The sequence below is a fragment of the Brevibacterium aurantiacum genome (genome assembly GCF_007558825.1).
Classification (GTDB): domain Bacteria; phylum Actinomycetota; class Actinomycetes; order Actinomycetales; family Brevibacteriaceae; genus Brevibacterium; species Brevibacterium aurantiacum_A.
On record NZ_VLTK01000018.1, the window covers coordinates 1 to 41,738 of the forward strand.

35 protein-coding genes and 1 pseudogene are annotated in these 41,738 nt (G+C 63.6%); 27 read left to right on the top strand and 9 right to left on the bottom strand.

The window, feature by feature from the left end; translation table 11 throughout:
• Nucleotides 1-109: 109 nt before the first annotated feature.
• Entirely contained in the window at nt 110-1,324 is a 1,215-nt protein-coding gene (fdhA, locus tag FO013_RS20275) for a formaldehyde dehydrogenase, glutathione-independent (RefSeq protein ID WP_143924375.1), read from the bottom strand.
• Between the two features lie 135 nt (nt 1,325-1,459).
• Complete coding sequence (locus FO013_RS20280) at nt 1,460-2,386, bottom strand: LysR family transcriptional regulator (protein WP_143924376.1); 927 nt, start codon at nt 2,384-2,386, stop codon at nt 1,460-1,462.
• Nucleotides 2,387-2,572: 186 nt separating this feature from the next.
• Here FO013_RS20280 and FO013_RS20285 point away from each other — a divergent pair, with 186 nt between their 5' ends.
• The 15 genes from FO013_RS20285 to FO013_RS20355 all read left to right on the top strand — a co-directional run bounded on the left by FO013_RS20285 (nt 2,573) and on the right by FO013_RS20355 (nt 21,219).
• On the top strand, nt 2,573-3,871 hold the full coding sequence (locus FO013_RS20285; protein WP_186293238.1) for an aromatic ring-hydroxylating oxygenase subunit alpha: 1,299 nt from the start codon (nt 2,573-2,575) through the stop codon (nt 3,869-3,871).
• Nucleotides 3,868-5,409, top strand: coding sequence for an iron-sulfur cluster-binding domain-containing protein (locus FO013_RS20290; protein ID WP_143924378.1), 1,542 nt, complete (start codon nt 3,868-3,870; stop codon nt 5,407-5,409). The genes FO013_RS20285 and FO013_RS20290 overlap by 4 nt, the downstream gene beginning before the upstream one ends.
• Nucleotides 5,410-5,456: 47 nt before the next feature.
• Nucleotides 5,457-6,809, top strand: a complete 1,353-nt coding sequence (locus FO013_RS20295) for an MFS transporter (RefSeq protein ID WP_143924379.1) — start codon at nt 5,457-5,459, stop codon at nt 6,807-6,809.
• A 62-nt stretch (nt 6,810-6,871) separates the two neighbouring features.
• On the top strand, nt 6,872-9,424 hold the full coding sequence (locus FO013_RS20300) for a GcvT family protein (RefSeq protein WP_143924380.1): 2,553 nt from the start codon (nt 6,872-6,874) through the stop codon (nt 9,422-9,424).
• A gap of 292 nt (nt 9,425-9,716) precedes the next feature.
• Nucleotides 9,717-10,691, top strand: coding sequence for a hypothetical protein (locus FO013_RS20305; RefSeq protein WP_143924381.1), 975 nt, complete (start codon nt 9,717-9,719; stop codon nt 10,689-10,691).
• On the top strand, nt 10,691-11,896 hold the full coding sequence (locus tag FO013_RS20310; RefSeq protein ID WP_143924382.1) for an MFS transporter: 1,206 nt from the start codon (nt 10,691-10,693) through the stop codon (nt 11,894-11,896). The genes FO013_RS20305 and FO013_RS20310 overlap by 1 nt, the downstream gene beginning before the upstream one ends.
• 147 nt (nt 11,897-12,043) lie before the next feature.
• The gene (locus FO013_RS20315; RefSeq protein ID WP_143924383.1) at nt 12,044-12,385 is read left to right on the top strand and encodes a DUF1330 domain-containing protein; all 342 of its coding nucleotides are present in this window, start codon (nt 12,044-12,046) and stop codon (nt 12,383-12,385) included.
• Nucleotides 12,386-12,590: 205 nt separating this feature from the next.
• The gene (locus tag FO013_RS20320; protein WP_143924384.1) at nt 12,591-13,754 is read left to right on the top strand and encodes a thiolase domain-containing protein; all 1,164 of its coding nucleotides are present in this window, start codon (nt 12,591-12,593) and stop codon (nt 13,752-13,754) included.
• Complete coding sequence (locus FO013_RS20325; RefSeq protein WP_143924385.1) at nt 13,754-15,463, top strand: AMP-binding protein; 1,710 nt, start codon at nt 13,754-13,756, stop codon at nt 15,461-15,463. Before FO013_RS20320 ends, FO013_RS20325 begins: the two co-directional genes overlap by 1 nt.
• Nucleotides 15,460-16,341: an SDR family NAD(P)-dependent oxidoreductase gene (locus tag FO013_RS20330; protein ID WP_143924386.1), complete on the top strand. Its 882-nt coding sequence runs from the start codon at nt 15,460-15,462 to the stop codon at nt 16,339-16,341. Before FO013_RS20325 ends, FO013_RS20330 begins: the two co-directional genes overlap by 4 nt.
• A 95-nt stretch (nt 16,342-16,436) precedes the next feature.
• Nucleotides 16,437-17,489 carry a DctP family TRAP transporter solute-binding subunit gene (locus tag FO013_RS20335; RefSeq protein WP_260848300.1) on the top strand — a complete coding sequence of 351 codons (1,053 nt, stop codon included), beginning with the start codon at nt 16,437-16,439 and terminating at the stop codon, nt 17,487-17,489.
• A gap of 1 nt (nt 17,490) precedes the next feature.
• Complete coding sequence (locus FO013_RS20340) at nt 17,491-18,054, top strand: TRAP transporter small permease (protein WP_143924387.1); 564 nt, start codon at nt 17,491-17,493, stop codon at nt 18,052-18,054.
• The gene (locus FO013_RS20345) at nt 18,051-19,616 is read left to right on the top strand and encodes a TRAP transporter large permease (protein ID WP_143924388.1); all 1,566 of its coding nucleotides are present in this window, start codon (nt 18,051-18,053) and stop codon (nt 19,614-19,616) included. The genes FO013_RS20340 and FO013_RS20345 overlap by 4 nt, the downstream gene beginning before the upstream one ends.
• 53 nt (nt 19,617-19,669) lie before the next feature.
• A complete protein-coding gene (locus FO013_RS20350) occupies nt 19,670-20,437 on the top strand; it encodes an SDR family NAD(P)-dependent oxidoreductase (protein ID WP_143924389.1) in 768 nt (255 codons plus the stop codon).
• Entirely contained in the window at nt 20,434-21,219 is a 786-nt protein-coding gene (locus FO013_RS20355) for an MOSC domain-containing protein (RefSeq protein WP_143924390.1), read from the top strand. The genes FO013_RS20350 and FO013_RS20355 overlap by 4 nt, the downstream gene beginning before the upstream one ends.
• Nucleotides 21,220-21,261: 42 nt before the next feature.
• On the opposite strand, the gene FO013_RS20360 is transcribed toward FO013_RS20355, so the two are convergent.
• The 3 genes from FO013_RS20360 to FO013_RS20370 all read right to left on the bottom strand — a co-directional run bounded on the left by FO013_RS20360 (nt 21,262) and on the right by FO013_RS20370 (nt 24,065).
• Nucleotides 21,262-22,194, bottom strand: coding sequence for a PCC domain-containing protein (locus FO013_RS20360; protein ID WP_143924391.1), 933 nt, complete (start codon nt 22,192-22,194; stop codon nt 21,262-21,264).
• Nucleotides 22,191-23,084, bottom strand: a complete 894-nt coding sequence (locus FO013_RS20365; RefSeq protein WP_143924392.1) for an IclR family transcriptional regulator — start codon at nt 23,082-23,084, stop codon at nt 22,191-22,193. Before FO013_RS20365 ends, FO013_RS20360 begins: the two co-directional genes overlap by 4 nt.
• A gap of 72 nt (nt 23,085-23,156) precedes the next feature.
• Nucleotides 23,157-24,065, bottom strand: a complete 909-nt coding sequence (locus FO013_RS20370; RefSeq protein ID WP_143924393.1) for a LysR family transcriptional regulator — start codon at nt 24,063-24,065, stop codon at nt 23,157-23,159.
• 114 nt (nt 24,066-24,179) lie between these two features.
• On the opposite strand from FO013_RS20370, the gene FO013_RS20375 reads away from it, so the two are divergent.
• From FO013_RS20375 to FO013_RS23385, 3 genes and pseudogenes are all read left to right on the top strand, one after another.
• Nucleotides 24,180-25,787, top strand: a complete 1,608-nt coding sequence (locus tag FO013_RS20375) for a M20 family metallopeptidase (protein WP_143924394.1) — start codon at nt 24,180-24,182, stop codon at nt 25,785-25,787.
• A pseudogene (locus tag FO013_RS23380) lies at nt 25,784-26,653 on the top strand (MFS transporter); the annotation flags it as partial. The gene FO013_RS20375 and the pseudogene FO013_RS23380, both read left to right, overlap by 4 nt.
• A 67-nt stretch (nt 26,654-26,720) precedes the next feature.
• Nucleotides 26,721-27,083 carry an MFS transporter gene (locus FO013_RS23385; protein ID WP_395950074.1) on the top strand — a complete coding sequence of 121 codons (363 nt, stop codon included), beginning with the start codon at nt 26,721-26,723 and terminating at the stop codon, nt 27,081-27,083.
• A gap of 179 nt (nt 27,084-27,262) precedes the next feature.
• On the opposite strand, the gene FO013_RS20385 is transcribed toward FO013_RS23385, so the two are convergent.
• Complete coding sequence (locus FO013_RS20385) at nt 27,263-27,958, bottom strand: YoaK family protein (protein WP_143924395.1); 696 nt, start codon at nt 27,956-27,958, stop codon at nt 27,263-27,265.
• Between the two features lie 221 nt (nt 27,959-28,179).
• Here FO013_RS20385 and FO013_RS20390 point away from each other — a divergent pair, with 221 nt between their 5' ends.
• From FO013_RS20390 to FO013_RS20415, 6 genes are read left to right on the top strand one after another with little or no spacing between them, the layout of a single operon-like run.
• A complete protein-coding gene (locus FO013_RS20390) occupies nt 28,180-29,793 on the top strand; it encodes an ABC transporter substrate-binding protein (protein WP_260848301.1) in 1,614 nt (537 codons plus the stop codon).
• The gene (locus FO013_RS20395; protein ID WP_143924397.1) at nt 29,790-30,746 is read left to right on the top strand and encodes an ABC transporter permease; all 957 of its coding nucleotides are present in this window, start codon (nt 29,790-29,792) and stop codon (nt 30,744-30,746) included. Before FO013_RS20390 ends, FO013_RS20395 begins: the two co-directional genes overlap by 4 nt.
• Complete coding sequence (locus FO013_RS20400; protein ID WP_143924398.1) at nt 30,743-31,657, top strand: ABC transporter permease; 915 nt, start codon at nt 30,743-30,745, stop codon at nt 31,655-31,657. Before FO013_RS20395 ends, FO013_RS20400 begins: the two co-directional genes overlap by 4 nt.
• Before the next feature lies 1 nt (nt 31,658).
• A complete protein-coding gene (locus FO013_RS20405; protein ID WP_143924399.1) occupies nt 31,659-33,464 on the top strand; it encodes a gamma-glutamyltransferase family protein in 1,806 nt (601 codons plus the stop codon).
• A complete protein-coding gene (locus FO013_RS20410) occupies nt 33,461-35,143 on the top strand; it encodes a dipeptide ABC transporter ATP-binding protein (RefSeq protein WP_395950072.1) in 1,683 nt (560 codons plus the stop codon). The genes FO013_RS20405 and FO013_RS20410 overlap by 4 nt, the downstream gene beginning before the upstream one ends.
• A complete protein-coding gene (locus FO013_RS20415; protein ID WP_143924400.1) occupies nt 35,136-35,867 on the top strand; it encodes a GntR family transcriptional regulator in 732 nt (243 codons plus the stop codon). The genes FO013_RS20410 and FO013_RS20415 overlap by 8 nt, the downstream gene beginning before the upstream one ends.
• 6 nt (nt 35,868-35,873) lie before the next feature.
• Here the strand turns inward: FO013_RS20415 and FO013_RS20420 are convergent, their stop codons facing one another.
• The 3 genes from FO013_RS20420 to FO013_RS20430 all read right to left on the bottom strand — a co-directional run bounded on the left by FO013_RS20420 (nt 35,874) and on the right by FO013_RS20430 (nt 37,940).
• The gene (locus tag FO013_RS20420; protein WP_143924401.1) at nt 35,874-36,998 is read right to left on the bottom strand and encodes a PLP-dependent cysteine synthase family protein; all 1,125 of its coding nucleotides are present in this window, start codon (nt 36,996-36,998) and stop codon (nt 35,874-35,876) included.
• 71 nt (nt 36,999-37,069) lie between these two features.
• Nucleotides 37,070-37,567 (bottom strand): SRPBCC family protein, encoded by a 498-nt coding sequence (locus tag FO013_RS20425; protein ID WP_186293239.1) that lies wholly within the window; start codon nt 37,565-37,567, stop codon nt 37,070-37,072.
• Nucleotide 37,568: 1 nt separating this feature from the next.
• A complete protein-coding gene (locus FO013_RS20430; RefSeq protein ID WP_143924402.1) occupies nt 37,569-37,940 on the bottom strand; it encodes an ArsR/SmtB family transcription factor in 372 nt (123 codons plus the stop codon).
• Nucleotides 37,941-38,264: 324 nt separating this feature from the next.
• Between FO013_RS20430 and FO013_RS20435 the strand changes: the two genes are divergently transcribed.
• From FO013_RS20435 to FO013_RS20445, 3 genes are all read left to right on the top strand, one after another.
• Entirely contained in the window at nt 38,265-39,713 is a 1,449-nt protein-coding gene (locus FO013_RS20435) for an APC family permease (RefSeq protein ID WP_143924403.1), read from the top strand.
• On the top strand, nt 39,710-40,624 hold the full coding sequence (locus tag FO013_RS20440; RefSeq protein WP_143924404.1) for a universal stress protein: 915 nt from the start codon (nt 39,710-39,712) through the stop codon (nt 40,622-40,624). The genes FO013_RS20435 and FO013_RS20440 overlap by 4 nt, the downstream gene beginning before the upstream one ends.
• Nucleotides 40,625-40,854: 230 nt before the next feature.
• Nucleotides 40,855-41,706, top strand: a complete 852-nt coding sequence (locus FO013_RS20445) for a fumarylacetoacetate hydrolase family protein (protein ID WP_143924405.1) — start codon at nt 40,855-40,857, stop codon at nt 41,704-41,706.
• Nucleotides 41,707-41,738 lie beyond the last annotated feature (32 nt).

The window sequence follows — 41,738 nt, forward strand, 5'->3', positions numbered from 1 at the left end:
TCGACGCAGCACCCGTTTTTCGACGTGGCGGCACGCGGTGGTTGCTGGGTGGAAGGTTGTGGCTCCCTCGTGGCCTGAAGTCGTACGCCCCGAGGCCGCCTCAGATTACTCAGGCCCTGACCATCCCGTGGGGGTCGAGGACGAACTTCTTTGCCACGCCTGAGTCGAACTCTGCGTAGCCCTGCGGGGCATCCTCGAGGGCGATCGGGGTGGCGTTGACGTTCTTCGCGATCGTCACCTTGTCATTGAGGATCGCGTGCATCAGCCCGCGGTTGTACTTCATGACCGGGCACTGGCCGGTGACGAAGACATGGGACTTCGCGAAGCCGAGTCCGAAGCGCATCGACAGCGATCCCTCTTGGGCCGCCTTATCGGCAGCCCCTGGGTCGCCGGTGACGTAGAGCCCGGGAATGCCCAGGCTGCCGCCGGCGCGGGTGATGTCCATGAGCGAGTTGAGCACGGTGGCCGGAGCCTCGGTGGCTGCTTCCTTGCCGTGTCCACGGGCTTCGAAGCCCACGGCATCGATGCCGCAGTCGACCTCGGGAGTGCCGAGGATCTGCTCGATCTGATCCTTCGGGTCGCCTTTGGAGACATCGACGGTCTCGCATCCGAAGGCGCGTGCCTGTGCCAGACGGTCCTCGTTGAGGTCGCCGACGATGACGACCGATGCACCGAGGAGCTGCGCCGAGGTGGCCGCTGCGATTCCGACCGGACCTGCACCGGCGACGTAGACCGTCGAGCCGATGGTGACGCCGGCCCCGACCGCACCGTGGAAGCCGGTGGGGAAGATGTCGGAGAGCATGGCCAGATCGAGGATCTTCTCCATTGCCTGGTCCTTGTCAGGGAACTTCAGGACGTTCCAATCGGCGTAGGGGACGAGCACGTATTCGGCCTGTCCTCCGACCCATCCGCCCATATCGACATAGCCGTAGGCAGAGCCTGGACGATCAGGGTTGACGTTGAGGCAGATGCCGGTCTGGCGCTCGATGCAGTTCCGGCAGCGACCGCAGGAGATGTTGAACGGTACGGAGACGAGATCGCCGACCTTGACGAATTCGACGTCACGACCGACTTCGACCACCTCGCCGGTGATCTCGTGGCCGAGAACGAGCCCTTCAGGTGCAGTGGTGCGGCCCCGGACCATGTGCTGGTCGGAGCCGCAGATGTTCGTGGCCACGGTCTTGAGGATGACGCCGTGATCGACCTTGCGGCCGACGTTGGCTGGATGGACGCCGGGGCCGTCCTTGAGGACGAACTCGGGATACTCAGTGTCGACGACTTCGACCTTGCCGGGACCTGCGTAGCTGATTGCCTTATTGCTCATCGTTGAGTCTCCATTCGAAAGAATGTGGAAGTGGCGAACCTCAGGATGGCCGCAAGGCCTCCTGAAATATCAGTCTTTCATCAGACGTGCCTGCAGTCTCGCCTTTCGATGGCCGGTGTGTCAACAGGCGCAGCCTCATTCGCCGAGGCGGGTCGTAAGAATGTGCTGGGAGGTGGCCCGCAGGTGTCGCAGAGACTCCTTGATCAACGGCGAATTGCGGCTGCCGGTGCGGACTGCTGCGACGATCTTCCGGCTGAGTCTGCCCGGCCCGGTCAGACGGACTCTGGTGACATTGTCCTCCCCGGCGAGGCTGACCAGCCTGGGCAGCAGACTGACGCCCACCCCGACCCCGACGAGGGCTGCCTGCGTTTCCCATTCGACAGATTCGTGGGAGATTCGCGGGGTCACACCGGCCGCGGTGAACGCGGCGATGAACAGTGCGTGATAGGGCGATCCGGGCGCAGCGGTGATCCAATCTTCGGCGGCCAGATCGGCCAGTGTCACAGACTCGAGTGCGGCGACCGGGTGGTCGGAGGGCACCATGACGTCGAGCGGATCGTCGAGCAGGTCGACCTTCTCGAATCGTGGATCGTCTTCGACCTGGACATCGCCCTGCATGGAGACGACGACGGCAAGGTCGATGCGTTCGGCCACGAGGAGTTCGAAGCACCGCGTGGGACTTGCTTCGGTCACATGGACCGTGGATGTGGGGTGAGACCTCTGCAGGTGGGCCGCAAGTGGTGCGAGCAGATTCGCCGAGGCGGTCGAGAAGCCTCCGATTCCGAAATGCGTTGGCGTCTGATCCCCGGCAGTCAAGGAGGAAGCGCGGATGTCCTCCCATTCGGCGATGAGCCTGTCGGAGAGGCGCACGAGATTCTGGCCTGTCGCCGTCAGCCGCAGTCCGCGTCCGTCCTTGACGAGCAGCGTCATACCCAGCGAGTGCTGGAGCTCGCGCAGCTGCCCGGACACGGCCGAGGGGGAATAGCCGGTGAGTTCGGCAGTGGCGGAAACGGTGCCGCAGGCGGCAAACGTGCGCAGTGTGATGAGGCGAGGATCGATCATGGCACTATTGTGCCCTGAATCATGCGGAGATTCCGCACGGAATATGTCAGAATCTCGCGCTTTTTCTGCAGTGTCTTGATGGCTATTGTCTTCTGTGACAGCACCGGTCAACTCACGTGCTTCGGCAGAGAGCCGGGGTTGTCACGGGACGCAATACACCAGCAGCAGACATCAAGGGAGATGGAATTGACCGCAGTGAATCTGGCGCCGACGAAGAAGGGTTTCCCTGCCGGCTTCAGCGAAGAGAGACTCGACGAGATCCGTCAACTGCTCGACACGCGACGTACAGGCTTCTCACTCGAGGCTCCTTTCTACACCGACGACCATCTCTTCAATCTCGATATGCAGGCCATCTTCGGGCAGAACTGGGTCTTCGCCTGCAGCGTCGCAGAGATTCCAGAGCCCGGGGACTATGTCACCCTGGACTTCGGTCCCTATTCCCTTCTCGTGCTGCGCACCGACGACGGCGGAGTCAACGTTCTGCACAATGTGTGTCGCCACCGCGGTGCCCGCGTCCTCACCGAGGCCGCAGGCACCACGGGCAATCTGGTCTGCGGGTACCACTCGTGGACGTATTCGCCCGATGGTCAGCTCATCCACGCCTCGGCGCCGGGTGAGATGGAATTCGACAAGGCCTGCTACTCGCTCAAGCGCGCGCACGGGAAGATCGTCGCGGGACTCGTCTTCCTCTGCTTGGCAGAGGAACCCCCCACCGACTTCGACGACACCGCGGCGATCTTCGCCCCCTACGTCGGACCGCACGAGCTTGCGAAGACCAAGGTGGCCTATCAGCAGAACATCGTGGAGGAGGCCAACTGGAAGCTCGTGATGGAGAACAACCGCGAGTGCTACCACTGCGATGGCCACCCGGAGCTTGCCTGCGCCCTGTTTCCGACCTGGGGACTGACCGATGAGACGATCCCGCCTCACCTGGAAGACGTCTGGGACCGCAATCAGCAGGCACAGGCTGCACTGGAATACCGGTGCCGTCGCTACGGACTGCCCTATGAAGTCGTCGAGGAACTCGACACCCGCATCGCCGGAATTCGGATCTCACGCGAATCCCTGGACGGGCAGGGGGAGTCGTTCTCGGCCGACGGCCGACGTCTGGTGAAGAAGCTCCTCGGGGATCTTCCCGATTTTCGATTGGGTCGCTGCTCGATGCACCTGCAGCCCAACAGCTGGTTCCACCTCCTCGGGGATCATGTGGTGACCTTCACCGTGCTCCCGATCAACGCGCATCAGACACTCGTGCGCACCACCTGGCTCGTCGCCGACGACGCGGTAGAAGGCGTCGACTACGACCTCGAAACATTGACGCATACGTGGAAGCAGACGAACCTCCAGGACAAGAACTTCGTCGAGCTCTGCCAGCAGGGAGCGACGAGTCCGTTCTACGAGCAGGGCCCGTATATGAAGAGCGAATATCAGGTCGAGGCCTTCATCAACTGGTACACCCAGCGGATGCGGGAGCACGTGGGATGAAGCGCGTCGCCGACCCCATGACTCCGCTGGCGCAGCGGACCCGGGGCCTCGAGATGCCATGGAACCGGGTCCTCTCCAGCACGGCGGGGCCTGCCGGTGCCGCCACGGCTCTGGGACCTTGGCATCCGCAGGAGTTCTCCGCCGAGTGCGTGGAGACCATCCCCGAGGCGGGCGACATGATGGTCTTCGTCTTCCGGCGCATGGACGGTGCTCCACTGGCATTCCGGTCCGGTCAGTACATCAACATCGACTTTCCCGTGCATGGCCCGGATGCCGAGCCGGTGTCGAGGAGCTACTCGATCTCGAGTGCCCCGACGGAACCGTGGACGTTCTCCATCACGATCAAACGTGACCCGAAGGGGCTTGTCTCCACGTGGGCACACGAGTCCCTTCGGGTCGGCACCACGCTTGAGATGCTGGGCCCGGTGGGAGCGTTCCACCTCGCTGACTACGATCGGCGAGCCCGTTACCTCCTGCTTGCAGCCGGTGCGGGGATCACTCCGCTGATGTCGATGGTGCGTACGATCCATTCGCTGCCGGGTCAGGCCGATGTCGTCCTTCTCTATCACGGTTCTGCCCCAGATCGCTTCGCTTTCGCCGAGGAGCTCAACTTCCTGCAGAAGGCCGACTTTCGCATTGAGGTCATATATACCCTCGGCGATCGGGAGCAGGCCGAGGATTCGGCCGGCGCTGCAAGCGTCTGGGTCGGAAAGACCGGCCGTCTCTCGACCGCGCTCCTCGAAGAGGTAGTCCCCGATGCCAACGGGCGGCAGGTGTTCGCATGTGGTCCCGAGGGATATCTCAACACGGCGACGGACTGCTTGCGCGAGGTCGGAGTGGACGACACCTCGGTGTTCATGGAGTTCTTCTCGGGCGATCGGGAGACCCGTGCCGAATACGCCGAGGAAGTGGCGATCGCAGGCGAGATCGCCGAAGAGATCGCATCGGCCACCGAGGAATACTACGAAGCGCAGCCCGCCGCCTTGGAGATGTACGAACCCGAATATACGGCCGACGGGCCCGTCGAGGCCACAGGTTCGACGCTCGAGGCCGTCGACGCCTTGGCCGAAGTTCCGGTCGAGCCGGAGGCCGAAGTAGTCGTGGCGGGGATCGAGCCTGGGACGGCCGCCGAGGCGGGGGATGAGCCGGTGCTGGACACCAGATCAGACTCCGCAGTCGGAAACTCCCCGGCGACCGCCTCGGCGACGGACGATGACGCAGCAGGTGACGAAGTCACGGTTGTCGATCCGACGACCTTCGCTACCGTGGGCGAAGGCGAGCACCTGATGTCCTTTGTGCGCACTGGACTCAACGTTCGCGTGGATTCGAAGGAATTCGTCCTCGACGCAGCTCGTCGTGCCGGTGTGAAGATCGGTGCGAACTGCCAAGAAGGCATGTGCGGTTCGTGCAAGGTCGTCAAACTCGACGGGGAGGTCGACATGAATCACCAGGGCGGCATCCGCGCTAGAGAGATCGATGCCGGGAAGTTCCTTCCCTGCTGCTCGACGGCGACGAGCGACCTGGTCATCGACGCCTGAGCGACAAGTCGAGTACATTCGCCAGGCTGTGGATCAAAGGAGACCACATGACACAGCAGAAGGGCATCGGGCCAGTCGCTCCGGGCGCAGCCGATTCCACATCAAGTTCCGTCGTTGTCGGACGGACCTCGGTCGACGAGGCGCCGCTGAACAAACTCGTCATCCTCGTCGCAATCGCGGCGTTCGGCGGCATCTTCATCGACGGATATATTCTCGGCGTCATCGGGGGTGCGGTCGAACCGGCGGCAGCCGAACTGGGGCTGACGACAGTCGGCCAGGGACTCATCGCCGCCAGCGCTCTCATCGGCATCTTCATCAGCGGGCTCTTCTTCGGGCGCATCGCTGACAGGTACGGCCGCAAGAGGGTTTTCTTCTGGAACCTGGTCGGCTTCTTCGTGGTCTCCCTGGCCCAGCTCTTCGTTGTGGGCACCTGGGATCTCGTGGCCATGCGTCTTCTGCTGGGCCTGCTCATCGGAGTCGAGTACGCCGTGGGTACGTCATTGCTGGCAGAATTCACTCCCCGCCGACACAGGAGCGTGCTGCTGGGATCGATCGCTGCGTTCTGGTTCATCGGGTTCATCGCCGCATTCGTCGTCGCGCACCTCTGGAGTCCGGATTCCTGGCGCCTGCTCCTGGCCAGCAGTGCGATTCCGGCACTCATCGTGCTTCTCCTGCGGATGGCTCTTCCCGAGTCTCCCCGCTGGCTGCAGTCGCAAGGTCGCACGGCAGAGGCACAGAAGATCGTGTCGGAGAACTACGGCCCACAGTACGTGCTGCCTTCGGCTCCGACCGAGGTTGTCAGGACGCGACTGCGCGACTTCTTCCGTGAGAACGATTGGCGCACGGTCACCTACGCGGGACTGTTCTGGTTCTGCCAGGTCGGGCCGCTCTTCGCCATCTTCACGTTCATCGTGCCTGTGCTCGACGAGCTCGGCCTCAACAACGGATTCTCCACCGATCTGTTCATGAATGGGCTCCAGCTTCTCGGCGCCGGTCTCGGGCTGTGGCTGCTCTGGCGGCTGCCGCGTCGGACATTCGTCATCTGGACTTTCGCGATCATGGTGATCCTGCTCGTCTTCCTGGGCGGATGGTCCGGCCAGCCCGCGATGCTGACGTTCATCGTCTTCGGGGCATTCGTTCTCATCATCACGGCATCTAACAGCGTCCAGTACGTCTATCCACCGGAGATGTTCGAGACCAGGTTCCGCAGCACCGGAGTCGGCTACGCCGCCGCATTCAGCCGCATCGGAGCCGCCGGAGCCACCTACCTGTTTCCGCTCACTCTTGAGCATCTCGGTGTCTCGAGCACTCTGCTCATAGCCGCGATCTTTCCAGCCGTCGGATTCGTCGCTTCGGTGTTCTGGGCGCCGGAGACGAAATACCAATCCTTGGATGTCTGAGCACAACGACGACATCCGCTGCCCCATCAACTTTCACCACCGCACCAACTAAGGAGTACACAGTGCCGATTTCCTCACCATCTTCACCTCGCGTGGTCATCATCGGAGCCGGCATCGTCGGAGCCAACCTCGCGGACGAACTCGCCCAGCTCGGCTGGACCAACACCCTCGTGCTCGAACAGGGGCCCTTGAATATCCCTGGTGGCTCGACCTCGCATGCCCCCGGCCTGGTGTTCTCCTCGAACGGGTCGAAGTCGATGACCGAGTTCGCGCAGTACACGATTGAGAAGCTCACCTCGCTGACTGGCCCCGATGGTCGCGGTTCGTTCCTGCCCGTCGGCGGACTTGAGATCGCCACCCAGGAAGACCGACTCCAGGACCTGCACCGTCGTGCCGGTTGGAATCGGTCCTGGGGTGTCGACGCCGAGGTGGTCGATGCGCAGGAATGCCTGCGGTTGTTCCCTATGCTCAATCCGGACAAGGTCCTCGGCGGGCTTCTGACTCCGGGTGATGGGCTGGCGCTCGCCGCCCGTGGCACCCAGTTGGTCATGGACCGCGCTCGGGCCGCTGGTGTCGAGTTCCGCGACCGCACCACCGTCACCGGTATCGAACAGTCCGGTGGCAAGGTCACCGCAGTGCTGGCCGGCGACGACAGGTTCCCGGCGGACATCGTCGTCTCCTGTGCCGGATTCTGGGGGCCGAAGATCGGTGAGATGGTCGGCACGACGATCCCGCTGCTGCCGCTGGGGCACCAGTTCGCCTGGACGACCGAGGTGCCCAGCCTCGTCGGCAAGAACGAGCAGCCGGCAGGAGCCTCGGCGCCCATTCTCCGCTACCAGGACAAGGACCTCTACTACCGCGAATGGGGTGAGCGGATCGGGATCGGCTCCTATGCTCACCGGCCGATGCCAGTCGACCTCGATACGCTGCGCACCTATTCGCCCGATGAGATCACCGACGAGGTCATGCCATCGAGCCTCGAGTTCACACCCGAGGACTTCGCCCGAGAATGGGAGGCTACCAAGGAACTGCTCCCCGAACTGCGCCAGACCCAGGTCCAGCGCGGTTTCAACGGCATCTTCTCCTTCACTCCCGACGGCGGATCGCTCGTGGGGCAGTCCCGAGAAGTCGACGGATTCTTCGTCGCCGAGGCGGTCTGGGTCACCCACGGTGCCGGCATCGCGAAGGCCGTTGCCGAACTCATCTCACTTGGGCGTTCGAACACGGACTTGTCCGGCATTGACCTCAACCGCTTCGAAGACGCACTGACGACACCCGAATACGTCAGCGAGACTTCCCAGCAGAATTTCGTCGAGATCTACGACGTCATCCACCCGCTGCAGCCACGGGTCTCGCCTCGGGACGTGCGGCTCAGTCCCTTCAATGACCGGCAGAAGGAGCTCGGGGCATTCTTCCTCGAGACGAACGGGTGGGAGCGCCCGCACTGGTACGAAGCCAACGCTGCGTTGCTCAACGAACTGCCTGAGGAATGGAAGGCTCCTGAGCGTGAGGGGTGGGCGGACATGTTCCACTCGCCGATCGCGGCGGTCGAAGCGTGGAAGACGCGGACGAATGTGGCCATGTATGACATGACCGCTCTCAAGCGCTTCGAGGTCAAGGGGCCAGGAGCTGGTGAGCTGCTGCATGGGCTGACCACCTCGTCGATGCTGCGCAAGCCGGGAGCTGTCAGCTACACCCTTCTGCTTGATGACGAGGGCGGCATCACCAGCGACATCACCGTCGCGATCCTCGACGAGCAGACCTACCAGGTGGGCGCGAACTCGAATATCGACTTCGCCACCATCACCCGCGCCGCACGGGAACAGTCGGCGGCAGATCCGAGCAAGTGGGCTACCGTGCGCGAGACGACTCAGGGAACCTGCTGCATCGGTCTCTGGGGTCCGCTCGCCCGGGAGGTCATCGGCCAGGTCAGCACCGACGATCTCAGCAACGACGGGCTCAAATACTTCCGTACCAAGCAGATCACCATCGGCGGCATTCCCGTCACGGCGATGCGCCTGTCCTACGTCGGTGAGCTCGGCTGGGAACTCTACACCTCGATGGATCTGGGACACCGGCTCTGGGACGTGCTGTGGGAGGCCGGTCGGGAATTCGGGCTCATCGCCGGAGGTCGAGAAGCCTTCAATTCGATGCGCCTGGAGAAGGGATTCCGCTCCTTCGGCTCCGATATGACCAGCGAGCACGAGCCCGTCCAGGCCGGACTCGGCTTCGCGGTCAAGGCTTCGAAGACCGATGACTTCCGCGGCAAAGCTGCGTTGGCGGACCGAGCCGCAGCTGCGACTCAGAAGCTGACGTGCCTGACTCTGGACCGGCGCGAAGACGTCGTGCTCGGCAGCGAACCCGTGTATGTGACTGGGGGCGCTGGATCCGGGACAAGTGCCGACGGTGCCGGCAACGGTGCGGACAAGGCCGACGGCTACGTCACCTCGGCGGCCTATGGATACTCGATCGGAGCGACCATCGCCTACGCCTGGCTGCCGAACACGCTGGGTGTCGGAGACGGTGTCGAGATCGAGTACTTGGGACGCAGGCTGCCTGCGACTGTCACCGCTGAGCCGATCTTCGACCCGGAGATGACCCGGCTGAAGGGTTGAGCAAACCCGCACCGACATCATCGAACCAACGGCGCCCTGTCGAGACACCTGTGCAGACATGTGTGTCTCGGCAGGGCGCCGTTGTTTCGATGAGAATGAGTGCTGGTCACTCGTTTGCAGGCGGGAGCAGAATGGGGACCTCTGCGACCGCGGCCGAGAGACGTGTAGACCGTGACCCTCGCCGAGGTGGCCCGGACGCATTCATATTCCCTCCTTTGGGGGATTGTTCGGGCTGCAGCAGAGCCACAGACTGGAGGACATCATCTAGAGACGCATATCTATAGGAGTCCTCATGCCGGCGACACAGTTGTCCCGACTGCCCCGCCTCGTGCAGCAACTCGCGGTGTTGGCCGCAGTCGCGGCTGCGGTACCGTACCTATTCTTTAAGGTCCTGTGGTTATCAGGCTCGACCGTTGGCATGACATCGGCGGCTGACGCCGGAGAGATGCATGGGACCCGCTACCTCATCGGCAACACCGTCACCGTCGCAATGGTGCTCGTCGCTGTCGGTCTTGTCATGGCTCTGACCTGCAGGTGGGCTCGGCGAGTTCCCGGGGCGGTGATCTTCATCCTCGGTGCCGGGGCTGCCGGGCTCCTGGCTCCGATTCTGCTGGGGCTACCGCTCGGCGTCGTTATTCAGTCACTCACCGGCGCGGATACGCAGCCAGCCGATCAAGGATTGACCCCCTGGGTGTTCGGATTTGTCTACGCCGGATTCTGCGTCCTGGCCGTGGCGATGGCCATCTCCGTGGGTGCGCATGTGGTCGATCGCTGGGGACACCTGCTGACTGCTCCACCGTCCGCACCTTCTGCTTTCGCGGTGGCCTGTGGCGCAGTCGGGATGCTTCCCGTCTCCGGTGCCATGGCCTACTGGGGTGTGATGGGCCCAGGAAGTCTCGGACCGCAGGGCATGGACCTGCCGGCGCAGCGGACCGTGCTGGTGGTGACAGCCCTGCTCGGCGTGTCCGCGTTCGTCATCCCACTGATCTCCCGCCATCTGGCGCTCTGGCCGCGGACGGCCTGGCTGGTGACGTGGACAGGATGCTGTGTCGTCGTCCTCCAGGGCCCGACTCAGATCCTTCTCGCTCAAGACGCAGTCGTTCAGCCGCTGGTGGTCGTGCTCGCCCTTGCAGCTGTCCCCGGAGGCAGCATCTACGGTCTGGCTGTGATGCGCAGGTATCTGCAGTCGCGTCCGAACCCCGATTCTGCTGTCCTTGCCCGGCGCGGGCAGAATCCATCTCCGCCAGATCAAGTGAGTCCGGTCTGATGCCCAGATGGCTGTTCGTACTGCTGGCCGCCGCCTTCGTCCTCTACACCGACGACTACGTCATCGCCGGCATACTCCCCGAAATCGCCCGTGACCTCGACGTCACCGAGGGGCAGGCGGGCCAGCTCGTCACGGCGTTCTCCGTGACGGTCGCGGTGGGCGCGCCTCTCGCGGCCGTCGTCACGTCACGCCTTCCCCGTCGCCTCCTGTTCGCGATCGCGCTGCTGATCTTCACCGCCGCGAATCTTCTCGCCGCGGTCGTGGGCTCATTTGGTGCGCTGTTGCTGCTGCGCATCGTCGCCGCCTTGGCCACCGCAATTGCGACCCCGGCGATCTTTGCCTTCGCTGCGCGGCAGGCACCGATTGACAAGGCAGGGCGCTTCATCGCGGTCATCTCGCTTGGAGTGACAGGATCGATCGCCGTCGGAGTGCCGCTGGGCACGTGGATCGGTGGAGTCTTCGGGTGGCGCGCGACATTCCTGACCATGGGAGTCTGCGGAATCGTGGTGCTGCTCGCCGTCCTCATCACGTTGCCGCAGGCCCGCGCGGAAGACACGCTCACCGGGGTGCGGGACCAGCTGCGCGTCCTCCTGCAGGGACGGATCTCCCTGAGCCTGATCGCGAATTGTTCGCTGATGACCGGATCGATGATGATGCTCACCTATCTCGCTCCCTATCTGAGTGCAGTCGCCGGCGCAGACGTCGATGATCGTGCGCTCGCCTTCGGCCTCGCTGGAGTGGCGGGAATCCTCGGTATCTGGTTGGCAGGGGAGGCCGTCGACCGATGGGGAGCAGACCGCACCCTAGCCATCGGCGTCGGTGCCATCGTCGCCTCGATGCTCGGATTCTCGGTGATATGGATAAGCAGACCCGTGCCTCTGTGGCTTATCCTCATCACAACGACCTTCTGGGGAGGGATGGCGATGGGGAATTCGCCTGCCGTCCAGTCGCGTCTGGCCTCGATGGCTGGCCCGCTGGCTGGGCATGCGCTGGCACTCAACACTTCCAGCACCTACCTGGGAGTCTCCGGCGGTGCGGCGATCGGCGGAGTCGCGCTGTCCGTAGTCGGTCCGGGGGCCTTGCCGCTGGCGTCGGCTGTCTTCGTCCTCGGATCACTCCTGCTGTTCTTGGTCTCCCGCCAGTCGAATTCTCGCTGCGCGGACCCACCTCGGTCGCAGTCCACACAGATGAGGAACGAGAAATGAGGAGAGGAACGACATGCGAGAACGAAACGAGACGTCGCAATACGCGATTCGGGCCGAATTGGGCTGTGGACCGGTCACCTGCCAGACGCTCCCGAGGACCCGCACGATGCTTTCGACCGACTGCCTGATGACTGGAGGACACCCCTGATGACCGCCTACGCGATCGCCCATCTGCAGGAGGCCGAACCTCATCCCGATGTCCTCGAATACATCGAGAGGATCGGCGGAACCTTTCAGCCCTTCGGCGGCCGCTTCCTCGTGCATGGCACTCCGCACGAGGTCAGGGAAGGCACATGGCCCGGGCACGTCGTCATTATCGGATTTCCGAGCCTCGACCAGGCCCGCGCATGGTGGGACTCTCCGGCCTATCAGGAGATCTCTCCGCTGCGGTCACGGCACATCGCCAGTGACATCATCCTCGTCGACGGTGTGCCCGTGGACTACGACCCGGCAGAGACTGCGCGGGCGATGCGCGGCGGATCCGCGTAGCTCCGAGGACCGCGCAGCTTCGGCGGCCACGCAGCCGCTTCGGCGACCGGACAACTCCAGCAACGTAGTGCCGCCGACTGCGGCCGAGGCACTCCTTGTTCCATATGGTGGATTCGTATTGACCGATAACTGGGACTGACGAAAGTATGACAGCAAGAGTTACTGTCGACTGCCCCACCTCGGTGGCGGACCCGAAGGAGTGTCCATGCCCAAGCCTGCGATCATCGGTTGGTCCCACGGAAAGTTCGGCCGCTCCGAATCACCTCTTCCCGAGATGATGGCCGAAGTCGCCAGAGGGGCCATTGCCGATGCGGGACTCGAACCGGCCGACATCGACGTCATCCATGTCGGCGTCTACAACAACGGTCTGTCCAAGCAGGGATTCGAGGCAGCGCTTCCCGGGGTCGTCTTCCCCGAACTGGCCCTCACGCCAGCGCACCGGCATGAGAATGCCTGTGCCACGGGCTCGACTGCGGTCTTCGCCGCCCATGATTCCATTGCCGCCGGCCGGCATAAGACTGCCCTGGTCATCGGGGCAGAACGAATGACCCAGGCATCTGGTCATGACGTCAACGAGGTCCTGCTCAGTGCCAGCTACCGGGAAGAAGAGGAGCACTTCAAGTCCTTCGCCGGTGTCTTCGGAGAGATCGCCCGCCAGTACTTCGAACGCTACGGCGATCACTCACAGGCCCTGGCGACGATCGCTGCGAAGAACCACGCCAACGGTGCCCGCAATCCGCTTGCCCATATGCAGAAGGACCTCGGCTTCGAGTTCTGCAACACGGTCTCGGAGAAGAACCCCTACGTCGCGGAACCGCTGCGCCGCACCGACTGCTCGATGGTCTCCGATGGGGCTGTTGCACTCGTCATGGCCGCCGAAGATGTCGCCGCCTCGGCCCCACAAGCGGTGACTTGGCGCGGCATGGGCAATGCCAATGATGTCCTTCCCCTGTCCCAGCGCGACCCCTTGGAGATGGCCGGAGCCCGCCGCGCCATGGCCCAGGCGCTCGACGCCGCTGGAATCGGCATCTTCGACCTCGACCTGCTCGAGACCCACGACTGCTTCACCATCGCCGAGCTCCTCGAATACGAGGCCTTCGGACTCGCTGAACCCGGCCAGGGTCATCGTCTCCTCGCCGAGGGCACAACAGCCGTCGGCGGACGCCTGCCGGTCAACCCCTCGGGCGGACTCAAGGCCAAGGGCCACCCGATCGGCGCCACCGGCGTCTCCATGCACGCGCTCGCCGCCGCCCAGCTCACGGGCCGCTCGCCAGGCATCCAGATTCAGGATCCAGAACTGGCCGGAGTCTTCAACATGGGCGGAGCCGCCGTATCCAACTTCGCCTCGATCCTCGAGCGCGCACGCTGATGCGCGCCATCTCCCAGACCTCGCCGGCCAAGGACTTCACACCCACACCTCGGCGAGGGGTCAACGTCTCCCGCTTCCTCACTCAGACTGCTCGGCGGATCCCCGACCACACCGCGGTCATCGACGACGACCACTCAGTGCGCTGGACCTGGAGCGAACTCGACGCTCGCGCCGAGGCGCTTGCACTGGCCCTCCAGGCCGGGGGAGTGGGCAGGCGCGACAGCGTCCTCCTCGTCTCGGCCAACCACGCCGAGGTGATCCAATCCTTCTGGGGCATCATCCGAGCCGGAGCCGTCATCGCCCCACCCAATGCCGCACTGTCAACCGAAGAGCTGCTGAGCATCAGCTCCGATGTCATCCCGGCCGCGATCATCGTCGACCGCGCCCATGTCGACTTCGTCGAGGCACTGAAGCAGACAGGCTTCACCGGCGCCGTGCTGTGGATCGGTGAGCTGCCAGATGGATCACCCTCGAACACGGCTGCGGAGAGTGTCGCAGAGGTCGGCGACTTCGCGGTCGAGGAGGATGACCCCTGTTGGTACTTCTTCACCTCCGGATCCACGGGCAAGCCCAAGGCAGCCACATTCACGCACCGCCACCTCGGCGCGGTGCTGGCGAACCATCGCTGCGATCTCTTCCCCGTCGAGGACGAGAACGGGGCCTCACTCGTACTCGCGCCGCTCTCGCACGGGGCAGGCATCCATATGCTCGCGCAGGTCTTCGGCGGGACTCCTTCGGTCATCCATCCTGGTGGGAAGGCCGATCCGGGCACTCTGTGGGACTCGATCGACGGCTACCAGATCACCAACGCCTTCACGGTCCCGACCATTCTCAACCGCATCGTCGCAGGCTACCCGGCGGATCGCGGGCCCGCCGATCACAGCCTCAAACGTGTCGTCTACGCGGGTGCCCCGATGCTCGCAGCCGACCAGTCACGTGCCCTTCAACGACTCGGTCCCTGCTTGGTGCAGTACTTCGGCCTCGCCGAGGTGACCGGTGCGATCACTGTTCTCCGCCCCGAAGAGCACGGAACGATCCCCGTCGACTCCGCCGGCATCGGCACCTGTGGCAGAGCCCGCACCGGAGTCGACATCGTCATCCTCGACGAGTCGGGCCGGGAGTCGGCCGCCGGTGATCAGGGTGAGGTCTGCGTGGCCGGACCCACCGTCTGCGCAGGTTACCTCGGACGCGCCGATGCCAACGCCGAGTCCTTCGCCCACGGCGTCTTCCATACCGGCGACGTCGGCTACCTCGACGAATCGGGCTTCCTGTTCCTCACCGGCCGCAAATCCGATATGTACATCTCCGGCGGGTCGAACGTCTACCCGCGAGAAATCGAGGAACTCCTTCTTACCGACGCCGAGGTGGCCCAGGCCGTTGTCGTGGGAGTGCCCGATGCGCAGTGGGGAGAGATCGGCATCGCAATCATCGAACCGGCGTCGAGTCGCGCGGCGAATGCCAGCGCCGGCTCGAGCGCTGAGGCAGGTGCCGACGCTGAGGCAGGTGCCGACCCGAGCGCGGGAACGGACCCGAGCGCGGGAACGGACCCGAGCGAACGGCTGCGCGCCCTGTGCAAGTCAGCGCTCGCGCCGTACAAGGTGCCCAAGGAGATCCACTTCGTCGAGGCGATGCCTGTCACGGCGTATGGGAAGCTGGCACGCAAGGAGCTCAAGGCCGAATACTCGGCAGGGCGGGGAAGCGCACGATGAGCGATCTCAACGGAAAAATCGTCATGGCCATCGGCTGCGGCGCCCCGGATGGGCAGGTCAACAATGGGTTCGCGGCAGCGAAGGCATTCCTCGCAGCAGGCGCGAAAGTATGCATCGTCGACCGCGACCGGGCGGCACTCGACCACGCACGGGCGGCCCTCGGGGAGGCCCGCGCCCCAGGTGACGAGGCCCGCGCCCCAGGGGACGGGGCCAGTTCCCTGGATCGCCTCGGCGAGGGTGGCGACCTGGACTCCCTTGTGACCACAGTCGTCGCCGACGTCGGGGACGAGGACTCCCTGTCGGCGGCCTTCGACCACTGCGCGTCGACGCTTGGTGAGCCCACGGTGCTGCATTTCAACGTCGGCATCGTCGTCAACGGCGGACTCGACACACTGGAAACCTCCACCTTCGCGAAGGCCCTCGACATCAACCTCACGGGAGCATTCGCGGCGATGAAGCAGGCGCTGCCGTACATGCGCAGGGCCGGAGGCGGATCGATCATCACGGTCTCCTCGGTGGGTGGAATGCGCTACATGGGCTACGACTACCCCGCCTATGCCGCATCGAAGGCGGGACTCATCGAACTCACGAAGGTCGTCGGCGCCCAGTACGCATCCGAGGGAATACGCGCGAACTCCATCGCACCGGGGCTCATCGAGACACCACTCATCCACAACTCGATCAGCGGCCACTACGACTCGGTCGAGGACATGCTCGCAGCCAGACATGCTCTGTCGCCGACGGGGAAGATGGGCCAACCAGGCGACATTGCGAAGCTCGCTGTGTTCCTCGCCTCAGACGACTCGAGCTATATCAACTCCACACTCATCCCGGTCGACGGCGGACTCGTCCACTTCGCCGGAACCCCGAAGAGCTGACCCCGAAGACCTGATCAGATTGCGGGCCTGAACAGACCGACAGAACCAGCCGTGACGAAGCAGTCGCGGCGATGAAGACAGACAGGAACAACTCAATGATGGAGGCAAAGGTGCCGACAACACCGACGAAGAGGACCGTGCTGACGTGGTTCGCCGTGCTGGTCACGCTCGTCCTGCTCGTCAGCGGATGCGGAACGAACTTCGGCACGACCGACGACGGGAAGCAGAAGTACCGGTGGAAGATGACGGTCACGACCGGCTCGACGAGCACCTGGTACATCGCGGCTGAGAAGTTCGCGAAGGACCTCGAAGAGGAGACCGATGGGCGCATTACGCTCAAGGTCTTCGGCAGCGAACGGCTCTCGGCAGGTGAGGCCACCGCAGGCGTCGAACAGCTCATGGACGGGGCGAAGGACTTCTCCTACAACTCGCCGATCATCTACTCGGCCGTCGACCCGCGCTTCGGCACCGTCACCGCTCCCTTCATCTTCGACAGCGTCGAAGATGGCCAGAAAGCACTGACGGGCAAGGGCGGAGAGGTCTACGCCGACTACCTGTCCGAACACGGCGTCCACCTCCTGGGCTTCGGCGAATCGGGGATGCGTCAGCTCACGAACACCCACCGCCCGATCCACACCCCGGAGGACCTGCACGGACTCAAGTTCCGCATCCCCGGATTCGGCCTCTACACCGACCTGTACCGGTCACTGGGCTCCAATCCGACGACGATGCCCTTCGGCGAGGTGTTCACCGCACTGCAGCAGGGCGCGATCGACGGACAGGAGAACCCGATCGACGTCATCTACTCCTCGAATCTGCAGGAGGTCCAGCCTTACCTGACCCTGTGGAACTACTCCTATGACCCGTTGGTCTTCGGCGTCAACGAGGACCTCTTCGATTCCCTCGATGCCGAGGATCAGGAACTCGTGAGCCGCCTGGCCAAGGAGACCAACGAGTTCCAGATCAAGAAGAATCGCGATGGCGAGGAGAAGCTGATCAAGGAGCTCAAGGACAGCGGCATGGAGGTCAACGAACTCACCGAGTCCGAGAAGGACGAGTTCCGCACCACCCTGGAACCGCTGTACGCCCAGTACCGCAAGATCTGGGGCCAGGACATGTCCGAAGCGTTCATTCCGGAAGGACTCTGAGATGAAAATCGTCAAATGGTTCGAAGACTGGGTCGTGATCGCCTCGTTCATGATGATCGTCCTCGTCACCTTCGTCAACGTCGTCTCCCGCTATACCTTCCAAGCCTCGCTGGCCTTCAGCGAGGAGATCACGATCAACCTCCTCGTCGTGCTCACGATGATGGGAGCGGTCGTCGGCATCCGCCTCGGCGCGCACCTGGGGTTCACCTACCTTGTGGAGAATGCGAAGGCGACGACGCGCAGGACTCTCATCATCATCGGCGCGGCTCTGATGATCGTCTTCCTCGCCGTCCTCCTCTTCTGGGGCAGCGAGATGATGATCCACCAGATGGTTCGCGGTCGTGCGACCCCGTCCCTGGGCATCCCGCAATGGCTGTTCACGCTGTCCATCCCGCTGGCCGGCCTCCTGGGAATCGTCCGCACGCTGCAGGCAGCCCGGGTGTCGCTGCATGAGGACACCTCCGCCGAGGCGGTCGCTGAGCGCATGGCGCACGAAGCCGCACCCATCATCGACGATTCAGAGCTGAGGACCCACCCCACCGACCGTCAGGGAGGCCGCAAATGATCACGCTGCTGCTGTTCGGAAGCTTCTTCCTGTTCCTTGCCCTGGGCATCCCGGTGGCGTTCGCGCTCGGTCTCTCCGCAGTCACCGTCCTCATCACCACCGACGGGCTTCAGGTCCTCGACGTGGTGCCCTCGGTTATGTTCCCGTCGATGAGTTCGGGTACGCTGCTGGCGATCCCGTTCTTCGTCCTCGCCGGCATCGTCATGCAGTACACCGGCATCTCCCAGCGCCTCGTCGACCTCGCGTTCCTGGTCTTCGGCCGCTTCAGCCACGGTCTGGCCGCGGTCACGATCATCTCCGCGTTTTTCTTCTCCGCGATCTCCGGATCCGGACCGGCCACGGTCGCCGCGATCGGCGCGATCCTCATCCCGGCGCTGATTCGCAACGGGTACCAGAAGAAGCACGCCGTCTCCCTCGTCGCGGCCTCGGGCTCGATGGGCATCGTCGTGCCACCGTCGATCGCGTTCATCATCTTCGCCGTCGTCGCTTCCGAGTTCGGGTCGATCTCGATCAGCCGCCTGTTCATCGCCGGCATCGTGCCCGGCGTGATCATGGCCGTGGCGTTCTTCATCGCCGCGCTCTTCGTCCCCCGTGTCCGTGAACTCGCGGGTCTGCCCGTGAAGTCGGGTCAGGGGCTGCTGGCTGCAGGCAGTGAGCCCGCAACCACCACCGGCGCCGAGGCGGCCGTGTCGTCGGACTCGACCGCATCGTCGGCGACAGCGTCGTCCGCGGCAGCAGGAGCCGGTGGCGCCGGCTCGACGAAGACTCGTCTGTTGAAAGCCGGCAAGGCTGGAACGCCCGTGTCGACGAGCGGCTCGGCCACCTCGGCGGGCACCGGTGTGACGACCGGCTCCTGGAATGGAACCGGCGCAGCCGCGCCTGCCGAGGGCAGCTTCGGCGAGTTCCTCTCAGCCCTCGTCAAGGCCATTCCGGGTCTGCTCATTCCCGTCATCATCCTCGGCGGCATCTACGGCGGCATCTTCACCCCCACCGAGGCGGGCGCCGTGGCATCCGTGTTCGCACTGTTGGTCGGTGTCTTCGTCTACCGCGAGCTGAAGTGGCCTGACCTGCCGAAGGTGTTCCTGGAGTCGGGAGTCTCGACAGCCGTCATCATGTTCATCGTCGGTGTGGCCAGCCTCTTCTCCTACGTCATCACGGTCGAAGGCATCGCCGAGACCGTGTCATCGGCCGTGCTGGGGGTCACTGACAACAAGTTCCTCATCCTCGCGGTGATCACGATCATCCTGCTCATCGTCGGTGCCTTCGTCGATGCGATCAGCGCGTTCTATCTGTTCATCCCGATTCTCGTGCCCATTCTGCTGGCGGTCGGAGTGGACATGACGACGATCGGTGTGTTCATGACCGTCAACCTCGCGATCGGCCTGTTCACACCACCCGTGGGACTCAACCTCTACGTCGGTGCCGGCATCGGCAAGATCAGGATCGAGGAATTGGTGCGCGGCATCATGCCGTTCCTCATCGCAGCGATCATCGCCCTGCTGCTCATCACCTACATCCCGGCGATTTCTAACTGGCTGCCCGACCTCCTCGGCGTCGGCTAGATCCTCGATCCACGACAACGCCCGAACTGTCTCTCGAATCTTCAAGGAGAACCATGGAACCCTATCTGCTGACGAACAAATCGGCCCTGGTCACAGGTGCCGCCCAGGGCATCGGCCTGGCCATCGCGACCTCACTGGCCAGACGGGGAGCCTCGATCGGGATCGTCGATCTCAAGGGTGCCGAAGCGGCTGCCGAGAGTCTGTCGAAGCAGTTTCCCGAACAGACCTTCACCGGGTACGAACTCGATGTCCGCGACGCCGAGGCGGTCACCACGGCCGTCGGATCCTTCGCCGAGTCGTCCGGTGGAATCGACATCCTCGTCAACAATGCGGGGACGGCGGCACGCATCGGGATCGACGAGATCACGGCCGAACAGTGGCAGCGTGACCTGGACACCAACCTCGGCGGGACGTTCAACTTCATCAAGGCCGCCGTCCACCCGCACATGATCAACGCCGGTATGGGGTCGATCATCAACATCTCCTCGATCTCGGGCATCAACGGCGGTGCGGTCTCCGCTGGTGAGGCCGGGGCGCGTTCGGGGCCGGCGTATGCGGCGAGCAAGGGCGGGATCATCGCGCTGACGAAGTGGGTGGCCAAGGAGTACGGGCGGCAGGGAATCCGCTGCAACTCGGTGGCTCCGGGCCCCGTGGAATCCGCACTCACCGCAGGACAGGACTACGACACCTCGAACCAGGCCCTGGACCGCATGGGCACACCCGCTGAGATCGCCGAGGCGGTCGCCTACCTCGCCAGCGATGGCGCGGCCTTCACGACCGGCCAGATCCTGCGCATCGACGGCGGGGCCGTGATGTCGTGAGCTCATCAGCTTCACCGCCGTCAGCGGCCTCGCTCCCGGACGAGGTTCTCGACGTCTGCTCCATCGGGTTCACCCCGATCAAGGGGACGCGGCACCAGCCGCAGACCGAGGCCTCGTTCGACGAGCACGGGCCCGTGGGGGACCGGCGCTACTGCCTCGTCGACACCGACACACGGCGGGTCCTGCGGACCGTGCAGAACCCGGCGCTGGTCGCGGTCGCTGCGGCGTTTCACGGTGCCCAGCTGGAGATCTCGCTGCCCGACGGTCGGTCGGTCTGCGCTGCACCGAAGACCTCGGGTGAGGTGCTGACCTGCGATTACTGGGGCAGACCCGTAGCAGCTGAACTGATGCAGTGTCCACATGATGCTCTGCTGTCCTCGTGGCTGGGAAAGCCTGTGCGTCTGGCTCATGTTCCACGCGGAGACGTCGTCTTCGGGGAGCCGATCACGATCGTGACCACAGCCTCCATCCGCGATCTCGGCGAGAGACTCGGGCATCCTGATCTCCTTGCCGAAGCAGCTCGATTCAGGGCGACACTGCTCGTCGAGACGGACGTCCCCTATATTGAGGAGACGTGGAACGGCCGCGAGATGACCTTCGGCGAGATTCGCATTCGGGTCGGAGGGCCGATCCCACGCTGCGCGGTCATGGATCTGCATCCCGTCACCGGCGCGCGCGGCTCGCGGTTGCTGAAGTCCCTTGCCGCCTACCGACCCAGAAACGACGCTGGTGAACCTCATTTCGGGGTCTATGGGCAGGTCATCGACGCACCCAGAAGCTGACCGCAGAACGAGTGTGCCTGCGGAATGTGTGAGGCTTGCCCTTCACCTCGACAGCACGAGGAGCTCGAAGGTCACGGCCACAGGGTTCGCCCCGAGGGCCAACTGTCCTGTGTGAACCTCGCCGGCGACATCGACGACTTCGCCCTCGAGGCTCACCTGCGAGTTGTCACCCAGGGCGCCACTGACTGAACCCGTCAGGTGAGTGAACTCCACGGCCGGCCATGGGGCGGAACTATCGGTGAACACGGTGCCGGTGGTGCTGCCGAGACTGGCCCGCACCTCGGCGGTGTCGAAGCCGGCGGCACGGCAGATGGCCACGATCGCGTCATCGATGAGCTCCCCGGGACGGACACGGGAGATGACCGCGCTGCTGGGAACCGACTCCGAGGTGGGGGAGTCCGTCGCCGTCGGTGCGAACGCGAAGAACCCGGTCTCCGGATCGGCTTCGCTGAACTGCTGCGCATCGGCGAGGGCAAAGACACGCAGGCGCATACCTTTCGGCCCGACGAGTGTGCCGGGCAGCAGATGACCGCCCTTGACCAGGCCCTCCCCGGTCAACCAGGAAGCGTGGATATGGGTGAACGGAACACCGTCCTTCTTACCCACCGTCGCCGAGGCATGCCGCAACTCCGCTGGCCCATCGTGGTGGAACTCGGAGGTGAAGGACATTGGGTGCTCGGCATCGGGGCCATAGGCCGGATAGACGTAGTCGATACGACCGAACTCACCGTCAGCGAACTCCACCATGAGCCCGGAGACGTCGAGTGATTCCAGGAGGCCGGTCACGGAGTCGAAGAGATCCTCGCCGGCGGCGAGATCGATGAGATGCTCGCTATGGCGGGTCGGCACCGAGACGATTCTCGGACTCTGCCGGGGTCCTGCATGGATGACGACGTCACCGGGCTCGCCGAGGCGGTAGCCGGGAGACTCGTGTGCGGTGGTGGTGTCGTGTGCCTGCGCAGTGTCGTCGGTCATGTCTGGTCCTCCACGCTGCTCACGGCCACGGCTATCTGGCGAGCTTCGTGTTGGAGAAGCTCGGCGAGTTCGAATACACGAGCCCCGGTCATGCGCTCCTCGATACTGGCGATCGACAGGGCCGCGCGCGGCTTTCTGCCCTTGACCCTGACCGGCACGCCGATCGCCCACGATCCCTGGGCGAAGAGCCCTGGGTTGTGGACGAACCCGTCGTGACGGCCCCGGCGGATGATCTCCTTGAGCCTGGGAACAGAGACTTCGGGGTAGCGGTCGGCAAATATTCTTGAGTTGGCCTCGAAGGAGGCGTCCACTTCGGCGTCGGAGAATTGGGTCATGATGGCAAGACTTCCTGCGCCGATGCCCAAGGGGTGGCGATCGCCCACGGCCAGGGCGTTGTTGAAGATCGGGCCGAAGCCGTCCTCGCGGCGGGCACAGATCGAGTAGCTGCCGGTGCGCATCGTGAGGAAGGCAGTATCCTGAGTGAGCTCGGCGAGCCTGAGCAGGCTCGACTCGGATTCTTCAATCGCGGGGTCGGCGGACTTCTGGGCCAGCTGTCCCATGATCTGGGACTGCACGCCGAGACGGTAGCCGCCGTCCTCGCATCGTTCGACGTATCCCATGGCGATGAGGGCGTTGAGCATGCGATGCACGCTGGCCTTGGGGCGACCGCTGATGGCCACGATCTCGCTGAGAGGCGCGCCGTTGGGGTTCTCGCTGCTGATGATGCCGACGAGCCCCAGCAGGGACAGGGCGCGCTGGATGCTCTGGGCTCCAGTGCCCGGTCCCAGGTCGTCGACGGCGTGAGCGACGTTGAATGATGCGGAACGGCGCATGATCCGCCCGCGCATCTTCATCCGGTCGAGATCGTGTGTCTGCGCTTCATTGCCCATGCTTCGATTATCGGCTGTTGCAGGGCAAGGCCAGAAGTCGGATCCATGATGTGGACCGCAGATGGGGGTGGACTACCTCGCCGCCAGGCTCCTGCGCAGGGAATCGATCATCAGGTCGAGACCGTCTGACTCCCGCTGCGGATCGGCGGCAAGGATCTGGATGCTGCGGTCGTCGAGACCCGGGTCATCAAGTTCTACGGCGGCGCACCCTGCCTCAGTGAGGTTGTTCGGGATCGTGCGCTCCGCCATCATCGCGACCATCGTCGTTCCGGCGATGGCTCTCATCATGAGAATGGGGCAGGTGGCTTCGACCGTCGGGGAGAACACCTGTCCCTGAGCTCGGACAGCCTGTTCGATCCTCATCCGAGCGGTGTTTCCCGACGGCAGCGTGGCGATCGGGAAGTCGACCAGGTCACGGATGCGGACGGTGGCTCTCTGGGCAAGAGGGTGCTTCTTGTCGAAGACCGCAAAATTCCGGGCCGGGGTCTGATCGATCCGCCGGACGCCGGGAACCGAGACGAGATCGTGGCCGTATACGGAGAAATTAACGCACAAGTCTGCTTGCCGGTTTTTCAGCACCTGAACAGCTTCGAGCGACGTGGTGTCGATGATCGAGACCTGCACCCGGTCAGTGGTGGTCATGACATCGTTGATGGCGTCGGCGACGACGGTCTGGCCGAGCCCGGTGCTGGTGACGATTGTGATGGTCTCGACCTCGCGTGAGTAGCTGCCGAACGAGTCGGAGAGGAGCTCCGATTCAGCGATCATCCGCCGCGCGAAGTCTGCGAGAGCCAGGCCCTGTCCAGTGGGAACGACTCCGCTCGCCGAGCGATCGAACAGCGTCGTGCCGTAATGCTCCTCAAATGTTTTGATCTGGCGACTGGCGGTCGAATGGGAGACAAACAGAGCTCGCGCAGCGAGGTGGATGGAGCCGTATTCGACGACTGCCAGCAGGGTCTTCAGGCTGCGCAGGTCGGTCATGCCATTATGCTACTAGGGGTGGTGCATATTATGCACAGCCGACTTGCAGGAATCGCACCGGCAGCTGGACGGATCGGTCTTCCAATCTGAGCCGGACTGCGACAGTCTTCATCCATGACCTCAGATCACGGCACAACCCACGGCGAGTCAGCACCGAGTGAAGCAGTTCCGAATGAATTCCACGACGTTGTCGCCCGGAAGTCCTACACTGGCGAGTCCTCGACCCGAGAGTCAGTGACCCGAGAGTCAGTGACCCGGGAGTCCGTCACCCGGGCTGCGGGCGGATTCGTCCGCAGCCAAGCCTTCTTCGATCTGCTGGCCGCCAGAGTCGCCCGCCGCACCGAAAGTCAGGCACCCGGCAACGGCGCAGCCGCCCAGGCCTATCTCGCCGAGGAGATCGTCCCGGAACTGACAGCACTGGGCTTCGAGTCGACGATCCATGACAACCCCGAGTCCGATGAGCATCCGCTGCTCATCGCCTCGCGAATCGAAGATCCCGGCCTACCCACAGTCCTCCTCTACGGCCACGGCGATGTGCAGTTCGCCCACGACTCGCAATGGGCCGAAGGTCTCGATCCCTGGGTGCTCTCCCGCGATGGCGACCGCCTCTACGGGCGAGGCAGCGCCGACAACAAGGGGCAGCACACCGTGAATACCTTGGCTCTGCGGACCGTTCTCGGGTCACTCGACACCGGCGGGGATTCGGGTGGCAGCGCAGACACAGACCCTGGCTGCGACGGTCTGGGCTATAACGTGAAGATACTTATGGAGACCGCCGAGGAAGCGGGGTCGCTTGGGCTCAAGTCCTTCGCCGCAGCCCACCGGGACGAACTCGATGCCGACCTCTTCCTCGCCTCCGACGGCCCGCGGATCGCTGCCGAATATCCGACGCTGTTCCTCGGCTCCCGCGGGGCACTGAATTTCAGACTCGTCGTCCACGACCGCGATGGCGACCACCACTCGGGCAACTGGGGCGGGAAGCTGCGCAACTCCGCCACCGTCCTCGCCTCCGCGATCAGCTCCCTCGTCGACGGCAACGGGGTCATCCGGATCCCCGCGCTGCGCCCCGAAGACCCACCCGCCTCGGTGCTCGAGGCAGTTGCGAAACTGCCCGAGATCGTCGAAGAGGGATCACCCGAGACCGATCCCGACTGGGGAGAGCCCGGGCTCACCCCGGCGGAGAAGGTCTTCGCCTTCAACGTCATCGAGGTCCTCGCCCTCAAGGCCGGGAATCCGGACCAGGTGGTCAACGCGATCCCGGGTGCGGCAGAGGCGCACATGCAGCTGCGATACGTCGTCGGCACCGACGTCGACGACTTCGAGGGCAAGGTGCGGGCCCATCTGGAAGGCGAAGGGATCCACGGGGTCAATGTCGTCTTCGAGCATTGCATGCCGGCCACCCGGCTGGACCCGAATGCTCGCGTCGTCGCGGCCGCCGCAGAGTCGATCCGGCAGACGACCGGGCTCGAGGCCGCGATCGAACCGAACCTGGGTGGAACCATCCCCAACGACGTCTTCGCCGAGGTGCTGGGCCTGCCGACCGTGTGGGTGCCGCATTCCTACCCGGGCTGCAATCAGCACGCACCCGACGAGCACGCCCTGACCTCGATCCTGAAGCAGGGAGCCGAGATCATGACCGGAATGTTCTGGGACATGCGAGCGAACCCGGACGACTGGTTCACCTCGAAGGACTCCACAGCGAGCAACGGAGCAGCGCAATGAGCGAGCACACGATACCTGCCGAGACCACCTCGGCGACCAAGCCCGTGCGACCGTGGAAGGTGATCGCTGCGGCCTCGATCGGGAACGCACTGGAATGGTATGACATCTCCATCTATGCCTACTTCTCGGTCTACATCTCCGTCGCCTTCTTCCCCTCCGAGAGCCACTCGGTCTCGATCATGCTGGCACTGGGCACCTTCGCCCTGTCCTTCTTCATCCGACCAGTCGGGGCGATCGTGCTCGGCAGCTACGCCGACCGCAAGGGTCGCAAACCGGCCCTGACGCTGACGATCTGGTTGATGTTCTTCGGCACCCTGCTGATCGTCATCATGCCTCCGGCCCACGTCATCGGCCTGGCAGCACCGCTGCTCATCCTGCTCGCTCGTCTCATTCAGGGCTTCGCGGCAGGAGGAGAGTTCGGGTCAGCTACCTCACTCATGGTCGAACATCTGCCCAATCGCAAGGGCTTCGCGGCCAGCTGGCAGTTCACCTCACAGGCGATGTCGACCGTGTTGGCCTCCGTCATCGGGGTGTCCCTGACTACCAGTCTGAGTCAGGAGCAGCTTGAGACCTGGGGGTTCCGGTTGCCCTTCATCGTGGGATTGCTGGTCGGGCCCGTGGGCCTCTACATTCGCCGTCACGTTCCCGAATCACCGGAATTCACCGCAGCCGCGGCCGAGGTGCCGGAGAAGTCCGCTGCGATCGGCGGAATCCTGCGCCATCACAAGCTCGCCGTGGTCCTGGCCATCGGCGCCATCGCAGTATCGACCTGCCTCAACTACTTCATCACCTACGTTCCCACCTACGCCATGGACAACCTGGGGATGACGAGCTCCGCCGGATTCTGGGCCACGCTGGTCTCCGGAATCGTTCTGCTCCTCGCCACCCCCCATTGCCGGCTACTTCAGCGACAAGATCGGGCGGCTGACGATCATGATCCCGGCAGCCGTGGCTGTGATGGTGCTGACGTGGGTGCTCTTCACCTGGGTCGTCGCCGCAAATGCACTGACCGTGCTCATTGTGGCGATCGCCATCTTCTCTCTGCTCAAGGCTGCCTACTACGGTCCGCTGGCCAGCGTGATGGGCGATATCTTCCCGACCGAGGTCCGCGGTACCGGACTCTCACTGGGCTACAACGTCGGAGTAGCTGTCTTCGGCGGGCTGACACCACTCGTTGCCGCGTGGCTGATCGGCGTCACAGGAGATGCCAAGGCACCTGCCTACTGGGTGTTGCTTGCCGGTGCGCTCAGTGTGGCTGCGATCCTCGTGGTGTGGAAGAAGCTCGGCGTACGCTGATCCCCACGGGGCTGGGAAACGCAGTTCGTCGAAAAACGGGGTGCACGTCGAGACCCTTATGCGCACTTGCGTGTCTCGACGTGCACCCCGTTTTTCGCCGACGTCTTCCGGCTGCGGCCGTCTCCGCAGGCGGCGCTTCCGGTCCCCAGTCGGCCTGAGTTCTCAGTCGACCTGATTGATCAGGCGTGTGCGGGGGAGGCAGCAGCCGCGGAGAGGGCCCGCTTCTTCGAGCCACGGTGACCGATGACGGTCACGACGGCGATCGCTGCTGCGACGAAGGCGATGCCGATCCACTGATTGATCATCAGCGTCGCGGCACCGGCGATTGCGCCGATGAGGATGAGGAGGACGGCCAGAGCTCGGCGGATCCAACGGACGCTGTCGCCGCCGGCCAGCCGCGAATCAGACGCCAGACCGACGATCGTCGAGGTGACGACCACGGTGGTGACGTCGGCGATCTTCATCCTCCGTGCCGCAGCGGCCTGTGCGCCCATCAGGGCCGAGAGCGCCGAGGTGAAGATGGTTCCGGCCAGCCCCACCTCAGGGTCGGGCATGAGCGCGACATAGACGGCCAGACCCGCGCAGCCGACGGCGACTCCGGCGTAGATGATCGTGGTGCGCACGTGCCAGTCCTCGCCGATTCGGCCGAGGATGCGCCCGCCCAGGGCCGCCCCCACCATGAAGAACACGAGGGCTAAGGCGGGGCGCAGGACCGGAGTGTCCTCAGCTCCGGCCAAGCCCATGCCGAGGATGACGACGTTGCCCGTCATGTTTCCGGTGAAGACCTTGTCGAAGCCCAGGTAGCCGATCGCATCGACCATTCCAGTTGAGAATGTCAGTACGAGCAGCATGGCCAAGTCGAGTCGACGTGTCATTGCGTCCCTTTCAGCGAGCTCGCCTGCGAAGCCTGTTGGTCTCAGAACTCGAGTGATTCCAATGCGACGAGCAGCCTCGGGGCTGCCCGTGATCCCAGAATTCGGGAACTTCACAGTATTTGTATACAAAACGTTAATCAACGATTAGATTGTATGCAAACAAGAGGGTCGGGCTGACTATCCGCCCAGCCTCTGAGATGGATACTCACACAGGAGTGCACGTGAAGAAACGGATAACGGCGGTGCTTGCCAGCGTCGTCCTGCTGGCCGGGTGCACGCCGGTCCAACCGCTCGGCGAACCACCCGAGCGACCCGACGTGAAGTCGGTCCACGCCGACGCCGGAGCCTTCGAAGAAGGCGGAGATCTCGTCATGGCGCTGTCCTCGGAACCGGATCGCCTCGACCCGACGACATCCTCCTCTCTCTATACCCGATATGTCATGCAGACGATGTGCCAGAAGCTCTACGACATCGATGCGAACGGTGAGATCACACCCATGCTCGCAACCTCGCTGCCGGATGTCTCCAAAGACGGAAAGACCGTGCGGATCCCGGTCAAGGACGGTGTGCGATTCGCCGACGGCACCGACTTCGACGCCGAGGCGGTCAAGACGACCATCGAACGCGGGCTCAACCTCGAAGAATCATCCCGCTCCGCAGAACTCGGCCCGATCAACGATGTGACCGCCATTGACGATCACACCCTCGAGGTCACCTTCGACCAGCCCTTCGCGCCCTTCACCGCGGCCCTGGCTGATCGTGCCGGGATGATCATGTCGCCGACGGCCCTGGACGAGGCGGGTGAGGACTTCGGTGACCACCCGGTGTGCGTAGGGCCGTTCAAGTTTGAGAAGCGCATCGCGCAGACATCGATCAAGGTCGTCAAGGATCCCAACTACTACGACGCCGACAAGGTTCACCTCGACTCGATCACCTATCAGATCATGTCGGATGCAAACATTCGTGCCGCGAACATCCGCTCCGGCGATGTGCAGGTCGCGGACACGATCTCCCCGCAGGACGTCGACGCTCTCAAAGAGGAATCCGGAATCGGACTCCTGCAGTCGAACTCTCTGGGATACCAAGGACTGACCGTGAACATGGGCTTCGGCGACAATCCGGAGAACTTCGAGACGCCACTGGGCCAGGACCCGAAGGTGCGCAAGGCGCTGTCGATGGCCTTCGATCGCAAGGCATTGGTCAACACCGTATTCAACGGGTGGTTCTCACCGGCTTGCTCTGGTATCTCTCCGGACAGCCCCTTCGCAACCAAGGCGAGCGACGAGTGCGTCGACTACGATCCAGCTGGCGCGAAGAAGCTTCTGGAGGATGCCGGAGTCGAACTTCCGCTCAAGGTGAATATGAAGGTTTCGAACACTCAGGACACACTTCGCTTCGCCCAGGCCGTTCAGGCCTCAACCAAGGAAGCAGGCTTCGACATCACGGTCCAGCCGATGGAATACACGGCCCTGCTCGATGCCCAGGACCGCGGCGACTACGAGCTCCTCCAGCTGGGCTGGTCCGGACGCGTCGATCCGCACGGAAACCTCTACACCTTCCATTACCCAGGCGCCGGCAACAACGTCACAGGAGTCGACGACGACAGACTCAGCAGCCTGCTCACCCGAGCCAGTGAAGCCACAGACATGGATGAGCGCAAGAAGCTCTACGGCGAAGCTTCACAGCGGACCGGCGAACTCAACTCGATCATCTATCTCTACCGACAGAAGAACCTCACGGCCTACACCGATGATGTGTCCGGCATCGATGTGTTCTCCGACGGCGTCGTCCATCTCTCCGAAGCCGGATTTCTGAAGAAGGACGCGCAGCGATGACTCGATTCGTGCTCACCAAGATCTTCCACGCCATCATCACCTTCGTGCTCTCAGGCATCGTCATCTTCTTCGGTGTGCGCATGCTCCCCGGCGACCCGGCTCTGGCCATGGCCGGCGAAGAGGCGACCCCTGAACGACTCGACTCGATCCGCGCCGACCTCGGGCTCGACCAGCCTCTGCTCGTCCAGTTCGTCAAGTTCTTGGGCGACATCGTCACCGGCGATCTCGGCGAATCCACGCGGACAGGCTTGGCCGTGACCGAGATGATTGCGACCACCTTGCCAGTGACCCTATGGCTGTCGCTGTACGCGATCGTGGTCGCCGTCATCGTCGGCATCACCCTGGGCATGGTCGCAGAACGCTTCCGCGGAAAGTGGCCGGAGCTGGGCAGCAACTTCCTCGCTCTCCTCGGCCTTTCGGTTCCGAACTTCTGGCTCGGACTCCTCGCGATCATGGTATTGGCCGTCACTCTCGGTTGGTTCCCTGCCTCGGGGTACGTCGACGTCCTCTCCGACCCGATCCGCGGCATCTACTACCTCACCCTGCCGGCCGTGATCCTGGGCACCAGCCTGGCCGCGGTCATCACCAGGCAGACCAGGGCCTCGATGATCGAGAGCATGGGCACCGACTATGTGCGCATGGCACGAGCCAAGGGACTGTCCCGACCGAGGGTCCTCTTTCGATACGGACTGCGAAACTCGCTCATCGTCCTCGTCACGATCATCGGTCTGCAGTTGGGTGGCCTGATCTCGGGTGCAGTGGTCACGGAGAGGATCTTCGCCCTGCCGGGAATCGGCAAACTCACCCTCGACGCGGTCTTCTCCCGCGACTATCCGGTCATCCAGGCGGTTGTCCTCGTGATCACGGCCTCCTACATTCTCATCAACTTGGCCGTCGACATCCTCTATTCGGTCATCAACCCACAGATCCGAGTCAGCGAGGACGCCTCATGACCACCCCAATCGTCACGAACACCGACAAGAACACGCAGGGACTCGATCCCGAATTCCACGCCTCGAACAACCGGGCCTGGTGGCTGCTGCGCTCCATCCTGTCCAACCCGATGGGGCTCATCGGATCCGTCATGGTCGCCATTGTGGTGCTCGTCGGACTCTTCGCACCGCTCATCGCCCCCTATGGATTCGCCCAGACGAACTTCCAAGCTCCATTTCAAGTGCCGGGCACGATCGGCTTCGTCCTCGGCACGGACGACCTCGGCAGAGACGTTCTCTCCAGGCTCGCGTTCGGTGTTCGCGCCTCGCTCCAGGTGGGGCTCCTGGCAGTTGCCCTGGCCGTCATCGTCGGCACGCCTCTGGGCCTCTTGGCAGGATACTTCCGGGGCCTCGACGCGGTCATCTCCCGACTGACAGATGTCACCCTGGCATTTCCGTTCCTCATCATCGCCGTCGGGCTGGCAGCTATTTCCGGGCCCAGCCTGGCCAATGCCGCGATCGCATTGGGCATCTCCCAGGTACCCACGATGATCCGAGTGGTCAGAGGTGAGACGATGCGGCTGAAATCGGCCGATTTCGTCAAGGCCGCGATCGCCACTGACGCGTCGAAGACACGTATTCTGGGCATGCATATCCTGCCGAACATCGCTTCGGCGATCATCGTGCAGGCCACCGTCATCATTCCCACCGCAGTCATCGGAGAATCGATCCTCTCCTTCCTCGGCCTGGGTATCCAGCCGCCCTCACCCAGCCTGGGCATCATGCTCTCCGACGCACAGCAGTACATCTTCCGTGCACCGTCGACCGCACTGTTCCCCGGGCTGGCGATCCTGGTCATCTGCTTGGCCTTCAACCTCTTCGGGGACGCCCTGCGCGACGCCCTCGACCCCAATTCGAAGAAGGGACACTGATATGTCATTCACCCCACCGCCGGCTTTCACCACTCGGCCCACTCTGGAGGGCCACTTCGGAATGGCCGCCTCCACCCACTGGCTGGCCACTGCTGCTTCACAGGCTGTGCTCGAACGCGGCGGCAACGCCTTCGATGCGGCCGTGGCCGGAGCCTTTCTCCTCCACGTGGTCGAACCCCACCTCAACGGTCCCGGCGGTGACATGACAGGAGTCTTCGCCACCGCCGAGGACCCGGCGAACCCGCAGATCATGATGGGGCAGGGGCCGGCACCGGCAGCTGCAACCATTGAGCACTACCGCAATGAGGGACTCGACATGGTCCCCGGCGCCGGGGCACTCGCCTCTGCGGTGCCCGGAGCCGTCGACTCCTGGCTCAATCTGCTCGAGCACCACGGCTCTTGGGAGCTCGCCGACGTCCTCGATTTCGCCATCGACTACGCCGAGAACGGGCACCCCGTTCTCGGTCGAGTCGTGGGCACCATCGAACGCGTTCAGGAGCTCTTCACCGAACACTGGCCCACGTCTGCAGCCCAGTGGATGCCGGAGGGTCAGATCCCGAAAATCGGTGATCTCATCTATAACCGCCCCTATGCCGAGGTCCTGAGGAAGCTCATCGCTGCAGGTGACGGTGTGGAAGGGCGCGTTGCCAGAGTCGCTGCGGCACGTGAGGAATGGAAGTCCGGCTTCGTCGCCGAGGCGGTCGAGAAGTTCATCTCCACCCCGCACCGGCACTCGACTGGAGGCGACCACGCTGGAGTGATGACAGCCGCCGACTTCGCAGGATTCGACGCACACTTCGAGACACCTGTGTCCGTCGATTTCCGCGGCTACTCGATTGCGAAGATCGGAGCCTGGGGTCAGGGCCCGGTGCTGCTCCAGACGCTGAAGATCCTCGAGGGCTTCGACGACGACCGGCTCGATCCCTCGACCGAGATCGGTGCGCATACGATCCTCGAGGCACTCAAGCTCGCGATGGCCGACCGCGACGCCTACTACGGGGATGCCGATGTCGACCTCGACTGGCTGCTCAGTGAAGAGTACGCCGCAAGTCGCCGGGACCTCATCGCAGATGATGCCTCACTCGAATTCCGACCCGGCACCGACCGGGCAGGTTCTGTCTCGACCTTCACTCCGCCGCTCGTGCTCGAGGGCGCGGACAAGGAAGCCATGGCCAAGGCGGGCATCGGCGAGCCGACTGTGCAGAAGAACGGTGTCAACAACGGCGACACCTGCCACATCGACGTCGTCGACCGTTGGGGCAACATCATCTCAGCCACGCCCTCCGGCGGATGGCTGCAGTCCTCGCCGGTCGTCCCCGAGCTCGGATTCTGCCTGGGAACTCGTCTGCAGATGATGTGGCTTGACGAAACAGCCCCCTCGGCGCTGACCCCCGGGAAGCGCCCGCGCACCACGCTGACTCCGACTCTGATCTCCAAAGACGGTCAGCCGATCATCGCGCTCGGTTCACCCGGCGGTGACCAGCAGGAACAGTGGCAGCTGTTGATGATTCTGCGCATGCTCATCGGCGGCTACGCGCCCCAGCAGGCGATCGATGCTCCTGCACTGCACACCACCTCGTTGGCGGGATCGTTCTGGCCGCGCACCTGGGTTCCCGGCGGAGCTGTGGTCGAGGACCGCCTCGGCGAGGCTGTCATCAACGGGCTGATCGCACGTGGCCACGTCGTGACCAAGGCCGGCGATTGGGAACTGGGCAGGCTCTCCTGCGTGACCCGGGATCCTGCGACCGGTCGCGTCACCGCAGGGGCGAACCCGCGCGGTGCCCAGGGATACGCGGCAGGCAGATGATGAGTACTGCGACCAGCAGCGGTGTGGAACCGTCAGAATTCGTCCTCGAGGTCTCCGGCCTCGAAGTCTCCTACGAGAACCCGGTGCTCCACGATGTGGGCTTCACGTTGGCACCGGGGGAGCGTTTGGCTCTCGTCGGTCAGTCAGGTTCCGGCAAGTCGACGACGATCAGCGCGGTCCTCGGACTCCTTCCGGGGGCAGGCCATGTCAGCTCCGGCTCCGTGCAGTACCGCGGTGAGGACCTCGTCCACGCCGATCGTCAGCGACTCCAAACTCTTCGGGGCCGTTCGATTGCGTTGGTACCGCAGGATCCCATGGCCAGTCTCAATCCGAGCATGCGCGTGGGCGACCAGATCGCCGACGCTCTGCGGACATACGGAATGTCGGAATCCGCCGAGGTGACCCGCAATGTTGTGCGGCTGATGACGGAAGCGGGAATCCCAGACGCGGAGAACCGGCGACGGTCATATCCGCACGAATTCTCCGGTGGTATGCGGCAGAGGATCCTCATCGCAATCGCCCTGTCCGGCGAACCGGACCTCATCATCGCCGACGAGCCGACCTCCGCTCTGGACGTGACGGTGCAGAAGCAGATCCTCGATCATCTGCAGAAGCTCGTCACCGAGCGAGGAACCTCGCTGCTCTTCGTCACTCACGACCTCGGCGTCGCGGGGGAGCGGACGGACACCATCCTCGTCATGAACGAGGGCCGAGTCGTCGAACGCGGGACGCCGCAGCAGGTGCTCGGGAATCCTCAGGACGAGTACACGAAGGCTCTGGTCAAAGCCGCGCCCAGCATTGTGGTGGAGCGGGACCCGCAGCAGAGGCATCCGGCCGATGCTGTGGCCGAAGGTTCCCGGGAGGGCAACGACCGCAGCACCGGCGGGGACGCCTCTGCGAACGTGCTCGAGGTCGAAGACCTGCACAAGGTCTACAAGCTGCGTGGCCGCAGCAAAGAGGTGCACGCACTCAAGGGCGTGAGCTTCAGCGCAAAGCGAGGGCAGACGACGGCGGTGATCGGTGAATCCGGTTCCGGAAAGTCGACGATTGCGAAGATCGTCTTGGGGTTGGAAAAGGCCTCGAGCGGCAGAGTCCTCACTGGAGGGCTCAATGTCGATGCCACCTCGCGGGCCGAACGCAGCATTCTGCGGCGGTTCAGTCAGCCGGTGTTCCAGGATCCGTTCTCCTCGCTCAACCCGATGTGGGGCATCGAGCGGATCATCGCTGAACCCCTCGACGTATTCAAGATCGGCACACGAGCCGAGAGGAGGCACAAGGTCGCCGAGGTGCTCGACCAAGTGGCTCTGCCCACCTCGATGCTCGAGCGTCGGCCCGCCGATCTCTCCGGTGGACAGCGACAGAGGGTTGCGATCGCGCGAGCGCTGATCAGCGAACCTGAGCTGCTCATCTGCGATGAGGCAGTGTCGGCACTTGACGTCTTGGTCCAGGAGCAGATTCTCGACCTGCTGCGTCAGCTGCAGTCGGAACTCGGCGTGAGCTGCCTGTTCATCACGCACGATCTTGCAGTTGTCGCGAACTTGGCAGACGATGTTGTAGTGATGAAGAACGGAGAGGTCGTCGAGGCGGGCGCAACGAGAGATGTCATCGATCGGCCAGCTGCGGAGTACACGCAGAAGCTGTTGGCCGCTGTGCCAGGTTCCGGTCTGCTCAATGCCTGAAGCCGGTTCTCGAGCGCGGTCGACTTCGGCCGCGAAGCCGAGCGCGGCGTCGACCTCGAACAGCATCGCGGTCGGGGCGAAGATCCGCCACGACATCATCAAAGGCGTGCATCCGCCCGGCGGCAAGCTCCGCGAAGCGGCCCTGGCGAAGCAGTACGACGTTTCGCGGATCCCGATTCGAGAGGCGTTGCGCTCTCTCGAGTCTGAAGGGCTCGTCGAGTCTCGGCCCTACAGCGGCAGCATGGTCGCCCCGTCACCGATCGAGGACGCTGAGGATCTGTTCGAGATCCGCATCGTCCTAGAATCCGCGACCGCCAAACGAGCCGCGAAGCGCGCAGCGCAGCAGAGCAACGGAGAAGCCCCGGACGAGCGTTGGCGAATGATTCGCAAGGAGATCAATGAGATCCTCGCCGCCGGTGACATCGTCATCGGGGAAGAACGCTACGAAGACCTCGCGGTGCTCAACATGCGCTTTCACTTCGCAATCGCCGAACTCAGCGGCAGCCTCTCCTTCGTCAGCCTCCTGCGCCAGATCTCAGGGAAGATCGAATGGCTCTACTCCCTCAACGTCACCCGTCGAGGACCGCAGGCCTGGCCCGAGCATCGCGACATCATCGCAGCCATCGATGCCGGGCAGGAGACGAAGGCCGCCGAGGTGATGGGACAGCACGTCCGTCGCAGTCGGGATTCGTACTTTTCCATGATGGCCGACAAGCCTGCCTAGCCGAGTTCAGCCAAGGCGACCGCTGGCAATGAATTCCGTGAGGCGCTCCCGGTAGGGAATCGTGTCGATCCCTGCCTCTGTGAGCCAATCCGGCGAATAGTACTTGTCGAGGTAGCGCTCGCCGGGGTCGCAGATCAGCGATACCAGACTTCCCCTCTGACCGGCCGCCTTCATCTGCGACACGATGCGGAATGCGGCCCACAGGCCGGTGCCGGTCGATGCCCCGGCGCGACGCCCCATCAGTTTCTCGAGCAGCTGGATGGAGGCGATGGCGGCAGCATCGGGAACATGCATCATCCGATCGATGCTCGAGGGGATGAAGCTCGCCTCGACCCGCTGTCGTCCAATGCCCTCGATCCGGGATCCCTGATCGGTCGTCGCCGCCGGATCCTGGTCGCGCCATCCGGCGAAGAAGGCTGAATTGTCAGGATCGGCCACACAGATGCCGGTGGCCCGACCGGTGTAGCGAACGTATCTGGCCAGGGTCGCCGAGGTGCCGCCCGTGCCGGCGGTGGCGATGATCCAGGACGGTTCGGGATAGGTCTCACTCGACATCTGATCGAAGATCGACTCGGCGATATTGTTGTTGCCGCGCCAGTCCGTGGCTCGTTCGGCATAGGTGAACTGGTCCATGTAGTGACCGCCGGACTCCGCGGCCAGATCAGCTGCGACTGTGTAGACCTCGTTGGCGTTGTCGACGAAATGGCAGGTGCCGCCGTAGAACTCGATGAGGGAGATCTTCTGGGCGCTCGTCGACCGAGCCATGACTGCGATGAACGGGACGCCGATGAGCTGGGCGAAATACGCCTCGGAGACCGCGGTCGATCCGCTGGAGGCTTCTACGACCGGGTGACCGGGGCGAATCCACCCGTTGCACAGTGCGTGGAGGAAGAGCGAGCGGGCCAAGCGGTGTTTGAGTGACCCGGTGGGATGGCTTGACTCGTCTTTGAGATAGAGGTCGATTCCCCATGCAGAAGGCAGCGGCACGCGCAGCAGGTGCGTGTCCGAGGATCTGTTGGCATCTGACTTCACCGCTCCGATGGCTCCGGCCAGCCACTGGCGGGCCTCGGTATCGTAGCGGTCGATATCCTCTTCGGCGGGCACGCTCGTGTGATCGTGTGAGTCGGTCATGTCTTCGAGCTTATGGGATTCCTCAGACGATGCGACAGCGCCGGCGCCGAACGGGCCGGCGCTGTCAGCGCTCACTGAATTCCGGCGAGCATCTTCTCGAGTTTGTCATAACCTTCGCGAATTCCGTGCTCCATGCCTGAGGCGACCATGCCGTCGCGAGATTCGATGGAGTCGAAGACCGACGTCGCCTGCAGGCGGGTCCGTCCATCGCCCAAGTCAGTGAGCGTGAGGATCTCGAGGTTCACGGCATCCGGAAAGCCTTCGAAGGTGAAGGTCTGGACGATGCGCTCGTTCTCCCGCACCTCGTGGAACGAGCCGAAGAAGCCATACTCCCCGTTGTCGTCGGTCGAGACGTAGCTCCATTTTCCGCCGGTCTTCGCGTCCCAATCGCGGATCGTATTCGTGATCGTGTCTGGCCCACACCATTTGACGAAGATTTCTGGGTCGATGTGTGCCCGAAATACTTTGTCCGGGGTGGCGGCGAAGTCACGAGTGATCGAGACAGTCTGGACGCCATCCGGGACGTCGAGTTTCAGAGTCGAGTAGTCGGTGTCGTTCGTGGTGGTCATGTCATGCTTCCTTGCGTGATGTGGTGTTGGAAATGGTGTCTTCTGTGTCTTCGTCCGCGTTCATCTCATCCAGAACTGCGTCAAGACGTTGGTAGCGGTCTTCGGCCTGACGCTGATATCTCTCGATCCATTTCGTCATCAGATCGAACACATTGCCTTCGAGGTGGACTGGTCTGCGCTGGGCGTCTCTGGTGCGAGTGACCAGTCCGGAATCCTCGAGCACCTTGAGGTGTTTCGACACGGCCTGGACGCTGACCTCATAGGGCTCGGCGAGTTCGTTGACCGTCGCGTCGGCGATGGACAGCCTGGCCACCATGTCTCGTCGTGTCGGATCGGCCAGGGCTGCGAAGACCTTTGTCAGTTGGTCTGCCACTGAACCTCCATTCTGTATTCAACCACTTGGTTGTGTATAACTCTAAGACGGCGCAACGCATTATTCAACCCTTAAGTTGAATAAGTTTTTCGCAGGGCTCGGAATCGGCGTCTGAGCAGGGGCGAGCGCGTTCCGGTTTTGTCGTGATCTGACAGCGTCAACCGATTCCGAAGTCATGATTTCCACTCAGCACCACCTCGGCGAGGCAAGACTGTCGTATGGTCGCAGTATCGAAAGTGCCGGATCCGGGCCGACGGTCAACGTTGACGATCGACGGCGCCGGCACCGATCCGCTGGAAAGACGACGACGTCTGGGGAAAGACAATGGCAAGTCTGCGACAACAGCTGTTCCGAGTGAAGCCCGTGCCACAGCAGGCCGAGGAGGCGGACAGTGATCTCAAGCGCACAATCGGTCTGTTCTCGCTGACCATGATCGGCGTCGGGTCGACCATCGGCACCGGCATCTTCTTCATCCTTTCGGAATCCGTGCCCGTCGCGGGACCGGCAGTCATCTGGTCCTTCGTCATCGCCGGCCTCGTCGCCGGCCTCGCGGTGATCTGCTATGCGGAGCTCGCCGGCAGCGTGCCCGTCTCCGGCTCCTCCTATTCCTACGCCTATGCGACGCTCGGCGAGATGCCGGCCATGGGCGTCGCGGCGTGTCTGCTCCTCGAATACGGTGTGGCAGGGGCTGCCGTCGCCGTGGGCTGGTCACAGTACGTCAATCAGCTGCTGTTCAACCTCTTCGGATTCGAGATCCCGCACGCCCTGGCCTACGCCCCGGAGGAGGGAGGAATCGTCAACCTTCCGGCGATCGCGCTGTTGGCCATGTGCTGCTTCCTGTTGGTCCGCGGCACCGGCGAATCGGTCGTCATCAACACCATCATGGTCTGCACGAAGATCGGAGTCCTCCTCTTCTTCGTGCTTGTCGGAGTCACCGGCTGGAATGTCGACAACTTCGCCGATTTCGCACCCTTCGGCTTTTCCGGGGTGGTGGCCGGCTCCGGTCTGATCTTCTTCAGCTATGTCGGTATGGATGCCGTCGCTACCGCGGGTGATGAGACCAAGAACCCGAAGAAGACCATGCCGAAGGCGCTCATCGCGGCGCTCCTCATCGTCACCTCGGTCTACGTGCTGGTGGCCGTCGCGGCCCTGTCCGCTCAGCCCTGGCAGGAGTTCGAAGGGCAGAGCGCCGGGCTGTCGGCGATTCTCGAGAAGATCGTCGGCGCCCAGTGGCCCGGCACCGTTGTCGCAGCCGGAGCCGTAATCTCGATCTTCTCCGTCACTCTCGTCTCGATCTACGGCCAGACCCGCATCCTGTTCACGATGTCGCGCGATGGGATGATGCCCAAGCTCTTCGGCGAGGTCAATCCCCGCACGCTCACCCCAGTCAAGGGCACGATCGTCGTGACTGTGGTCATCGCCATCCTGGCCGGCTTCATCCCACTGAACTTTCTCGCCGAGATGACGAGCATCGGCACCCTCGTCGCCTTCGTCGTCGTGTCCCTGGCCGTCATCATCCTGCGCGTGCGCGAACCCAACCTCGAGCGCGGCTTCAAGGTGCCCTTCTACCCGGTCCTGCCGGTGCTCGCGATCATCGGCTGCTTCTGGATCATCAGCAATCTGCAGGGCATCACGATCGTCGTCTTCCTCATCTGGACCGCGGTCGTCCTCGGCCTTTACGTCGTCTTCGGCCGCAGATCCTCGGTGCTCGGCAAGCAGCGAGCAGCACATGACAGCATTGACGGAACTGGTTCCACAGGAGGGAAACAATGAGCATCGTCGTCGGTATCGCACCAGGTCAGGACAACCGACCAGCGGTTGAGTTGGGAATCGTGCTCGCCCGGTCCTACGGGCATCGGCTCGTCGCGGCGGCCATCGATTCCGCCGCCTGGCCGATGAGTCCCGTGCTTTTCGAAAGCGAATACCAGAAGAGGCTTCGCAGCGTCGCCGAGGCTGCCCTGGACGAGGTTCGGGTGTTCCTTCCCGATGACATCGAGTCCGAATGCGTCATCCACGGTGCTCGTTCATCGCGACGTGGGCTGCTTGAGGTGTGCCAGAAGGAGAACGCCTTCCGCCTCGTCGTCGGCCCCGCTGCCGATGGGAAGCCGGGGCGGATTGCGCTGGGGTCCGTCTCCACAGGCCTGCTGCACAGCGCCAGCCTGCCGGTGGCACTGGCCCCGGTCGGATACCGAGCCGCACCGGGCGCTCGCCTGCGGAGGATCACTGCCGCATACAGCGGTTCGTCCACCTCGGCGGATCTCATCCTCGGGGCCGCAGTGGTCTCTGCCGAGTCCGGCGTACCCTTCCGCATCGCCTCGTTCGCTCCTCGGTCGAGGGTGATCTCGGCGGCCGGAGTGGGGCTCGACGTCGAATCCAGTGTCATCGACGAATGGGCCAACGTGATCCGGAGAGACACCGACGAGATACTGTGCTCGATCGATCATCTCCACATCAAGCCCGGCGAGACCGACGTGGCCATCGGGACAGGACCCGACTGGGCCAGTGCACTGACTGCGGTCCAGTGGGAAGACCCCGAAGTCATGATGCTCGGCTCTTCCGGTCTCGGGGCGATCAAGCGCGTATCACTGGGCAGTCACGCCATGCGGATCCTGCAGCACTCCCCGGTGCCCATCGTCGTCGTCCCCCGGCGGGCCAAATCCGACTACACGGCAGCGGTCGTCTGACGGTCGGGGAGTAGGTCGAGAAGAGGAGAAGCGCAGCGCCGAACGAGTTGGCGGGCCGCAATTCCGCAGTGCGGAAGAGATTGTGCGATGTTCCACAAAACAGCCGTCCAATACTTGAACGATTCCAACCTAGGGTGTGAGATGCCGCTAGCGTGGTTCCACAGGCTCACATAGCGCGTCCGTCCAACGACGGCCGGATGCGGGAGTCTGTCGAACATGGAAGGAACCGTATGGAATTGCTGCGTTTGGGCCCCATCGGCCACGAGATCCCGGTAGTGCGTGACGACGACGTCCACTACGATCTGCGCCCCCTGACCACCGACATCAACCCAGAGTTCTTCGCCGAGGATGGCATCGGCAGAGTCCGCACCGCACTGGACGAAGGCGGCCTCGGGCTCCTCGATGGAGCGGAGGGACTGCGCATCGGAGCGCCCGTCTCGCGCCCCTCGGCAGTGGTGTGCGTGGGCATGAACTACGCGGCGCACGCTCGAGAGACGGGCGCCGAACCGCCCAAGGCGCCCGTTGTCTTCTTCAAGATGCCCTCGACGATTGCCGGTCCCTACGACCGACTCGAATTGCCGCCTTATGCCACGAAGGTCGACTGGGAAGTCGAACTGGGGCTGGTCATCGGCACCCGGGCCTTCAGGGTCGCCTCGGCTGAGGAAGCCTATTCGCACGTGGCCGGATATGTGCTGGCCAACGACCTGTCTGAACGCCGGTTCCAGATCGAGGAATCCGGCGGCCAATGGTCGAAGGGGAAGAACCTTCCCGGCTTCACTCCACTGGGTCCGTGGATCAGGCCCGCCGCCGAAGTGGACCCCGGGTCCCTGCAGCTGCGCAGCTGGGTCAATGGCGAGGTGCGGCAGGATTCGTCGACGAGTGACCTGATCTTCGACGTCGGGCAGATCATCCATCAGCTCAGCCAGACGATGCCCTTCGAGCCCGGGGACGTGATCCTGACCGGCACACCTCAGGGCGTGGCGATGTCGGGGAAGTTCCCGTTCCTGACCGATGGCGACGTCGTTGAGATGGAGATCGAGGGCCTCGGCCGCCACCGCCAGGCGGTGGCCGTCACGCAATGACGACAGCGTAGAGGCATGCAAGAGGGGCGGTA

Bases quoted from the DNA above. Each gene is read 5' to 3' on its own strand.
- fdhA (WP_143924375.1), bottom strand. From the start codon at position 1,324: ATGAGCAATAAGGCAATCAGCTACGCAGGTCCCGGCAAGGTCGAAGTC.
- FO013_RS20280 (WP_143924376.1), bottom strand. From the start codon at position 2,386: ATGATCGATCCTCGCCTCATCACACTGCGCACGTTTGCCGCCTGCGGC.
- FO013_RS20290 (WP_143924378.1), top strand. From the start codon at position 3,868: ATGAAGCGCGTCGCCGACCCCATGACTCCGCTGGCGCAGCGGACCCGG.
- FO013_RS20295 (WP_143924379.1), top strand. From the start codon at position 5,457: ATGACACAGCAGAAGGGCATCGGGCCAGTCGCTCCGGGCGCAGCCGAT.
- FO013_RS20305 (WP_143924381.1), top strand. From the start codon at position 9,717: ATGCCGGCGACACAGTTGTCCCGACTGCCCCGCCTCGTGCAGCAACTC.
- FO013_RS20310 (WP_143924382.1), top strand. From the start codon at position 10,691: ATGCCCAGATGGCTGTTCGTACTGCTGGCCGCCGCCTTCGTCCTCTAC.
- FO013_RS20315 (WP_143924383.1), top strand. From the start codon at position 12,044: ATGACCGCCTACGCGATCGCCCATCTGCAGGAGGCCGAACCTCATCCC.
- FO013_RS20320 (WP_143924384.1), top strand. From the start codon at position 12,591: ATGCCCAAGCCTGCGATCATCGGTTGGTCCCACGGAAAGTTCGGCCGC.
- FO013_RS20325 (WP_143924385.1), top strand. From the start codon at position 13,754: ATGCGCGCCATCTCCCAGACCTCGCCGGCCAAGGACTTCACACCCACA.
- FO013_RS20330 (WP_143924386.1), top strand. From the start codon at position 15,460: ATGAGCGATCTCAACGGAAAAATCGTCATGGCCATCGGCTGCGGCGCC.
- FO013_RS20335 (WP_260848300.1), top strand. From the start codon at position 16,437: ATGATGGAGGCAAAGGTGCCGACAACACCGACGAAGAGGACCGTGCTG.
- FO013_RS20340 (WP_143924387.1), top strand. From the start codon at position 17,491: ATGAAAATCGTCAAATGGTTCGAAGACTGGGTCGTGATCGCCTCGTTC.
- FO013_RS20345 (WP_143924388.1), top strand. From the start codon at position 18,051: ATGATCACGCTGCTGCTGTTCGGAAGCTTCTTCCTGTTCCTTGCCCTG.
- FO013_RS20350 (WP_143924389.1), top strand. From the start codon at position 19,670: ATGGAACCCTATCTGCTGACGAACAAATCGGCCCTGGTCACAGGTGCC.
- FO013_RS20360 (WP_143924391.1), bottom strand. From the start codon at position 22,194: ATGACCGACGACACTGCGCAGGCACACGACACCACCACCGCACACGAG.
- FO013_RS20365 (WP_143924392.1), bottom strand. From the start codon at position 23,084: ATGGGCAATGAAGCGCAGACACACGATCTCGACCGGATGAAGATGCGC.
- FO013_RS20370 (WP_143924393.1), bottom strand. From the start codon at position 24,065: ATGACCGACCTGCGCAGCCTGAAGACCCTGCTGGCAGTCGTCGAATAC.
- FO013_RS20375 (WP_143924394.1), top strand. From the start codon at position 24,180: ATGACCTCAGATCACGGCACAACCCACGGCGAGTCAGCACCGAGTGAA.
- FO013_RS23385 (WP_395950074.1), top strand. From the start codon at position 26,721: ATGATCCCGGCAGCCGTGGCTGTGATGGTGCTGACGTGGGTGCTCTTC.
- FO013_RS20385 (WP_143924395.1), bottom strand. From the start codon at position 27,958: ATGACACGTCGACTCGACTTGGCCATGCTGCTCGTACTGACATTCTCA.
- FO013_RS20395 (WP_143924397.1), top strand. From the start codon at position 29,790: ATGACTCGATTCGTGCTCACCAAGATCTTCCACGCCATCATCACCTTC.
- FO013_RS20400 (WP_143924398.1), top strand. From the start codon at position 30,743: ATGACCACCCCAATCGTCACGAACACCGACAAGAACACGCAGGGACTC.
- FO013_RS20405 (WP_143924399.1), top strand. From the start codon at position 31,659: ATGTCATTCACCCCACCGCCGGCTTTCACCACTCGGCCCACTCTGGAG.
- FO013_RS20410 (WP_395950072.1), top strand. From the start codon at position 33,461: ATGATGAGTACTGCGACCAGCAGCGGTGTGGAACCGTCAGAATTCGTC.
- FO013_RS20415 (WP_143924400.1), top strand. From the start codon at position 35,136: ATGCCTGAAGCCGGTTCTCGAGCGCGGTCGACTTCGGCCGCGAAGCCG.
- FO013_RS20420 (WP_143924401.1), bottom strand. From the start codon at position 36,998: ATGACCGACTCACACGATCACACGAGCGTGCCCGCCGAAGAGGATATC.
- FO013_RS20425 (WP_186293239.1), bottom strand. From the start codon at position 37,567: ATGACCACCACGAACGACACCGACTACTCGACTCTGAAACTCGACGTC.
- FO013_RS20435 (WP_143924403.1), top strand. From the start codon at position 38,265: ATGGCAAGTCTGCGACAACAGCTGTTCCGAGTGAAGCCCGTGCCACAG.
- FO013_RS20440 (WP_143924404.1), top strand. From the start codon at position 39,710: ATGAGCATCGTCGTCGGTATCGCACCAGGTCAGGACAACCGACCAGCG.
- FO013_RS20445 (WP_143924405.1), top strand. From the start codon at position 40,855: ATGGAATTGCTGCGTTTGGGCCCCATCGGCCACGAGATCCCGGTAGTG.